This is a genomic window from Clostridium sp. CTA-6, from assembly GCF_054768115.1.
Genome location: NZ_BAAAAU010000007.1, coordinates 115344 through 173014 on the forward strand (window position 1 = coordinate 115344; position 57671 = coordinate 173014).

A 57671-nucleotide genomic window follows, 5' to 3' on the forward strand; every position below is an offset into this window, starting at 1 on the left:
TGAAAGCTATAAATATAGCATATATAATCGCCGCTAATATTTTTGCTCTAACACATTCACTTCTACCTTTTTTGCTAGATAAAATTATAGTAGATACTTTAGTTTTATATTCCTCTGAAAAAATAGGTGAAATCCCTAACAGAAGCATTATAAATATAATAGTAAAATTCGTCTCATTTACAAAAGAAGATATATATTGCCAACTTTCTACATAAAAAAATTTAGGTTCTGAAAGTTTTTTATACATATTATTAGCTGCATTCTTATTTTTATATTCATAAGTATTTTCTCTTCCTGCTTTTTTAAGTTCTTTTAAATCTTTATTTAATTCATCTAATTTATATCCTTTAAAATCATGTGGTCTATTATCTAGCTTTTCATTATAAAAAGGAGGATCTGCCTGTCTTAAAACATCAGCTATAGCTACAAATCTTGGTCGTTTTTGTTCTGAATAATTACACCATATTCTCTCATATATTCCTGTAACTTTAGAATTTTTATCCTTATCTTTATTACTTTTAAAAATACTAAATATCTTATCTTCTTTTTCTTTAGTTATTTTTCCTTCAAAAGGCTTTGTATAATTATATAATGTATTTGTTAATCCATATTCATCTTTAATATCCGTAATTGACATAAAAAAATTAGGTCCATAGACAAACAAAAGCATCAAAGCCAGTATCAAAACCAAATGCTTCTTGGAAAATATCTTGTATAACTCTTGTTTTAATAACTCCATATTTCACCATCCTGTTATGTTCTCTCTATATAATTTATTTTTAAGTAAATTTGAAAAACAATTTATAATTTTACTTTTTAAACTTTTAAGCTGTTTATTCTATCTTTTCATTAAAATAGTGCATATACATGTCTTCAAAATTAGGTTCAATATCTATAGCACTTTCTACCGGCTTATGGGGACTTAATATTCTAAGCTGAACTTTATCTCCCTTTCTCATAATATTTACTACTTGATATATATCCTCATATTCAACTATATCTTTCTCATCTACTTCTACCTTCCAGACCTTACCCTCCATCTCTTTTAAAAGTCTGTCTCCTGTTGAAGATTTAATAAGTTGTCCCTCTTTTATTAAAATAACCTCTTTAGCAATATATTCTATATCCCCAACAATATGGGTAGACAAAATAATAATTCTATCTTTGGATATATCTGAAATTAAATTTCTAAAACGTATTCTCTCTTTAGGATCTAGCCCTGCTGTAGGCTCATCTAATACTAAAATCTTAGGATTATTTAAAAGTGCTTGAGCTATGCCAACTCTTTGCCTCATCCCACCAGAAAATTTACCTACTTTTTTATTTTTATACTCACTAAGTCCTACGACCTCTAAAAGTTCTTCTATTCTCTCCTTTGATATTTTTTTATTCAGGCCTTTTAACGCTGCCACATACTTTAAAAATCTTTCTGCTGTAAAATTTTTATAGTATCCCATATCTTGTGGCAAATATCCTAATAAGTCTCTATACTCTTCTCCTAAATCATTTTTATCCACATTATTTACTAAAATCTGTCCACAGGTAGGATTAAGTACATCAGAAATCATCCTCATTAAGGTAGTTTTTCCTGCTCCATTGGGCCCTAATAACCCATAAACCCCTTCAGTCATCTCTATAGAAAAATCTTTTACAGCTACCTTATCTGAATATTTTTTAGTTAAATTATCTATTTTAAGTTTCATACAACTCTCCCCTATTATTTTATTAACTATATTTAATACCTAAATATTATCTATTCTTTATTAAAGATTCCTAATTTTAAAGCAATTCTTATGCTCAATTAGAATGTACTTATAAAAATATCCTTCTACATATAATAAAATACTTTATTTCCTGTTTACCTTATTCTTCATACTGAAAGTCTTTCACTTCTGTTTTCATATATTTTTTAAGAGCCATATAGTACAAATATATACCAACCACTACCATAGTCATATAAACTGCCATGTTTATATACATAATTTTTTGTATAAAATATTCATTTTTAAATAAAATGGATACTAATAAAATCCAAAAACTTATAGCCCCTAATGAAACATAGTATCCCCTAATATTTTTTGCTATAATAAATGTTATAAGATTTATCCAAACAAAAGGAACTATCCACAAAATATTAATTTTTAATAGTTCAACATCTATGCCACTTTTAAAAAATAATAGGCTCATAACAGTATTTAAAATAATATTAAAAATCCCAATTATTATAATCCTACTAATTATTATTTCTTTACCTGAAATTTTAAAACTTAGTTCTAGTTCTAACATATTATTTTCTTTTCCCTTAAAAACTTCTATTAAGCCTAATAATAAAGGAATAGGACTTATTGACATAATAACTTTATAAGGATTAATACTCATATTTATAGCTAATTTAAAAGTTATTAAAAATACTAACATGCTTATAATCCAATATAATTTATTTATATAACTTATTTCTATTTGCCCTCTACTTAACAATTTCTCAAATATCTGTAATAAACTTTTCTTTTTAGAAACATAAATTCTTAAATTTTCTATGCACTGATCTATTTCGTTTTGGGTGGGATACTCAACACTATAGTCATTAAAAACATCTATAAATTGTTCCATTTCTTTCTGTGAAATATCTAAAAACTCTTTATCCTTAAATACTTCTTTTGTTTCTTTCATTACTATCCCCCCTTTGTAATAATGTTTTAAGCTTTCCTATAGCAAGCCTTAATCTTGATTTTACAGTGGACTCCTTTATTTCTGTTATATTAGCTATATCCCTTATTTTCAAATCATTATAGTATCTTAATATAACTACTTCTCTTTGTTCTTCTGGCAATAACATCATGGCTTTTTTAATTTCCTGTCTTTCTTCAATCTTTTCTAAATAATTTATAACATTTTCCTTTTCATAAACCTGCTCTAAAGAGCTGTCATCAACAGTGTTATGTTTAACATAAGCGCTTTTCCAATAATCTTTACAAATATTTAAAGCTATCTTCAAAATCCAACATTGAAAATTACCTTTATGACTTTTAAAGATTTTTAAGTTTTTCATAATTTTTATAAAGCTCTCCTGAGTCAAATCCAGTGTAGTATGATACTCTCCTACATTTCTATATATAAAAGCATATACCAATTTATAATTTCTACTTACAAGTACTTCCATAGCAGATTGGTTTCCACTAATAATTTCATTAACCAATTCTTCATCACTCAGTCCCAAAATTATCCCCCCTCCATAAGTAATACGATATAGCTCTATAAAAGGTTTAAATTTAATTATATTATTTCTTAATTATATAATCCCACCCATTTTTTCTAAAGTGTAGGTGATATCAGTACTTATATACGACATAGGACTTTTAAATAACTGAAGTTGAAAATTTTAAGATACCATACTTTTATATAATCTAGGAAGGATAATAATAGAATAGAATTTTGCTTTATTATAAACAAAAAAGAATCTATAACATAGACCTTTTATAAATGTCTACCTTATAGATTCCATTTCAACTTTACTTAACTTTATTATTTATGTTTTCATATAAAAATTAACTAATACAACAATTATTAGCTGCTTTTATAGCTTCCTCTAAAGTTCTTATAAATCTATTTTCTCCTAATCTTGAAACCATTCCCATATTTTTCATAACCCCCATAGGTTGAGCTTGTACTTCGGACATAATTAATTTTATTTCCTCTTCTATGCACAGTTTTTCTATTTTCTTTAACTCACTATAAGCTGTAACATCTAGTACAGGCATATTTTTCATTCTTAATATAACCACTTTTGACTCTGTATCTAAGCTTTCTATTGAAGATATAAAATTATCTATACCTGCAAAAAATAGTGGACCATTTATGTCATATATTAATATTTCATTACCTATTTTATTTGTATGTATACTTTCTAGACTTAATTTTTTAGAACAATAATTTTGATCCAATTCATTGACTTCTATAGCCAAAGCCATTTTTCTCATAAATAAGCACATGGATATGAATATCCCTACTTCTATAGCTATTACTAAATCAAATATAACTGTTAGAAAAAATGTAGCTAATAATATTATTACATCACTTTTTGGTGCTTTTAACATAGCTTTAAAAATTCTCCATCCACTCATATTATAAGATACAACTATTAATATAGCTGCTAAAGTAGTCAATGGAATGTACTTTGCTAATGGCATAAAAATCTTCATTATTAATAATAATGTTATAGCATGTACCATTCCCGCTATAGGAGTTCTTCCTCCATTTTTAACATTAGCTGCTGTTCTTGCAATAGCTCCTGTAGCTGGTATTCCGCCAAACAAAGCTGACGCAATATTTCCAACCCCTTGTGCTATTAACTCCGTATTTGAATTATGTTTTTCACCTATCATACCATCTGCTACAACTGCAGATAATAAAGATTCTATAGCTGCTAAAATGGCTATAGTAAAAGCTGGCTTAATTAACTTTTGTACCGTGATAATATCTATCCCTGGTAATTTAGGTAGTGCTACTTTTGATGATATTTCCCCAAATTGAGTTCCTATAGTTGCCACATCTAGCTTTAAAAAATAAGCTATAAGAGTAGATAGTATTAGTGCAACTAACGCTCCCGGTACTTTTTTACTAAATTTAGGCCATATTATTAAAACTAATAAAGAAAAAATGCCTAGACTTAAAGTTTGCCAACTTAATGTTCCCATATTAGATATGTACATTGACCATTTTAGTAAAAATTCAGATGGTACTTTATTTATTGCTAACCCTAAGAAATCCTTAACTTGAGTAGAGAATAATGTAACAGCTATTCCTGCTGTAAATCCAACTGTTATTGGATAAGATATGTATTTAATTAAAGAGCCGAATCTTAACAACCCAAAGATGATAAGTATTATCCCCGCCATCAATGTGGCTATTACAAGTCCATCTATACCATATTTTTCTATGATACCATATATAATAACAACAAAGGCTCCTGTAGGTCCTCCTATTTGAACTCTACTTCCACCTAAAAATGAAATTAAAAATCCTGCTATTATGGCTGTAATAAGTCCCTTTTCTGGGGATACTCCCGAGGCTATACCTAAAGCCACAGATAATGGTAAAGCTATTATAGCTACTATAATACCAGCTATAAAATCTTTTATTAATCCTTCTTTGGTTAATCCTCCCTCTTTGCATTTTAATATGTCTAAAATTTCTGGTTTTAACATTTATTTACCTCCTTGTACTCAACTATTATTATACCGCTTTATCAGTGTAAATTCTTTTTTATAATAGGTTGCATTTGTACAAGAATTTAAGTATATAAGAGGTTTTTAATACTATTTAGCATTGTTAACAATTTATTAATTTTTTTATTATGATTTTTAAATAAAAAATAAAGTTCCCCTTTTCCTGGAAACCCTTCTATCCGATGACTACCCGCTCTTTACTCCCATCTTTTTCAAAATGGGAGTAAAGAGCGGGTACGTCCCTGGATAACGATTTCTCCTAAAGGATAACGACTTCTAAGGAGTAAAACTCCTAAGAATTCTGTTAATAAGCTTCAGAGAGAGTAAAAACTCCCTCTGAAGCCAAGAACTCTGTTTATACTATATATGTTATTATAATTTTATTATAATTCCCAATTTCTTATTTTTCATTACTGCATATAACTCTCCTTCATGAAGTTTTATTACCTCTAGAGCTATAGCAAGTCCCAATCCTGCTCCTTTATTACTTCTTGATAAATCTTTCTTATAAAACCTTTTAAATAAAAAATCTAATTCATCTTCCTTTAGAGCTTCTATAGGAGTATTCCAAAATTCCATTACTATTCTATCTTTATTTTCACATAAATTTAAACTAATTTCTGTTCCTTTATAGCTATATTTTATAGCATTAGATATTACATTTTCTAATACTCTCATAAATTTTTCAACATCAACCTCTTTATATAAAGGTTTTTCAGGAAAATTCATAGATATAGTGATACTATTTTCTTTTAGTTGTGGATAAAATCCATCACTTATTTGACGTAGAATCTCTTGGAGATTTATATTTTCTTTATTTAGTTTAACATTTTTCCATTTTAACTTTGAAAATTGAAAAAATTCGTCTATAAGAGTTTTTAAGTATAAGCTTTGCTCTTCAATAGTATTTATATACCCTTCTCTTTCTTCATCTGTATCATACTTTTTCTGTTTTAAAAGATTTAGGAACCCTAATATAGATGTTAACGGAGTTCTTAAGTCATGAGATATATTTAATAAAAATTCTTCCTCATTCTTTTTATTTTCTTTTATTGTATCTCCCATGTCATTTAATGCTACTGCCAAAGATGTAAGTTCATTGTTATATTTTAAGGGTATTTTCTTTTCAAAATTTGATGAATAAAGTTTCTTTACTCCTTTTTCAATAAATATAATATACCTCAATCTTCCTTTTGCAAGTATTGCAAAAATAATCATAAATACAAATAACCCCGTGCACATTACAATAAGATCCCCATCTATAACAGAATCATGATTTATCGCTATATATAGATCACCACTTACCTTCTTTATTTCCCTAATATTTATAGTAATATCATTATCATATTTTTTTATTTCCAGTCCCTCTTTTATTATAGATTTACGTATATTATAAAAATTTTCTTCATTATTGGAACTTAGTATTTCCCCATTAGAATTAATAATAAAAACTAAAGTCTTGCCTCTAAAATCATATGGAAATTCTTTCTTTAGTTGTTCATCCATTTTATGTGGTGTTTTAAGCTCATTTATATGTTTTTTTACAAAACTATCTACCTGTTCTCCAACGGTTTTTTTATATTCTTTTATTATGAAGCTATTTTTAAAGTGTTCTGGAAATAAAAACTTATTGATATTATATGATGAAATATTTAGACTTCTTAAAGCCGCACAGACTCCAAAAACTGTAGTTACCAAAGCTATAATAAAAAGTATCATAAGTTCTGTTGTTAATCCAACTCTAAGCTTCCTTTTCAATCTTATAACCCACTCCCCAAACAGTTTTAATGTATTTTGAATTTTTCACAGTATCATTCAATTTTTCTCTTAAATTTCTAATATGTGTTAATAAACTATTATCATTTTCTAAAAATTCTTGTCCCCATACTCTTTCATATAACTCACTTGAAGGAAAGACTCTCCCTTTATTTCTAGCAAGTAAACATAAAATATCAAATTCTTTTGGAGTAAGTGTTATTTCACCTTCTCCCTTATATAAAGTGTGCTCTTTTAAATTTAATTCTAAATCTTTAATTTTTATAATATATTTGTCATCTTCAAATTCCCTTACATTACTCCTTCTTAAAATAGCAGACATTCTTAAAGAAAGTTCTATTAAATCAAATGGTTTTGTTATGTAATCATCACATCCAGAAATAAATCCTTTAATTTTATCTTGCTGATTATCTTTTGCTGTTAAAAATATAATAGGAGTATTAGTAAATTTTCTTATTACTTTAATACCCTCAAATCCATCTATCTTAGGCATCATTATATCCATTAAAATCAAGTCAAACTTCTCATTTTTTATTTTGTTTAAAGCTTCTTCTCCATTATAAGAAAACTTTACCTCATACCCCTCTTTAATCAAAAATATTTGCAAAAATTCCACTATAGTTTTATCATCATCTACTATTAATATTTTATAATTCACTTAGCATTCCCCCTATCTGTCTGATATAATTATACCAAATAATTCCCAACATCAGAAAGTTAGGGGGGATTATATACTAAATGAATTATTTAAACTTGATTATGTTTTTAAGTTTTTGAAATTACACAAATATATATCAACGAAAAATATAGTTTGATGATATTTTTATAATATATCTCTTTTTACAAAAATAAAATTAGATATTAAATAACACCCTATAGTCCAGGCTAAAAGAATAAATATGATAAAAGGTATATTTACAAATGGTAATCCAATTTTAGGAATTATCTCTCTACTTATTACAAGTTCTCCAGTACTATAAGTGGAAAACAAGTAAGGCATAACTTTATGAATTACTAAGTTTCCTCCAGTAGCGTTATCTAATTGTTTAGTATTTATAATAGATATTACAGCAAACAATACGCCACTAATACTAATAGAAGTTGAACTTTTTTTAGTTAGTGTAGAAATCAATAAACATATTGATACAGTAGCCATTATAAATAGCATATTTATGCCTTCACTCAATACTACAAATTTAAAAATAGAAGACATTTTTAAACTACTTAAATCCGGTTTTACTCCCAAACCTATATTTGCAATTAAATCTTTATTCGCAATATATCTACTATAATAAGCCATTGGCTCTTTAAAAGATCCAAAACTAAACACTGTACCTAAAACTAAAAATGCTAATATTTTTATAATTAAAAATGATAAAATACAAACTAGAACTGAAGCCATAAACTTTGAAAATAAAACTCTTTCCCTAGAAACTGGTTTAGTTAAAAGAAGTTTTATGGTAGCTGGATTAAATTCTCCTGACACTGAAGTAGATGTCATTATTGCTATAATTATTGAAATTATTAAAAATCCTATAATCATATTCACCTTAGGCATAACATTAAATGCAGTTATTTCATAATTTGGTGTAGGCCTAATATTATTATTTAGATAATAATCATTCATTGCTATTTGCTGCTTATATTCACTTATTGCTGCATTTTCACCATTTTTTTCTGACTCTTTTATCTGCTTTTTTAAATTATTATTATCTTTAGTTAATCTCTTTTTCCAATCTAAATTTTTATTTGCAATTTGAAATTTTAGATCTTTATTTCTTCTTTCTATACTTTTTATATTTTGCTCTATTTCATTTTTTCTTTCTTTAGGTATATCTTTATCTTTCTTTTTATTTTGCCAATACTCTAAATTTTTTTCATTAAAACTTAACATTGTTTCAGGTTTAGATTTCAATGTATCTTTGTACATTAAAACACTAATACATGCATATAAAACAATAAATATGCTCATAACAACTAAATATTTTCTTGATAAAATAATCTTTTTCATTTCATTTTTTATTAATTTCATATTTTTAAGCACCTTCCTCAAGTATTTTCATAAATTTATTCTCAAGATTGCTTTCAACCTTACATATATCATCAATGTTTACATCATTTTTACCTATCTCTTTTATTATCCTTGAAAAGTTTTTAGGACTTATTTCAACAACAATAGAATTTTGCTCTACATTAATATTCCTTACAAAATTTAATTTTGAAAATACATCTTGTATCTTTTTTATTTCATTAGTAGATATTTTTAATCTTTCAATATTAGAAGATTCTTCTGACACTGCTTGTATTGTTTTTATACTACCTTTATTTATAATTGCAAAGTGATCACACATTTGCTCAATTTCAGATAAAATATGTGATGATATAAAAACTGCACTATTATTTTTTTTTGCTATATCTTTTACTATCTCTCTAAACTCATGCATTCCTATAGGGTCTAATCCATTTGTTGGCTCATCTAATATTAATAACTTTGGATTTGATAATATAGCTTGACCTAGTCCTAATCTTTGTTTCATTCCTAAAGAATACTTTTTAACCTTATCATTGATTCTATCTTTTAATCCCACAAGTTCTGCAACTTCATTTATTCTTTCTTTAGTAATATCACCATATAAGTCTGCATAGTATTTTAAATTTTGCATTCCTGTTAAATCATTATACATATCTGGATTTTCAACTATACAGCCTACATTTTTCAAAGCCTTTATTCTTTCTTTTTGTATATCATGACCCATAATTTTAATACGCCCTTTTGTTGGAGCTATAAGACCTACCATCATTCTTATAGTAGTTGTTTTTCCTGCTCCATTAGGCCCTAAAAATCCAAATATCTCTCCCTCTTTCACTGAAAAACTAACATCCTTAATTATTTCTCTTTTCCCAATTTTTTTATGAATATTTTCCACCTGAAGAACTTCCATTTTTTCTCCTCCATTTTAAATTAATATAAATTTAGAAATTATTACTATATATTTAATATACATAACAAAACTAAAGGAAAAAGAAATATAAACTAAAGAAAATATAAAGATTATAGAATAGCATTTAAAAATTAATTCTGTACAAAATTTAAGGTAGTGTTAAGGTAAAATACACCTTTATGTAATATTCAGATGATAACCTAAAAGTCAATAGATAGTTTAACATGTAATAAATTTTTAACTATTTAAGATAAAAAACAAATGAAATTAAAATAGGAAAGGAAGGTGAAATCCCTTATAAGTTTACTAAACTGATAATACAGTTAATTTTTGTAACTTTTATATAAGGATTCTTTATGGCAAATAATTTATTTTTATTTAGTATAATAATTTTATTTATTGGATTTTTTTTCATGGGAATGAGTAAATTATCCTTTAAATGGAGAGCTTTTACAAATAAGCCAGCTTGGAATGGAGCAACTATACCATTTTTAATGATAGGACTTGTATTTTTTATAATTGGATTAATATTAGTATATAGTTTTTATCCATTCAAATAACAAGAGCTCCCTAAGGAGCTCCTAATAGCTTTTCTATTTCTCTATAAGCTATAAAAATAGCATAGATCATAAATATAATTTTTCACCAGATAAAAATATTACAATTAATAATACTCTGATATTTTGTAACTAATTTCTAAAAATATGCCACATTGCATTATTTCTGCCTCTAGCGAACACATCTGTTCTGTTTGGCCCCCAGGATACTGCAGCTGGATCAGAGGTTATAATATTTCCTCCAATCATTGACCAATTACTCCAACGTGATCCGTTCCAAGACCTGGTCATCAATTGATTGTTTGCTCCCCTAGCAAATACCTCTAATCTATTAGATCTTCTAGAAGAAACAGCGGGACCAGAAGTTAATCTTCCTCCAAGGTCTTCCCATCTACTCCAGCGAGATCCATTCCACCATAAATGATTCAGACGGTTACCTTGGCCGCGTGCAAATACATCAATTCTATTGTTTCCCCAAGACACAGCTGCTGGTGAAGAGGTTAATCTTCCACCAAGACTTTCCCATTCACTCCAACGAGAACCATTCCACCATTTATGCCAAAGAGCATTATCTGTTCCCCTTACAAAAGTATCTATTCTATTAGGTGCCCATGAAGATGCGGCTGGTGAAGATGTCAAGACACCTCCAAGACTTTCCCAGCTGCTCCAGCGAGAACCGTTCCAAAATATATGCCACATAGCATTATCTGTACCTCTAGCAAATACATCAATTCTATTATTTCCCCAAGATACAGCTCCAGGAGCAGAAGTTAATCTTCCTCCAAGACTTTCCCATTCGCTCCAACGAGAACCATTCCACCATTTATGCCAAAGAGCATCATCTGTTCCCCTTGCAAAAGTATCTAATCTGTTAGGAGCCCATGAAGATACTGCTGGTGCGGAAGTTAAAACTCCTCCAAGATTTTCCCAGCGACTCCATCTACCACTAGGAAATGGTATGTTCACCTGCCTATCTAAAGATCTAGTATCATTAGAATCTTCCTCATCATAAAAAAGATCATCCTCTTCCATGTTACTGTAATTCTCAGTCTCATCATTATAATCTTCAGCGTCATTATAATCTTCAAAATCTTCGATAGATCTCATTTGTTCATTTGGAAATGGACAAGGAAATTGCTGCATGTAACAAGGAAAACAAAAAAATAGATTATTATACATTAGGAACCTCCTTATATTATTGTTCCTGCCTAAACAGTCATCAATTATATTTTATGACTAAAAATAAAACCTGTTACACTTTAATTAGTTAGCAATCTTAAAATAAAAAATCCTATGCTTCTATTAAGCATAAGATTTTTGTTTACAGATTTATTTTTTATTTATTACTATTCATCTACTAATCTATATCCCACTCCAACTTCAGTATAAATATATTCTGGCTGAGCTGGATTCTTTTCTATCTTTCTTCTTAAACTTGCCATAAATACTCTAAGTGATTGAGTTTCATTGCCTATTGCAGAACCCCAAATATCGTGAATAATAAAATTATGAGTTAATACCTTCCCTGGATATTTACAAAGAAGAGCCATTATTTTATATTCTATTGGAGTTAAATGTATCTCTTCATTATTTATCACAACTCGCCTTTTGTTAAAATCAACAATTAAATTTTTAACTTTAAAAATATCTCTATTCTGATTTCCACCTTTATCAGTTATTGCATGCCTTAGAGCTACCCTAACTCTTGCTAGTAATTCTCCAATGCCAAAAGGCTTTGTCAAATAATCATCTGCACCTTGATCTAATGCCTCTACCTTTTGTCTCTCATTTTCTCTTGCAGAAACAATTATTATAGGAATATTAGACCATTCTCTTACTTTTTTAACAACCTCAATGCCATCCATGTCTGGAAGTCCTAAATCTAATATTATTAAATCAGGTTTGTATGACATTGAAAGTGCAATAGCTTCGTTCCCTTTATCTGTTTCAATATACTTAAATCCCTGCGCCGCTAAGGATGCCGTAATAAAATTTCTTATGGGTCTATCATCTTCAACTACAAGGATATATTGTTTATTATTCATATTTGCTTTCCTCCTTCGGAATATAAAATCTAAAAACAGCTCCTCCTGCTTTTTTGTTATAAGCATCAATCATTCCATTATGAGCTTCAACTATAGATTTACAAATAGCAAGTCCTAAACCTACCCCTCTCCTTGAATCAGATATTTTACTTCCATTTGTAAAAAATCGATCAAATATATGTGGCAATATTTCTTCAGATATTCCATTTCCATTATCAATAACCTCAAAAAACACCTTTTCTTCCTTTTCATAAGCTCTTACTTCAATCAATGAATCTTTTGGAGTAAATTTCAAAGAGTTGTCAAGCAAATTTATAAGTACCTGCTTGATTAAACTGCCATCCATTGGAGCCATTATAACATTTTCAGGAATTTTTACTTTAATCTTGCGATCTTTAAATCTTTTTGAAGTCCTTTGAACTGCTTCATATATTACTTCTTCCACAAGTTCCATATTTTTCTTTATTTCCATATTTCCTTCTTCAAATCTTGTCATACTTAGTAAATTTTCAACTAATCTTATAAGCCATTCAGTATCATCATAAACACCTTGAAGAAGTTCTTCTTTCTTATCATTAGAAATAAGATTTCCATTTTCAATAATAGTGCTTACTGATCCTTTTATACCTGCCAGAGGGCTTCTTAAGTCATGGGAAATTGATCTTAATAAGTTACTTCTTAATCTCTCACTCTCTATTTCTAATTTAGAATTTTTTTGTGTTTCAGCAAGAATTTCTCTATCTAGTGCAATAGAAATTTGGCTTGAAATAGTCTGAAAAATAAATTTTTCTTCAGTTTTGAGCACCCCATTGATGCATGATATCCCTATAACACCTAATAATTTATCCTGACCTTTTAATGGCATATAATACCCTTTTGCTCCATAAAATGTATTTGTGCCGCTACCTGATTCTTTATCATTTAAAAAAGACCAATAAGCAACAGCTTCTTCATCTTTATTCAGTAAAATATTATTTTTTTCTCCCTCGTCTGAATTATAAATAAATGGAGTTGAAAGTTTATTTTCCTGTGATAAATAGCAAACAACCGTTCTTTCTAAAAGTCTAGAAATATACTTTATTCCTATAGCTACGACATCTGCTTTCCCCGTTGCGCTTAGCAATTTTCTACTTACTCTATATAAAATCTGTGTTGTATTTTCCCTTACTAAAGAATTATGTACTTCTCTTTGAATTTTATTTGTAAGTGTTCCAATCATAAAAGTTACAGCTAACATTATAGGAAAAGTAGCTAAATAACTTTTATCATAAACCTGTAGCGAATATATTGGCTCTGTAAAAAAATAATTAAATAGCAGTACACTAATTATAGAAGATAAAAATCCCCAAAAATACCCTTTTGTTTTAATATTTACGATTATAACCCCTAAAATAAAAATCATAATGACATTGGATTCACTAAAACCTAAGTAGTAAAAAAATAATGAAATTGCTGTAGCAATAATCATTATTAAACTTGATAATAAAACTTCTTTGAAAGATATTTTGAAAATTTTATTGCTATTTTGTATATATATTCTATTTTTTTTATTAAATATTGAATTTGGTATGACATAAACATCTATATAATAATTAGATTCCATAAGCTTATCAACTATATCTTTTGCATAAAAGTGAAATAAATTATTGGGTTTCCTATGATTTTTTCCTATTACTATTTTAGTAACATTTCTAAATTTTGCATATTGAATTATTTGCTCAACTATATTATCACCATATAAAGTAACTACTTCTCCCCCTAATTGCTCTGCTAAATTAAAATTTGCATTTAATCTTTCTTTATCTTCCTTACTAAAATTTTGTGCCTTTGTGGTTTCAATATATACTGCTATCCATTTAGAATGATATGCTTCTGCCATTCTTGTAGCAGTACGGATAACTCTGGCAGATGAAGGAGAAGTTCCAATACAAGCTAAGATTGGGTCCGATGTAGGCATTACTGTTATTTGTCCTTTTGATAGTCTCATGCTTTCTACTTCATAATTTACTCTATCTGCTGTTCGTCTAAGGGCAATTTCTCTAAGTGCAAACAGGTTATTTTTAGTAAAAAAGTTATTAAAAGCTTTTTTTATCCGATCTTTACTATATATTTTTCCATCGCTAAAGCGCATTAATAACTCATCTGGTTCAATATCAATTAATTCCACTTTATCTGCTTCGTCAAATATTTTATCTGGAATGGTTTCTCTTACAGAAATATGAGTTATACTTTCAACTATATCATTTAAACTTTCTATATGTTGAACATTTAAAGTAGTATATACATCTATTCCATTATCTAAAAGCTCCTCTATGTCCTGCCATCTTTTTTTGTGTCTTTGATTACCTATATTGGTATGGGCAAGTTCATCCACTAATATTATCTCAGGTTTTCTTAAAAGCGCCTTATCTAAGTCAAATTCTCTTAAAGTTATTCCTTTATAATTAACCATTTTAGATTCTATACTTTCAATACCGTCAATTAAAGCCATAGTTTCCGGTCTTGCATGAGGTTCAATATACCCTATAATTATATCTTTACCTACTTTTTTCATATCATGGGCTTCCATAAGCATTGCATAACTTTTACCTACCCCTGCGGCATAACCAAAAAATATTTTTAGCTTTCCTTTTAAGGATTGATTTTCTTCTTTTTTCACCTGATTTAGAAGATACTCTGGATCTGGTCTTTTATCGCTATCTATTGAAATCATCTCCTACTCTAATATATAAGCTTAAATATTTAATAAAATTATACAACCTTTTATCTAACATAAAAAATTTCCCCATTAATTTGTAATATATATATTTCTTAAATAAACATTCAATTTATTTATGTTCTAAAATTGAAGCTATTTCTATATTTAATTTTAATATATTTACTCTTGGTTCTCCAAATATACCTAAACTTCTTTTTTCAGTATATTTATCTACTATTTTCTCAAGCTTAGCTTTGCTAATACCAGATGCTTTTGAAACCGCTGGTATTTGAATTTTAGCAGCTTTTGGACTTATATTGGGATCAAGTCCTGAAGCTGAACTTGTTAATAGATCTGTTGGAATATCTTCTTTTTTAACCCCAGGGTATAATTTCAAGAACTCTTCCATATCCCTTTGTACTCTTTCTTTAAGCTCTTTATTAGAAGGTGCTAGATTCTCGGAGCCTGAACTAACTCCACTATAAGCTATTTTTCCATACTTATCTAATTTTGTATCTGCTACTTTATAAGTATTGTAATTTATAGCTGAAACTCTTCCTCTAAAAAACTTTGGATCTGTGAAATTTTGTCCTATAAGTTTTGATCCCACTTCTTTTCCATTAATTGAAATCATACTTCCATTTGCTTTTTTATTTAAAACCAGTTGGCTTATTCCTGTTAATGTAAGTGGATATATAATTCCACAAAGTATCATCAAAACAATACTTACAACAATAGCTCTTTTTATTATTTTCATAAGAAATCTTCCTTTCCTTAATTGTGTAAATTTTATACTTTATCCCAAATTAAGAATTCTAACTAATGGAGTTATAGTTATATCTATAAGTTTAATTCCTACAAATGGGACAAGCACCCCTCCTAGCCCAAAAACAAACATATTTCTAAGTAACATTGTTTCTGATTTCATTGGTCTATATTTAACACCTTTCATTGCTATTGGTATAAGTAGTGGTATTATTATTGCATTAAATATTAATGCTGAAAGTATAGCACTATATGGTGTTGAAAGTTTCATTATATTCATAATCTGCATCTTTGGTATAGCCACAGTAAAAACAGCTGGTATTATAGCAAAATATTTTGCTACGTCATTTGCTATACTAAAAGTTGTTAAAGCCCCTCTGGTTATTAACAATTGCTTTCCTATCTCAACTACCTGAAGAATTTTAGTAGGATCTGAATCCAAATCCACCATATTAGCAGCTTCCTTAGCGGCTGTAGTACCACTATTCATAGCAAGCCCCACATCTGCCTGTGCAAGTGCAGGAGCATCATTAGTTCCATCCCCAGTCATTGCCACAAGCTTACCCTCTTCTTGTTCTTTTTTAATGGCTTCAATTTTATCTTCAGGTTTGCATTCAGCTATGAACCCATCAACTCCTGCCTCTTTAGCAATAGTTGCTGCAGTTAAGGGATTATCTCCAGTGCACATTATTGTTTTAATACCAATTTCTCTAAGTCTTGCAAATTTTTCAACTAATCCTGGTTTAACTGTATCTTTAAGATAAATTACCCCATATATTTTATCATTAACACAAACTACGAGGGGAGTTCCTCCTAATTTTGCAACTTTATTAACAGTATCTTCTAACTCCTCTGGTATAATTCCTCCCATTTCCTTTACCCTATTCTTAATGCTATCATAGGCACCTTTTCTTACCATAGAACCATCTTTTAAATCTACTCCACTCATTCTTGTTTGTGCTGTAAATTCTATAAAATCAAGATATTCATAATCTTTAAAATTAATTGTTGCACCTAATTTATTACCAAGTTCAACTATAGATTTTCCTTCTGGTGTATCATCCTTTAATGAACACATAACAGAATAATTTATTAAATCCATAATTTCTGACTTCCCAACAGGCATGAATTCTGATGCAAGTCTATTACCAAAAGTTATTGTGCCTGTTTTATCAAGTATCATGGTATCTACATCTCCACAAGCCTCAACTGCTTTTCCTGACATAGCTATTACATTAAATCTTGTAACTCTATCCATACCTGCAATACCAATAGCTGATAGAAGTCCGCCTATAGTTGTAGGTATTAAACATACAAGAAGTGCAATTAATGTAGATATTTGAATTTTAACTCCTAAATAACTAGCCATAGGATAAAGTGATACTATAACTATTACAAATATAAGAGTTAAACTAACAAGTATAGTATTTAATGCGATTTCATTTGGAGTCTTCTGCCTTGATGCTCCCTCTACAAGATTTATCATTTTATCTAAGAATGATTCACCAGGTGTTGCAGTTATTTTAATTTTTAACCAATCACTTACAACTGTTGTCCCTCCTGTAACAGAAGCAAAATCGCCTCCGCTTTCTTTCATAACTGGAGCTGACTCACCTGTTATAGCAGATTCATCTACAGATGCAATACCATCTATTACTTCCCCATCATTTGGAATTGTGTCTCCATTTTCCACTAAAACTATATCACCTTTTTTTAGTTCATTTGCATTAATAATTTTAATATTTCCCTTAGAATCTAAAAGTTTTGCTATAGTATTTTTTTTTGTCTTCTTTAAATTTTCAGCCTGTGCCTTTCCACGGCCTTCAGCTACTGATTCTGCAAAATTTGCAAACAATATTGTTATAAACAATATTACTGCTATTATAAGATTATAAGTTCTTATATTGTTACCCTGGTCCCCAAATAAATTAGGTAATAATGTAAGTACTAAAGATATAGCCAAACCTATCTCTACCACAAACATTACAGGATTTTTTATCATGTATTTAGGATCAAGTTTTTTAAATGATTCTAAAATAGCTTCATTTACTATTTTTTTTGTAATAAATTTAGATTTCCCATTTTTATCACTCATTATTATTCTCCTCATCTTCCTTTTTCTTAATAATTACTGTTGTGATTAATGCCATAATGTAAGATGCTCTGCAATAGGTCCAAGTGCTAAAGCCGGCAAGAATGTTAAAGCACCTATTATTAAAACTATAAATACTAAAATTATTGTAAACATTGTATTATCTGTTCTAAAAGTTCCTATAGAAACTGGTATTGATTTTTTTGAAGCGAATGATCCTGCTACTGCCAGAAGTATTATAATTGATAAATATCTTCCATAAAACATTACTATACCTGTAGCTGTATTCCAGAACAGAGTATTGTCAGAAAGTCCCTCAAATCCAGATCCATTATTAGCGGCTGAAGTTGTAAATTGATATATAACTTGTGATATGCCATGGAATCCAGAATTTGATATACTCGCTACCCCTTGATGGACTGCTAAAGCTAGTGCTGAAGACATTAATATTAAAAATGGATGAATAATTATAGCAAGAGCTATAAGCTTAATTTCTTTACCTTCAATCTTTTTTGACAAAAATTCTGGAGTTCGTCCAACCATGAGTCCACATAGGAAAACCGTAAGTATGGCATACATAATCATATTCATAAAACCTATACCCTTTCCACCAAAAACTACATTAAGCATCATATTCATAAGTGCTACAAGGCCTCCTATTGGTGTTAATGAATCATGCATATTATTAACAGAACCTGTAGTAAAAGCTGTTGTTACTGTTGTAAATAATGTAGATTGACCTATACCAAATCTTACTTCTTTACCTTCCATATTACCCATTAATTGATTAAATCCAATATGGGCAAGGGATGGATTTCCTGATTTCTCTGCAAAATAGCATATTGGTAACCCTATAAGAAATAATACTGACATAGCAATAAATATTGCCCATCCTTGCTTTTTATTTTTAAGCATTAATCCAAAAGTATAAACCATCGTACCTGGAAGTATCATCATTGATAAAATTTCTATTAAATTTGATATAGGTGTAGGATTCTCAAAGGGGTGTGATGAATTTGCTCCAAAAAAACCACCTCCATTTGTTCCTATATGCTTTATAGATTCAAGAGCTGCCACAGGCCCTAGTGCTATATCTTGCATCTTACCTTCTATTGTAGTTATAGTTTGTGTACCTGAAAAAGTTTGTGGCACCCCCTGAGCTACTAGTAAAATCCCTACAATCATCGATACCGGTAATAAAACTCTAGTAATAACTCTTACTAAGTCCACAAAAAAATTGCCCATAGTTTTTTTATTTCCTATAATACCTCTCATAAAAGCCAATGCTGCTGAAAAACCTGTCGCTGCAGATGTAAACATCATAAAAATTATTACAACCATCTGACTAAAATAAGAAAGTCCAGATTCCCCACTATAATCCTGTAGATTTGTATTTGTCATAAAACTTATGATTGTATTAAATGATAAACTTTGTTCCATTCCTCCTATTTTCTTAGGATTTAAAATGTGCAATCCCTGAGTTCTAAGTATGATATATCCTATAAATACCATAACTGCATTTACTACAATAATTGAAATCACATATTCTTTCCAGCTCATTTCTTCATCTTTATTTATTCCACATATTTTATAAATAAAATTATCAATTCTATTAAAAAAATTATCTCCAATTGCTTTGTCGCCAGTGGCTACACAATATACATATTTACCCATTGGCACTACTAAAAGCATAAATATAATTAAGGGTACTATTATCTGTAATAATTCCATATAAGTCTTCCTCCCATATCAATTTCAAACTTAAAATTTTTCCGGATTAAATAATGCATAAGCCAAATATATAAAAAGTGATATAATGACTATAATCAAAATCCACATATTCATTCCTCCACATAGTACTATTTTTTAACAACTTGTTTTTCACACCAATTTGCAAATAACTTTATAGAAGTAAATCCTAAAAAAAGTGATGCTATGAAAATAATATCAACCATAATTAATTGTCCCTCCATTGCTTATTTTATATATTTCACATAATAACATTTATAGTATTAAGAAGGTATTAAGACTGCTTTTCATTGTATAAAGATTGTATAAAGATTTTTAATATATTTATAAAACACAAAAAGACCATGAAGTTTTAAGCCAACATAGGCTTCTTCATAGTCTTTTTTAAATCTATATTATTATATTTATGGAGGCTTTATTAATAATAATGAAAATTTTTAACCCTATATATAATTGATATATATTTAAAACATAAATTAAATAGTAATTCAGGTATATTAATAATAGATAAAATAATATTTTTTATACTATTATACCTTATAGAGTAAATCCAAACTTTTCCCAAGGCTCTAAATAGTCAATAAGAAATATTTCTTCATCTGCTATTCTTCCTACAACATTAGTTTTACCTGAATTTTTCATATCCTTAAGTGCAATTTGTAATTCCCCTGCATACCTTTTATATAATGAAGATTCTATTAACAAATCTCCTCTTTTAATGTCTACAGTATTAAAAGCTTGAAAATTATGATCTTTATATTTAACTCTACTTTGAGTTGATCTTACTAAATAATCAGATACATCCCCTCTATTGAAATGAAATTCATCAAGAATTATTCTTTTTTCAACTTCGGGAATTTCATCTACAAGATTAACTTTAAACTCTAACATATCTTTATTAATTTTACTTAACGCTTTAAGTTCTTCCTCTGAAGCAAATGCATTAGCAATAATAACATCATCTATAAATCCTGTAGCAAATAAATGTTTAGTTTGAACTTCTATAGGCAATTCTCTATGCATTTCTAATGTACTTAATCCTTCTGATACAGGCCATGGTCCATATTTTGCTTCTTTTGAACTTACAAATGCCGCAGTTCTTATGCCTAAATCCTTAAATTGTTTACTACACTTTAGAAAATGTTTATAACTTAATCCAGTATATCTATGTGGATAAAAATTATGGCAGCCTAATATATTTTCTAAGTTAGGCTTATATGTTAAAATATTGTCTATATATTTTGTACCATTACTCATATTCAGTTCTACTTTTATTCCGTATTTGTTAAAGGACATTATAGATTCTTCAACTCCACTAAATCCTAAATCTAATCTTATACCATAAAATCCTATATCCTTAAAAATGGATAAATCTGAATAAGAAGTTTTAAGTCTTTTAAATACTTCTGGTTCAACATCTCCTACAACCTCCATTCCTTTTGTATTTGCAAATTGAATTATATCCTTAAATATACTAATTAATTGATCTATTTCCATTTCTTCTGAAGATATTAAACATGTAAAAATTCTTTTAAACCCATACTTCGCTGCAAGTTCTATATACTCTTTTATTTTTTCACTATTTGTGTTTGATGGATATACAGATATCCCCAATTTCCTCATATAATTCACTCCAAACTTTATTATAAGTTATATACTCTTTTATTTTTAAAACATCAGTAATAAATAATATTTATAATTTTTCATCTTTATTATAAAACTCATCTCTATATATTGAGATGAGTTTCAAATTTATATAAACACAATTCTTAGCATAAACTGGAGTCCTTGAAGCCCTATCTCCTTATTAGAACACATTATCTACAGTCATATTGAACCCATTAAGGATTATAGTCTTAATGGTAGCAAATATAGGATAAAATTTGATTTTTATTCATTATTTAAAACCTAATCTAAAAATAAAACTTCTGTTTATATTTCCTTTAAATACATATAATAAGCTCCTTTACTAGATGATACATCTTCTTGTACTATTTCTACTACTCCTAAATTAGCTAATAAATATTCCTTAAAAGCTTGTCTTAAAACTTTAGCTTTTTCTATAACACTTCCCTTTACTCCTATTAAACATTTATTTTCAAAATTCAACCTTTTATATACTCTTTCTGTTATTAATCCAAGAGCTTTTCCTTCTTTTTTTAATATATCTATTGCATTTTCCTCTCCTTCTTCTCCTAACTTGGATATTAATGTAGTTAGGGAAGCTATTTTATCTTTTGTAGAAGAGTATACAAATGCGCAAATTTCATCTGTACTTCTTATATTTAGTTCTTTTAAAATTTCTTTATGCAATTTACTTTTTTCTAACTTTAATTCTTCTTCATAAATCATTCTTTTTAATGCATTAATAGCAATAGAATATCCACTGCCTTCATCACCTAATAAATGTCCCCATCCCCCGCATTTATCTTTAATATTATTTCTAATTCCTATACATATAGATCCAGTCCCAGCTATAGTTAATATACCATCTTGCCCTTTTAATACTGCTTTTAATGCTAATTCTCCATCATTTATTACTAATACATCCGCATGAAAATTTTCCTTTATATTTTTTTCTATTACATATGCATTGTTAGCTACTTCCATTCCAGCAGCTCCAATATATATCTTTTTTAATCCTTCTTTACCTAATTCATCTATACAAATTTTTATTGAATTAAGTATATTATTTATAGCTTCTTTTTCATTCAATACTAAGTTGCCAAATCCAGTAACTTTTTTTATTAATTCATGTCCCTTTAAATCATAAGCTATTGCTTCAGTTTTTGTTCCTCCTGCATCTACTCCTATTACATAATCCATATCATAGCCTCCTATAATTAATTATATGAATTTAATAAATATATTTTATTCTTATTAGCTTATAATCTCATATAAACTTCAACTAATTCAATAGCAAGATCTTTTAATGTCATAGTAGTCATTAAGTGATCCTGGGCATGGATTAACAATAGTGATATTTCAGCCTTATTACCTGCAGCCTCTTCTTGAATTAAATTAGTTTGGTAACTGTGGGCTAACCCTAGTTCCTCGTTAGACTTTTCTATAGATTTTTTAGCTTTATCAAACTCACTCTTTTTTGCATATTGTATTGCTTCCATTGCATAAGTTCTAGCTTCTCCACTATGTGTTATAATGTTGAGTATCATCTCTTCCATACTAACCGCTCACTCCTGTTCTTATTTTTTTAAAATATTCTTTACCATGTTTATAATACTTTTTTATTGCTATATCTTTTATATTCAATTTTATTCTATAGTTATAAATACTATATATTGCTGCTTAAAAAAATTAAATGATTTAACTAAAATTGAAAAATCAATTATTCTACCATAATCTTTGATCATTCTCACTATTTATCAATTAAATCTAAAGCAAAATTTAAAACTTTTTCCCCATTCATAGTCCCATAATCCATACTATTTATAACATCTACATTTATTCCTTTTGTTTTTACTTGATCCCTTACTTGATTCAACAAATATCTTACTTGAGGTCCAAGTAAAATTACATCTACATCATCAATATACTTTTTTAATTCTGCTTCTGGAACAGCATTTATTTTAACATCTATTCCATTTTTTATAGCTACTGCATTCATTTTTGTTACCAGTAAGCTAGTAGACATTCCTGCGCAACATACTAATAAAATATTTTTCATTTAAAGTCCCCCTTTAAACATTCTCATAATTATTACTATATTATATTTACAGCAAATTGCATGCCAACTATATATCCAATGTAATTAAGTGTTTGCAACAAAAAAGTGTGTATATTTAATTACACACTTACACTATTATTAATAAACATCTTTAATATATAGGCTCTTTCGCTATCTCCTATAGATATATTATAAGCTTTTTCTATGTTTATAAAATTTTTATCTACGACTTTAAATTCTTTTTCATATTTAGCTATATACTCTCTTAAATTTTCAAAATTATTTTCTAATCCTCCATTTTTTATCTTATCTATCATAAAACTAATGTGAAGTATCATTCCTATCTTCACATCATTGGGAATGTTTACATTTAAATCTTTCTCCATTCTTTCAATGGTTTCTGTTACAAGTTCAACTAAACTATCTGAATCCTTTAAATTTATATGATCTTGTATAGAGTTCTTTATTTTGAAAAAATATCTTTCTTTATCAATTAATTTTTTTAATACATTTATTCCATCTCCACTTAAAATTTCTGCTGCTGATATAAAAGGTATATCTTTTATAAAAATATTTATTGTTCCAACTATTGAAATAATTTTATAGTCCCGACTAAGACTTTCTACATTAGTTAGAAACTTGCTTTTATCTAATATATTAAGAGGTATTACTTTTAATTTTGAATTTTCTTTTATTGAACTTAATATTATATCCTTTATCCTTTCTGCTCCACCATGACCAGTAAAGCATACTGTTATTATTAAAAATTTTTCCAAACCTTTAGGTTTATGTTTTTCTTTTACTATATCTTTAGATTTTACTTGAATTCCAAATTCACTTAGTTCTTTACAAGAATTATATATATAATCTAAACCTCTTCCTAACAAAGATTTTCTACAAGCCTCTATTACTATTGGAGTACTTACCATATCTATAGTTTTTATGTTTACTCCTGTTTCTTCTGAAATCATAGATCCAAAATTATTGAGTGAACCCATATCTACTAATAACAAAACACCTTTACCAATATCTAATTCTTTAATTTTAAGTTTTGCAATTTCGTACATATCTTCAGCTTTCATACTTAAAGGCATATCTAAAGCCTTTGCGCAATCTTCTCCTAATAACTCATTTGATACTTGAACCATACTGCTAGCTGTAGCCTTTCCATGCATTATTACAAGTATACCCACTTTTTGGGGATTATTTACAATATTTTCATATTGATTTGAGGCTAAAAACATAGTCAAATATCCTATTTCGTCTAAGGGAGTTTCTATATTAAATCTATTATCTATTATTTTGGCTATCTCTATTGAAACCATAAATTCATTTTCATATTGTGATCTTATAAAATTTAGTTTAGGATGATATATACTACGCCCTTGTCTTATTCTTTCAATACTTTGTTGTAGGTGTAATGCTAAACCAAAATAAACTTTTTCATCAAATTCTCTATTTAATTTTTTTTGGGCTACATTTAAAATTTTATCTACAACAGTTACTATATCATTACCTACTACTTTTGTTATTTCTTCCTTTCTAAAATTCTGTGGCAAATCACTGATATATTTTTTAAAATGAGATTCTATATCTATATTCAATATATCATTTATATCCTTTTCATTTATTCCTTGATTTTTTAATGTGACAAATTTTTTTTCAATTAAATCATAGAAATAACTGTTTTTATTACTTTCTTCTGATTGATTTAAAAAATTATCTTCAATGTTATTATCATGATAAAATACCAATATATCCCGTTTCTCATTCAGTAAACTATTTACCTTTTCCCTATATTGTTTAATTTGCATAAATCCTCTTTTTACATTCTTAGGCAAATCACTTTGTTTAATCAATATATACTTTAAATTTTTACTCTTGTAATCTAAAAATGCCTTTGCACAAGATAACTGTATGTCACTTTTTAACTGTCCTATATTATTTGGACAATCGTATAGCAAAAATGATATTAAGGCATTTTTATCTATATAAATATTTTTTTCTAACCTTTTAGATTCCATAGTTATAAACTTTTGAATTAAATAATAGCGTTCATTCATAGTACGATCTTTTAAAACTGGAATATTTATTATCATAGGCACTCTTCTTGCAAATGTTTTCAAAAGATAGGATTGTGGATCTTCTGTAGTTGCAGCAATAATCTGCGCTTTAACTTTTATTAAATTTTCTGTATCCCCTAATTTTCTAAAACATCCCTTATCTATGTAAGTAAACAGTATTTCTTGACCTTGAGGAGATAGCCTATGGATTTCATCTAAAAACAAAATTCCTCCATCAGCTTTCTTCAATAATCCCTCTTTTTCATTTTCTGCTCCTGTATAAGCTCCTTTTTTAACTCCAAATATTTGTCCTACTACTAATTGAGGATTATCCGCATAATCTGCACAATTAAATCTTATAAATGGAGCTTCTTTTTTAATTACTCCAGACTCTTTAGCAAAATGATACATAAGCTCTGCAAACATAGATTTACCTACTCCAGTTTCTCCTAATATAAGAGTATGGAGCCCATTAGGAGGATAAAGTATTGCAGCTTTTGCTTGCTGTATTGGTACATTAAGACTCAAGTCTGATCCTATCATTCTATCTAAACTATTCCTTTTATTAAATTTATTTTCATTACTTTTCTGTCTTAAGGAACAATATAATACAGGTCTCCCCTGCATTTTTTCTATTTTTTCATCTTTAACTAGCTGATTAAGGTATCTGCTCACATTAGCTCTATTTAAATGCATATGTTCACTTAAATAAGCAGCAGAAATACCTTCTCCCTTTTGTGACTCCATTTCAATTAAAGACTGGTAAATTTCATCAATTTTACTCATTAGCTCCCCCCTAATTACCACTTTTATCTAATTATATTGTAACATATTAATTTTATGCAAAAATGGTAAATAATTAAAACCGTATGCATTACTGCATACGGCCTTTACTTTGAACAATTTTTTTTAAATTGAATGTGTTTCTTCTACTTTTACTATATTTTTTTGATCTTTCTTTGTTGCCATATGGACAAATGGCATATATATTATTATACTAACTGCCATACAAATAAGAGCTGTAATTCCACCTCTTATCGAATTTGTTGATATAATAGCTCCTAATATTGGTGGTGTTGTCCAGTGGGCCATTACTACAACTTTAGGCGCAAACCCTATAAAAGTCAATACATATGCGATTATCCCAGAAGCTAATGGTGCTAATATAAATGGTATGAAATATATTGGATTTAAAATTATTGGTAAACCAAATATAACGGGTTCATTTATATTAAACATTCCCGGTGCTATACTTAAATTTGCAATAGTCTTTTGTGTTTTACTCTTTTTCCCAATTATGAATATTGCAATTAGCAAAGCTATAGTGGCGCCTGATCCTCCCATATTTACATAAGAATCTAAGAACTGACTATTTATTATATGCTCAGGATTTACTCCATTTTTAAATGCTCTTACATTGGCCTCTGTTAGTGGTAATAATACTGCATTTATAATTGGTGCAAGTATATTTGAACCATGTAAACCAAAGAACCATAAAAATTGTTGTACTAAAACTAATACTAATAAACCACCCAAACTTCCCATTACACCTTGCAATGGTGCCTGTATTACTAAGAATAATGCCTGATGTATATCTGCTACTCCTATCGCTGCAAAAATTTGCTTTACTGCTGCTGTAATAGCTAAAACTATAATTGATGGCAATAATGCTGCAAAGGATTTTGCTACTGCTGGTGGAACTCCCTCTGGCATTTTAATAATTAGTTTTGGATTTCCTACCAATTTAACAAAAATTTCTGTAGCTATTAATGCAACTATCAATGCAACAAATAATCCTTGACCTCCTAAGAAATCCATTGATAATGCCCCATCTTTTGTCGGTTTATATAAAATTAACAAAGCTGCTAGAGATACAATTCCCGCTGATAATCCATCTTTTTCATATGATTTAGCCAAATGATATGATATAGTAAATACTATTAATAATGACATTATAGCGAAAGTACCATTCCAGACTCCACCACCAAAATCTTTCCAATTAGCAGGTAATAACCAATTCATAAAATTTTGATATGGTTCCCATCCTAAATTATTAAATAATACTGCAAAAGCTCCTGCCATAATAATTGGAGTAATTGAAGCAAAACCATCACGAATAGCAACTAAATGCCTTTGAGAACCTATTTTAGCTGCTATTGGAACAAAATGCTCTTCCATCCAGTCAAAGAACTTTTTCATCTTTTAACCCTCCCCTTATTGTATATATATTTTTTATATATTTATAAGCAATTAATAATAATGATCTATTTTAAAATAACAATTATTTTAGATTTTCTTCTATAAGTTCTTTAAACTGTGGCAAATAATCCTTATGTGCTATCATAAGTTCATCTACCAATACCTTAGCAAGTTTATCTGATTGAACTAAAGGATTTACAGTCAATGCTAATATTGCTTTATGATAATCACCAAAAACTGCTGCATCTACTACTAATCTTTCAAAAGTTTTTATCTGTTGTATTAGTCCATTTATGGCTACTGGCAATTCCCCTACTGCTATTGGCCTAGGGCCATCTCTTGTTATCATACATGAGACTTCTACAGCAGATTCATTTGAAATGCCTATTATAGCTCCATTATTTTTTATATTTACTGGTTGAATATCTTTTTTATCATTATATATTGAACATATAAGCCTACAAGCGGCATCACTATAATAAGCTCCTCCCCTTTTCTCTAATTCAGAAGGTTTAATATCTAAATTTTCATTCTTATAAAGTTCAAATAATTCTTCTTCTACTTTTTTAACAACTTCTGCTCTGGTTTCACCCTTAGAAAATTGTTCTAGTTCTTCTTTTAGCATATCTTTTGTTTGAAAATAATATTTGTGATATGGACATGGCATCATTCCTAAAGCCTTTATAAAATCTTTATCCCATGTAAAATCCGATATGTTTTTAACTATCTGATCTATATTTCCATCAGCTAATAAATTAATTAGTTTATCTGTAACCCTTACTCCATCTACGTACACTTCTTTTCCGAATACCATATGATTCAATCCTACAAAATCCATTCTTAGTCTTTTATGTTCAATCTCTAAAACATTTGCAACTGCTTTTTCCATACCTATTGGTACATTACATAATCCTATAACCTTTTTATTTTTTCCGTATCTTAGCAGTGCTTCTGTAATCATACCTGCTGGATTAGTAAAATTTATCATCCAAGCATTAGGACACAATTTACTCATATCCTCATCTATATCCAAAATTACAGGAATCGTCCTTAATGCTTTAAACATTCCTCCTGCTCCATTAGTCTCTTGCCCTATAATGCCATGACTTAAAGGAATTTTTTCATCTTTTATTCTTGCATCTAAAAGTCCTACTCTTATTTGAGTTGTTACAAAGTCAGCATCTTTCAATGCTTCTTTTCTATCTAATGTTAAATGTATTTCCATTGGTACTCCTGCTTTTTTTATCATCCTTTTAGCCAAGTTTCCTACAATACGTAATTTTTCTTTTCCTTCCTCTATATCTACTAACCATAACTCTCTAACTGGTAACTCACTATACCTTTTTATTAATCCTTCAACTAATTCGGGAGTATAACTTGATCCTCCACCTATAGTTACTATTTTTATTCCTTTCTCCATAGAACACACCCCCTTAATTTTTTATTTGTATGTACACTATTATATATAGCAAACATCATGCCAATATCTTTTTATTACCAAATCCACTTATTCATATACCGTATAGGGTTACACACTCTAGTTATATACTGTGTAAATCAGTTACACTCTTTTAATTTTTTAACTTATTTTATATTTATTTACTTTTACGTATATAATTCCCTCATTTAACCGATGATACTTATTCATAAATGATAATCTTTTTTAAAATCCTCACTTTAAAATATAATTTTCTATATCTATTAACTAATTATTGTGCTTTGTAATTGCACAAATTCTAGTAAAATTTTATATAACAAACTAAAAAGGACTAAGAGATCCCTCCCTTAATCCTTTCAGTTATTATTTTAAAGTACCACCATCTTTAAACAAACTTTTTTGTATATTATTAGATTCTTCTGCTATTAAATTAAGTTTTATGTAAAATCATAATTTCATTCATAATTATTGTTATGTGTTAAATATTATTTAATCTTTTTTACTATATAATACCCTATGATATAATTCCCTCAGCCTAATAGATGTGGCTTAAGAGCCTCAGAAATTTCTCTTATAAAGTTAGATGATTACAACGCAGATAAGGAAGATATTTACTGTAAAAGATTAAAAGGTAGTAATAACAATACAATAATACTTGATGTCACTACCAAAGAAGCTCTTGATACGTATATAAGGGATTATAAAATATCCTGTAATTCTGAAACATTGTTTAAGAGCCAAAAAACAATCCTATTTCTTGTCAAACCCTAGATTATTTGATGAAAAAATATTGTAAAATTGCTAATATAAGTAATAAAAGCAAGCATCATTTTCATACTCTTAAACACACAACTGCTGTTCATTTAGCAGAGTCAGAAATGGATATTAAAGAACTTCAATGGTGGCTTGGACATAAGTCTGTTTCTAATACTGAAATTTATTTTCAATTTACTACAAAACAACAAGAAAAAATGTATATGAAACTTGAAAAAACAAGCGAAATGGTATAGGCGTTGTTATATTTCATATATTTACAATACAAAACGTTATCCATTTTTTTAATATATTTGTACTAACACCAAGCTATTCCCTTGAAAATATAAAAAGCATTGACATTTTGTTTTCAAAATTTCAACGCTTTTCTTTAATTATTTAATACTTGATAGTTTTCCTTGTGGTAATATTAATCAATTTTACCTCTCAGTATTTCCTTGATTTCCATCTTTTTAAATATTAAGTTTTCTTTTAAATAAGCTACTACTTTTCCAGAATCAAAACATTTAGAGCATGTAAATATATCAATTCCTGTATAATCATCTTCCGGCCATGTATGTATTGTTATATGTGACTCTGAAATGATTAATGCACCGCTAAACCCTTGGGGATGGAACTTGTGAAATGCTTTTGTAATGATTGTGGTATCCAGTATCTCTGCTAATTTTTTAAGCATTTCTATAATATATTCTGTATTTTCTAACTGGTCGAAATTACAACCAAATAAATCGATTACTAAATGATATCCTGAGTATTTCAAAATTGAACCTCCTTCCAAACTTAATTCCATTGTTAATTGTGTTGGTTTAAAGTTGTGCCTTAAATTTTGTAAAAATTGATATCAAGTGTTACATCGTCTTGAAAAGAGAGGATTGAAATTTCTTTTTCAAATGCTTCAATTATATATAAATCATTATTTGTAACTTTCCTTATCGCCATTTAACATTTTCTTTTTGCTAACCATATTGAAAAAATGGTGTCCGCAAATTGTACAACCGGCAGTTTTTAATTCTTCTATTGTACTGTAGGTATCTTCCAAGCTAACATAATGTATAGTGTTACAGTTCTTGCAGCCGTATTTCCGACGTGTTTTTTTTATTTCTCCTGTGTATATTGGAATATTAAATTTTTCTCCGATAATTGGAGATCTTGCGGCTGCAGTTGTCTTCAATAAAAACATCTGGCTACTATTTCCTAAAATACCTGCGCCTTCATAACGATTAAACTTGGGCATAATTCTTAACGCAGATAGACCTAATTCGATAAATATCTTGTGGATTTTTAACATTTCTTCTTGTGATTTATGAGCGTAAGATAAGAACACATTCAAAGAAACAGAATTTTTTAGGCACTCCAATCCTCTTGATAAGAATAGCTTCATTCCTGATAATGTATACGGAGGATCTGTGTAAAGGCAGTCCATTTTACTAATATACTCGTTTGGGATTGAGTCACGGAAATCAATATTGTAGCAATTAACAGGTAAGTCATATAGTTTTGCAATTTCACAAATATAATCTAATATTCTTTGATCACTGTCTAAAACATAGATTTTGGTTTTACATAGATTCATGTTGCCGCTATATAAAGTATGCAGCAACATTCCTATGGAAACGCTGATCAAATCATCATCGCCGACACAGAGAATATTTTTCCCAATCAAGCAATTATTTTCAAGACATAATAAAGCTCTTTTTATAGCAGTTTCCAGAGTACATTTAGATTGATCAACAGATACATCCGCCTTTGGCCTGTTCTCAAAGATATTATTAAGATTTAATGATAATCGCTCCTTTATCTTGTCAGCATTACTAATATTTAATGTTTTATATAATTTCACATTAATTCCTCTATATCCTAATTCATTTTCAACAAATTGTTTACCTTTAAGGCTCAAGTGAATACCTGTTGATTTTTCTAAAAGCTTAAGTTTCAACGCTTCATTTTTTATTGCTGTTACCAAAGGGACTGGAATATTGTTCAGTACGGCATAGTCTTTACTGGAATATCCACGGGCAAAATAGAAATCAATCAATAATTTCTCTATGGCCTGCCGTCCTTCTTGAATTTTTACATTTTGATAAATTATATCTACATAGTCATTTCTCATTATTACACCTACCACTTTTTATGATTCTTTTTTAATCGTACATATTGCCAAAAATTAATATTGTTGTTTCATAATCATACTGTATTGCAACACTAGCTTTTAATAATATGTCTATCCTATATATCATTCCTTTATCAATTTAATAAGTACTACCATATTTTATTACTTGTAACTGTTTCTATAAGTAGCTTTGCTCATTTTTTATTATAACAGATAACCTGCATATCACTTCTCTACTCTTTGCTTAACAATCAAATAGGAGTCTTCCTGCTAATTGAATGGCCGACTTTCTACAGCATCTTGCATACCGTTTAGTATTCATTTTAGCAATGTTTTTCAAAATTAATTAACCTTCCATGGCCGACTGTTCAAAAATTTCCATCTACAATCCATTCTTTACCTTGTGTATTTCTTGCCATATCTTCCTCATAGTGTCCTAGATGGGAACGTGCTAGTCTGTAACCAAAGCTGCATTTATTGAAAGCCTTCTCAAATATTGGATCCATCCTATTTCCCAATACTTTCGACAGTTGAAATACTATTCTGCTCTCTAACTCCTTGCACCACATTAACAAACACTTTAAGGTTGACTTGTAATTTTCTTTACTGTATCTGTTTGTCACTACAAACAGCGCTCGAGGCTTTTCCCCATTAGATTACTCCACGTTGAGCGCACACAAAAAAGCGACATAGGGAAGTTTCCCATATCGCTTTTCTTAAAATTATAAACTAAATTTTATTTTGTTAATAATTTTATATATAGTTTTTGGAGATAAATAATACATTGATGCAAGTTCTTTTACAGAAATCCCATTGTCATATTTTTTAAAAATCTCAATGTTTCTTTTACTGATTATTTCCTTGCTTCTATTAACTTCCCCCCACATTCTTTGATTACCGTCTTTGCGGGGAATATAAACATATTGTCCATCAACATAGTTTTGTATCTCGTTTAGCAAATCAGCTGGAAATATTTTGTTAGCTTGTTTGTAGCCCATTATGCTCCCTCCTAAAGTTTCTTAGGTTCGAGCAAAGGCTATTTCATTCATTCAGTTGTATGCAATAGCCTTTGCTATGCATAACACACCGGGGAAAATGTACTTAGCATGCTAATAGTGCACTCCTTTCATTACTTATTCCATTGATTATAATAGTGTTTTATTACAATGTCAACCTGAGTTGCTACGTCCAATGTAAACGTAACATTCAAGCTACTTAACGGCGATTCCTACATCCTTAGAAACATCTTTGCCAAGTAAATACAGCTTTTCAAACTGGTACTGAGCGAACGAAATGTTCTGTAATGCTGATTTTATAAACAGTTCTAAGGCTTATTGTGGTTTTAGCGGAATATTCTGTTGGCTCTGCTAATATACCCAATTACGCTCGGTAATTTATAAATAATCATCAATGAAAGTTTTTATATAACATTTCTCAAATACTTCTTGAAATCTGTAGAAAAACGAATTGGATTAGTCGTATCATATTTAGTTTCTCCATCAATAACTGCTTTATTTAATTAAAAATCTTTAAAATGAGACTATTTCTCTACTTAAATGGATATTTTTGAGCTAACATCATAATTCATTTTCATAACACAACTGTCCGCAAGCAGCACTAATTTCAGAACCAAATTGTGTTCTAACAGTTGCACTAATACCAGCTTTCTTTAGTGTATTGCAAAATTGCTTGATAGCACTTGAAGATTGAAATTTAAAAGTTGTTTTGTCCGTAGAATTATAAGGTATCAAATCAATATGATATAAATGCTCCCATGAACCACGATTTTTCAATAAACCTACAACTGCCTCTGCATGCTCTTTCGAATCATTAATTCCTTCAAGCATAATATAAGCAATAAACACTCGTCGTCCCGTATGAATGATGTGTTCATCTAATGTCTTCATCACCTCATTCAATGGAAATCTTTTATTTATAGGCATTAAATCGCTTCGTTGGCTTTCAAATGGTGAATGAAGTGAAAAAGCCAGATTCACTTGTGGAAATTCTTTGGTCAATCTTTGAATTCCTGGTATAATGCCAATTGTTGAAATAGTAATTCTTCGTTGACTTAACCCAAATAAATTTTCATCAGTTAAAATTTTTACTGCATCAAATAACTCCGGATTTGCAAAAGCCTCACCCATTCCCATAAATGAAATACTATTCAATCTATGGTCATTAAAATAGAAATAAAGTAATTGGTCAGTTATCTCATCAGCAGTAAGATTGCGTTTAAATCCAGCACTTCCCGTTGCACAAAAGCGACATCCAAAACCACAACCGCATTGGGAAGAAATGCAAAACGATTCCCACCCCTGTTTATACTTTAGTCCAACAGCTTCTACTCTTTCTCCATCAGTCAATTCAAATAACAATTTTTGAGCTTGTTTAGAATCTTGTGAAAAAACAGGTATTACACTAGATACATTCTTTCCAAACTCATTTACTAAAGCCATCCTTAACGCTTTTGGTAGTATATGCATATCTTCAAAATTATCTATTCTTTGATGAAAAATAGCTTTTGTAAGCTGCTCGTATCTATAATCAGGTAATTTTAGATTTGATACTATTTGTTTTATTTTTCCGTATTTCGTTTTTGTCTGTTTCATGTCGGCTTCCTCCTCACTATTAATAGTTAGGAAGCAAAGCCAGTATAATTAGCGACTTATATTACTCCATGCAAGCGTCGCCCAAAGCATCTGGCTTTGCATGGAGCCTATTGTGTGTTACTTTTATATTCCCATTAAACATATTAATCGCCATTTCTACCTTTACAATTTTATTGTTTTTGTTGCAACATTTTCACAAAATGCACTATCATGCTCAATAAACAAAATTGTAGGTTCATGTTCAATTAACAATTTCTCAATCTGCATACGAGAAATGACATCAATAAAATTCAATGGTTCATCCCAAATATACAAATGTGCCCGTTCACACAAACTTTTAGCAATCAATACCTTTTTCTTCTGTCCTCCACTAAAATCCTCGATATTCTTTTCAAACTGTTCTCTTGAAAAATCAAGCTTTCTAAGTATCGATTTAAATAAACTCTCGTCAATACAGTTTTTATCTGCATATTCAGATAAGTTACCATATAAATCTGAAGTATCTTGTGAAACATACGAAATGATTAACTTATTATTCTTTCTTACAATTCCACTATGGGGAATGTCTTCTCCATAAACTAATTTCAATATACTTGATTTTCCGCTACCATTCTTTCCTTGAATAGCAATTCTTTCACCTTGCTCTATAGTGAAGTTTACTCCCTCACAGACAATTGTATCATCATATTCAATTGCAACATCTGTAAGTTCTACAAGCTTTTTATCATGGAAAGTAAGCGGTACTATTTTTAAACTTTCATTAGATTCAATATTTTTAAGAAGCTTTGATTTTTCCTCAATCATGCTTTGTTGTCTAGCTTCTATATTTTTAGCACGCTTCATCATTTTTGCAGCTTTATGTCCAACATATCCTTTATCTAATTTGCTCCCAGAATTAGTAGTTCCATGCTTGCTGCTTTCAACACTATCTGACCACGTAGATGTACGTTTTGCTGAGCTGGAAAGTCTGTTAATATCTTTTTTCAATTTCTCGTTTTCTACTAGCTCAAAACCATCTTGTAATTCTTTGTTTCTCCACCATGAAGAAAAATTTCCTTTTTGTATTTCAATATTAGTTTTATTAATAGACAAGATATGGTCAACACAATTATCCAAAAAAGACCTATCATGTGAAATTAGAATAAATCCTTTCTTTTTTTTCAAGTAATTACTTAGTTTTTGCCTAGCTTCAGCATCCAAATGATTGGTAGGCTCATCAATAAGCAAGAAGGAGCTCTCCTTCAAAAACATAGCAACCAACAGTGCTTTAGTCTGCTCTCCTTTAGATAGTGTATAAAACTGTCTATATAAAGCATCGTAGTCCATATCTAACAAAGATAATTCTTTTACTATTTCCCAATCCATTGAATTTGGACTAATCTCCCTTATGATATCTATGGTGAAATTGCTCTGCTCCTGCACCTCATAAGGAAAATATTCAAAAGTCACATCAGCTGAAATGTTTCCATTATATTCGTATTTCTCAAGCAAAAGATTTAGAAAAGTAGTCTTCCCTCTTCCATTTCTTCCAGTAAACCCCAATTTCCAATCGGTATCAATTTGAAAACTTACATTTTCAAAAATATTATCATAGCTACCTTCATAAGCGAAGGTTAGGTTTGTAACATTTATTAAAGACATATTTTTGTCCTCCTCTGTATTTAATAGTATAAGTAACAAAGTCGGAACAATAGGCGACCTTGTTATTACTCCATATAAGTGTCGCCTGCAATATCCGACTCTATATGGAGATTATCATGTGTTAGCAAAGTGTCTTTATTTATCATAATATTATTTATCCTCCTTGTTCGAATTATTTATAAAAAAATAAGAGCTGCAAGAATTAATTATTCTTACAGCTCATAGATATACGTAATTAAGCTAATCATTATAGCATAACACAAGTGCATATATTAAGAGAAAAAAGAATAACTTTCTTGCATAAGTACAACAAAACAAACAGAACACACCTATTTATCTTTGTATCAAATGTACTTTAAAAATTAGCAAGAGAAATTAATCATTTTTTCACCTCAAATTTCAATTTTTTTATCATTATACTATTACACATCAAAAAAGTCAATAAAGAGTGAATCAAGAAAATCTATTTCTTCTCTATCTTCACAACACGCTCTACATGTGTCGTAACTACTATGGAAATGCAAAGATTGAACCTCGTTCTTTTAATAATTGTTCCTGCTTCTCTGTAAAAGAAGAATATTTCACTTCATAGGAAGCCTTATCAATGGTATATTCAAGCCGCATATCAACCAGTTTGCTTTTCTTTCCTTCGATTGATTCAATATCTTTATCCAGTTTGGAAATCGGGTCAACTGTAAAGGTCTTACCCAGCAATAAATCACTTTTATATTTCTCGTTTTTTATAATACCAAGAATAGTAGAAGATGCCCAAGTCGAGCTGCCGTATTTTGTTACGTATCCAAGATTCACCTTCATTTTCAATCCCTTTTTCACATTGGCAGAAATATTTTCTACTTCCTGCTGTGCGACAGAGCTAAGTACCATTTACAAATTTTAATACCGCACAAAAATTAGCTTTTGTCTTAATAGACTTATACTAACTTTTTAAGATTTTCTAGAAAGCTTCTTAAATGAAGCCACATATAAAACCATTCCTACTGGAGTAAATAGCAACCTACTCATTATAAAATTTAAAGACAAACTAAAAGCAGGTTCACCGAGACTATCAACGGGTAGAACTGTAGGCATATAAGTCACATACCCTTTGGCGAAAATATCAATAAAAGGTGTGCTATTAAAACTTATCAATGACAAAATCAAAACAATTGGAATCCAAGCATAAAGCAAAGTTTGGCTTTTGCTGCCTAAAAACATACTAGTTCCAAAAACAAACAGAAAAGTAGGAAGTAGTATTATTAACATCGGTAATAAAAAGTTTTGAAAACTTGCAAAATCAAAAGTTCTGTTGTAAAACACAAAACTTATGAAAATGCAGCATACCGCAATAATTAAGTAAGAAATAAAAAGGGCAAAACTTTTTGTAGCCAAATACTTTTTCTGTGGTAAAGACGTACAAGAAGTAATTTCTCTTACTCTTTGCTCCTTTCTAGAAAAAAGTCCTGTGCAAGAAAGCATTAGAATTAATAACATAATCGTATTTATATCACACAAAAACTTGCAATAACTCCACTTGGAAAAAGGTGATGTACCAGAAACACCTTGTATTATTTCTGTATATAGGTCAATCACTGAAAAGAAAAGTGCAATTATGAAAGTTATCACAAACATTTTTGAAAAAATTATTCTTTTTAGTTCGTATTTAAGAATTTTTATATCCATTGACAACTACCTCCTTTTAGCACCAGTAATATTTAAAAACTCAGAAAAAGATAGTTTTTTATCTTTTTTACCATAATATTCTTTGTAAATAAATTTCATGGAATTAAAATAATTTTCTTCACCAATATTATTATAAACATTGTAAATTTCAAGTGGCCCCAAACCATAAACTTTACCACCTCTTAAAAATAATGAGACGTAATACTTTGGAAGCATTGATAATTTGTTCATGTATTCAGGATTTCTTCGATAAAAGTTTCGATTTAATTCCTTTGTTGCTTCTTCCCATTTTTTCAGCAATAAATTTTCTGCATAGTCTTTTCCAAATTTGTTTTTCAAGAATAAATAAGTGCTAAAATCCGCAAAAGCTTCATTTGACCATTCATCGTGATTTTTATCTATTTGATTAGGGCTTTTTTCGTTAGATACATCTATTCCAGTGCCCCACCATTGATGAGCAATTTCATGGGTCAACAAAGCAAAGGTGTCAGAAGAAGATGCTGTCGATGAATCCACGTTGGATTTTTTCTTTAAACAATCTTCGGAAACATAAGAAATATTTCCGTTTTGAAATCCACCTCCGCCTTGTACTCCTGATGTTACGACTACTTTAAGACTATCTTTGCCTAGGGGCCCAAATTTTTCCGAAAAGAATGAGAATATATCAAGCGTGTCATTTCCTCTGGATTCAAATTCTTTTCTCGCAGATAATGGATAGAAAAACTCCACATTTGTGCCCCTTACATTTCTTTCAAATATTCCATATCGTCCGGCTGTCAAAGATAAGTTACTTAATTTATCCCAAGAAAAACTCCAAGTAGTAAAACCATCCTTCTCAGAAATTTTGCGATTTTTTTCTCCCTGAGTTATGACTGTAAACTTTGAGTCCATTTTTATTGTTCCTTCAATAATCCTATCATTTTGTTCAACACAAACAACAGGAGCAATGTCCGTGGTGCCATTTAACCTTACATAATTTTTGCTAATTCCTTGGGAAAAATCTTTAGTTGTACTTTTGGCTTTCGGTGTACCTGAATACCTTATGCTTAATTTAGTTTTAGTGTTTCTTGGAATGCTTATTTCAAAAACGTTGTTAAGTTTTGCGCTGCTCAAAATCTTTGGCGAAACCTTGGTGTAGTTTATGTTTACATTGTCTAACTTGATCTCATTAATGTGGTAACCATCTGCTAATTCAAAATATATGTTTTGAGGCTTATCAGTTCCGTTTTGCAGTTCTTGAAAGTAAGCTCCGCTAGCACAATTTTTATTTTTTTCTACCTTAAGATCTACAAACATATTTGAAGTTCCTATGACACTATTGTTTACAGGCGTTTCTTTTTTACCACTAATCAATACTGACGCGATATCCGTAAGTGAAATTGGTTTGAAAATTGGTTCATTCTGAAAAACAAAAAATACTCCAAAAAGAGAAACCAAAAAGCAAATTGGTATCAACTTATATTTTTTACAGTTTTTAAAGATAGATTTAAATAATCCTTTTTCATAACATCTATCGCACAACATACCGAATAAAAATATGGACATAGCTACCGATAACCCAAAGAGCCTATTCCAGAGCATTCCCAAAACGATATTCCCGCCTCCGAAATTTTGGGAAAGTCCACTAGCACCTGTCTGAACCCACATATATTGATAATTGATATTTCCTGTTAAAAAACTAAAAAGCACCGCTAAAAGCATAATAATGCAGGTTATATTAACGTTCCTAAATATAAGATAAAATCCTGCGGTCATAAGAATTGTTAGCACAATCGAGCCAAAAATTATTATGGAGTAACTGAGCAGGAAATAACTAAAAGTGCTTAAACTGCCCATGTTAAATATATAGTGAGGAATCATAATTATCATTGAAGCCACTGTTGAAATAAAACCAGCACACATTAAACCTGTAATTTTGGTTAAATTTATCTTTATGGAACTTGATATTGGTTCAATTATATAATTAACTCTAAACCTAAGTATTTTATCAAACTCAAAAACTGTTAGTGCAGTAAAGGCAAGGGTTGAAAGTACTGCCCCTGCCTTTGCAGGAAAAAGTATGGTTTGAGATAAAAGAGTAGAGCTCTTTACTCCAAGTATCAACTTGCTAATATCTTCGGTAATGTAGGTTGAAAGTAGTGCAGCAATCAAAGGAAAAACTGACGTAAGCAAGATTATTATTTGGGTAAACTTTGACTTCAGAATTCGCTTCGTTTCATAGGTAAAAAATGTATTCTTCATTTAATTGACACCCCCATTGTGTATGACGTATGTGTAGGCATCTTCAAGGGTAGGCTCTACCAGTGGAATAGAGCTTTCTATTTCTTTGCCAATAACACGACAAGAGATGCCATTACCTGTAAACAATTTGGATGTGATTATATACTTACCTCCAATTCTTTTTTCTAAAGCCTTGTTATCTTTTTCCTCAATAAAACCAACACGCCCGTGTACAGCTTTTATTAAATCCGGCGAAGTTCCGTCAAATAGAATCCTACCGTTATTAATGATTATAATTCTATTGCAAATGGCTTGTATATCATCGATGATGTGAGTGGAAAGTAATACTATTTTGTCATTTGCAGTCTGCGAAAATATATTTCTAAATTTAATTCTTTCTTCTGGGTCAAGTCCAACTGTAGGTTCATCTAAAATGATAAGCTCAGGATTTCCAAGTAATACTTGTGCTATACCAACACGCTGTCTTTGACCGCCTGAAAGAGTTTTAATTTTGAAATTTCTTTTTTCTTGCAAATTAGTCTGTTCAATAGCTTGTCTGATAATCCCCTTCACATTTTTTTTAATTTCTTTTAATGCACACATGTAATCCAAAAACTCATAAACTGTTAATTCGTCATATAAACCAAAGCTTTGAGGCAAATACCCGAGCTGCTTTCTGAGTTCTTTTTCATGTTTTTGGATTGGTTTACCATCAACAATTATTTCGCCTTCTGTTGGTATTATCTTCGATACCAATAGTTTCATAAAGGTACTTTTACCAGCACCATTGGGACCCAAAAGTCCTATAAAATTTGGGCTATTAACTTCCAAATTCAAATTGCTTAGTGCCTTTTTTCCTGTTTTGTATGTCATACTCACGTTTTTAATACTGATTTTCATAATGTTGTTACACTCCTTTTTCATGGTTTACCTATATAATAAAGCCTTCAACTTACATTTCTGTGACTTTACGGTGAGAGATTCGTCACTTTAGGAAAGGAAAGAAAAAGAAAAACGGCGGTTTTGATTGTTATTTCAAAACCGCCGCATAGCCACATTGTGACTGCAAAACATCATCTGCCACAACTGAGGTTTTTTATTACCGCAGGGTAGCATTCATTTGTAATTTATATTACTTGTGTAGGATGGATTCTGTATTTTAAAGATTTTACAGGGGTGACTGATTAGTTACGTCTATTGTTCAATTATCATCAAGAATAAATTTTGGCAACTGTTATCCCCCACAACAGTACAATCGCGGCAAATATCCATTTATACCTGAACATAATGGCTATATATTCACGGATAAAGGCGCTTGGCCAGTAATAAGCTGCTGTTCCACATCCAACACCGCTTGCCTTTATCTTAAGTTTTTTTGCATAAAGACTTGTTCGGAAAACATGATAATTATTCGTCACAAATATATAGCGGTGTTTCACACCATTCACATCCAGCATATCTCTGACATTTTTGAGATTTTCAAAAGTAGTCTTAGACTGCTCCTCAAGAATGATATCCTCTTCTGGAAATCCGGTTTCTACAAGATAATTTTTCATTGCTGCTGCTTCCGATATCTTCTCATCATCGCCCTTACCACCTGATACCACAATCTTCGGATGCTGCCTGCATTTATGGTAAATACGGACGGCTTTGTCAACTCTGCCTTTCAGCAGCGGAGATACCCTTTCTCCGCCTATCAGACCACATCCATGGACGATAATATAAGCACAATTCAGTCTTTTCGGTAAACAGGTATAAATCAACGAATAGATCAACAGTGTAGAAAACGTAAAGGTAATATAAAACTCCAAAATCAACACCAGTGAGAATAACGTCCTCATCACCGAAGCATCCTGAAAAAAATACATTCCAGCAATGGTTAATATACTTCCCAGGATCATGGCTATTCCCGTCAATAAAGATAGAACATTCTGCAAACGCCGTCCCTCTTTTTTCATCATCTCCAAACCATTCACAATGAGGAAGATGGTAGTAACAACAAAAATCAATGGTATCAGCAGCATCGTTAAAATCCCAAAAATCATTCCTCGGATTCCCGGTGCAGAGCCAAATCCAAGAAGAAAAATGCCAATTGCCATCATCAGCAGCAGTGCATTCCAGAAACTTCTTGGTTCATATAGCATGCTGATAACAAAAATGAGCATTAAAATACAACCAGGCATCATTAAAGACATTCAGACCACCTCTTCTCAATATCATCTGCGTCCCAATCGTCCTTAAGACAATTGGGAATCACTTAAACTCAATCACACAGATGTTTTTTGATTTTTTCTATTAAGTTAATATTAGTTTTGAATTAAGTCATGTCATCCCTAAGCGCGTCAATGATATTTTCTTTTTTTATCTTACGAATAGCATACAGCATTGTAATGAACACGATAAAGAGCACGCTGAACACGCTGATTGCCATACTGCCCCAAGGGAATACAAAATGGAAGTTATCCATCCTTTCTACTGACACAAACCCTTTGTAAATCAGCCAAGAACATATTGCAGATATTGGAATCCCGAATAGTAACGTCCTCATGCCATAAAAGACACACTCGAAATTCATCATCTTTTGGAAATCACGTTCAGACATTCCCACCGAGCGGAGCATGGCAAGTTCTCGCTTGCGCAGCATGATATTCGTGGAAATGGTGTTGAACACATTGGCAACCGCAATCAGCGAAATCATGATGACAAAAACATAGGTAAAAACATCAATAACAAATGTTAGACTGCAGTATTGTTCAACCACGGTGTACATATTTTGCAGGTTATACGCAGAGGTAATTCCTGCGTCATGAATCATGGTTTCCATTTTAGCCACCGATTGCGAAGGCTTTTTTGACAGAAAGCTCAGTCCTATATCTGTATGGATATCCGGTGTTTCAAACTTCTCTTTGAGAGAATAGGGAGCCACCACCATAAAAACGTATGCATTCTTATCGGAAGATTGCTTTATTGTCTTAAGAGGGTCCACCGGGTATGTATCCACAAAGGTAATGTTTATGCTTTGACTCTGTTCCATCTTAGGCTTGTCATTTATTTCGGGAGCCACACTGAAAGTCATGGAATGACTGGCAAACATATCAAACAGTTCGCTTGGCCCGTTTTTCTTCGCAACCGGTTTTTTTGCAACGGCAATCATTTTACCATCATTACCAGTATATTCTTCTCGGGACAAGCCCAATTTTTTGATAAAACTCAGATATTCGCTGTCTTCAATAAACTGGATGTCCATTGGAAGATGAACCGTTTGGTCCGGTGCAGCATAACCTGCGGATTTTCGATAACGGTCTGAAAAATCGCTTGCTTTGGCAGTACATGAATATGCGAAAATTGCTTGGTAGGAGCTTTTGTAAACTCCCTCTGCGGTTTTTAGTTTGTTGTAAAGCGGGAACATTTCGCTGTCGTTCATGCCCTGAGTGGTAAAAACGATGTCATAGTCAAAGTCCATTATGGATCGTTCTGCAAGACGTTTCAGAGTTGTTCCAAAAGCATTTCCTGATACAAACAGCACCACACTTAAAACAAGAGATAGAACAATGCTGCGATAGCGTTTTTTGTTTCTCTTAAAATTCTTTAGCGCAAGAGTTCCTTCCAAACCGTAAATACGCTGTGCCAGTTTTGACGTTTTCACAGTTTTCGATTCGGTTTTGACCTCGCCCGTTTGGCGAATACTCTCCATTACGGGAGTGTTTGCGGCTTTCCTGGCCGGGATATAAGCTGAAATCAAAATGGTAACCAAACTCACCGCTGCTGCTGCAACAATTGCAGGGACAGACACCGACAAAGTTAAAGGTACGGTGCTTGGGATAATGTTCCCGAACTTCCTGGCAACAATAGGAATTATAAGTCCAATACTGCCTATGCCGACTATAATGCCAATGGGTATGCCCATTGCACCAATGCAAAGTCCCTCAAACAGCACCGAATTTCGCAGTTGCTTTGCCGTGGCACCCACTGACGAGAGAATTCCGAACTGATGTGTGCGCTCATTCAGCGATATGTTGAATGAATTATAAATCAGAAAAATCGAGCCTATCATTATTATGACAAGCAAAATGCCGCCAACCGTGTACAGAAGCGCGTTGAACAGTTTATTGTCGGAAAGGCCCATGAATTGCAGCACACTATCGTTAAAGACGTAAGCTTGGCTGACCGCTGTGCTGCTTGCGTAAGCCTTAACTTTGCGCGGGTTTTTAAGTGTGACAAATATGCTGAAGCTGTCCGCTTTGTCTTGAGTATCTGCTTTCGTTATCAAGGTGTATCCCGGTGCGGAACGTTCCTCAAAATCGGGTCTTTCACAGATACCCACAACTATGTAGGTTCTCTCTGCTTTTGGCACAATAGTTTCTTTCCCGGAAATGTAAGGGGTGTGTTGACCCAGATTCTTGTTGTCGTTCATGCGGTTTCCAACATCAAGTGAAAGCGTGTCTCCCACCTTGAATCTAACGCCGCCCTTTATCGCCACGTGCGCTGGGATAAGAACCTCCCCACTGTTTTTCGGCAATCTGCCTGAAACCAGGGTTAAGGGTAAGGTATCAAAGGCTTCCTTGCTAAATCCGGCTATAAAAAGATAAGGTTTTTCGGGGCTTTTCCCACCTTCAAGTTTTGCGTAGCCGATATTTTCAAATGTTGCTGTGTTTTTAACGTCCTTGTCCTGGGTTCGTTTCTGTGCGAAAGAGGAATTAACATCCAAAAACTCAACGTGCCAATCGCCGTGTTTCACAATAGAACCCTTTACCAGAAAATTTAACAGGGAAGTACCAAAGGTAGCCACTGCCGTAATCATGGCAGCAGACAGAATAACTCCGATAATCGTTACAAGTGTTCGTGTACGGTTTTTTTTCATGCCTTGTAGTGTAACTTTGTTGAAAATGTTCATGGTCTCACCCTTTCATCTCGCACTACTTTACCGTCTGATATACCGATAATACGGTCTGCTTGCAGGGCGATATTTTCGTCATGTGTGACGACGATAAGGGTCTGCCTATATTTTTGATTGCTTAATTTCAGCAGATTGATAATTTCATGTCCATTTCGGCTGTCCAAACTGCCCGTTGGTTCATCGGCAAGCATCACCGCTGGGGCATTCATCAAAGCACGTCCTATGGAAACACGCTGTTGCTGACCGCCCGAAAGCTGATTGGGTAAATGCGTTTTTCGGTCTTTTAACCCAAGCAGTTCTAACAAGTCATTCAGCCTCTCCTTGTTGACCTTACGCTTGTCCATCAGTATAGGCAAGGTGATGTTTTCCACCACATTCAGCGTGGGAATGAGGTTGTGAAACTGGTAAATCAACCCAACCTGCCGCCTGCGGAAGATGGCGAGTTTTTCATTGCTTTGGGCATATACATCCTGCCCGTCCAAATACACCTTTCCGCTTGTGGGCACGTCCACGCCACCGATGCTATGAAGCAATGTGGATTTACCGGAGCCGGAGGAGCCGATGATTGCGGTAAATTCTCCCTTTTCGATTGTAAGCGAAACATGGTCAAGGGCGGTAACTTGGTTTTCGCCCTTGCCATAGACCTTACATAAATTTTCAACTTTTAAAAATTCCATTATGTGAGTCTCCTTTCTCATGGTTTACCTATATAATAGAACCTTCAACTTACAGCTGTGTGACTTTTAGGTGAGAGATTAGTCACTTTGGGAAACGAATGGAAAATATCGCGCCGCTCTGTGGATGATTTTTGGCAGTAATCATTCCTCCCTGACGTGTTATAATCATCTTGCAGAGAGCCAATCCAATCCCGTATCCTGTAGCACCTGCGTTTTTTCCACGATAGAACCTATCAAACAGGCAGGGTAAATCTTCTTTTTCAAAGCCCGCGCCGCTGTCGTGGATGGCAATCTCGGTAAACAGTGGGTTGTCCATGCAGACAATCTCAATCTTCCCGTTATCGCCTGCGCTTTCCATGCAATTTTTGAGGATATTTTGAATTGCTTCCGAAAGCCAACCTAAATCGCCCTGAATAATCATGCCTTTTGGCACGTCTGTTTGCAAAGTAATATCGTGCAGCTCCATTGGGATTTGGAACGGACGAAGGGCGGCGCATATCAAGCTGGTTACATCTATCTGCTCGCTTTTAAACATCACAATGCCCGCGTCCAGGCGGGATAATTTTAACAGAGAAGTAAGCAGCCAATCCATCTGTACAAACAATTCCTTTGTTTCCCGTATCAATGATTTCCGTTCATTTTCGTCAGGGTTATTTTCTAACAATGACAGAATAAGGTTTACGGATGTGAGAGGGGTGCGGAGTTGGTGGGCTATGTCAGCCAGCGAATCAGCAAGATGTTCTTTTTCTTTTTTCAGTGCGTCGTTTTGCTCCCGAATACGCAGCGTCATTTTTGTTATCTCGCTTTGCAGAATGGAAAGTTCGCCCTCGTCCGATTCACCAATATACAGATGGTCAGCGTTATGAAGCACAAGATCGATTTGATCTGAAATCTGCGCAATGCTTTTATATCGGGCTTTGGTAAACGTGAAAAACGCTTTGCCAAAGACGGCGGCAGAAGCAATGGCAAGGATTCCAGCCGCTGTATTGATTGCAAATCCCAGTATTATAGCGACGGTAGCTATTAAGGAGAACAAAATGGCAAACTTACGAAACTCTCTATTTCGAAGCATATCCGTCCCCCAATCTATAGCCTGTCCCACGAACGGTCAGAATGATTTGCGGGCTTGCGGGGTTGTTCTCTATCTTCTCCCGCAGGCGTTTAATGTACACGGTCAATGTATTGTCATTGACAAACTCGCCCGCAGCGTCCCACAATTCGTCAAGCAGCCTGCTCCTTGTGATAATATTTTTGGGATTGTTAATAAACACCAACAACAAGCGGTATTCTAAGGCTGAAAGAAAAACCTCGCTGCCGTCCTTTTTCACGATGCCGCTTGCCATATCGACATGAAGCCCGCAGATTTCAAAAGCCGATGGAGAACGTCCGCTTTTTCGCAGGGCGGTTCTGATTCGTGCGATCAGTTCACGCGGACGAAAAGGCTTAGTGATATAGTCGTCCGCGCCCATATTCAGCCCAGTAACAACACTCGCCTCATCGCTGGAAGCCGTCAGAAAAATAACGGGAAGATCTTGCGTTTCTTTGATTTCCGTGCAAACCGTAAAGCCATTTCCGTCAGGCAAAGAAATATCAATCAACGCCAAGTCAAATTTATTTCCAGCAAGTGCGGCAAGGGCTTCACTCCGCGTAGGGGCGTGAGTGACTGTAAATCCCTCCGAGCGGAGCAAAAGTATAAGGTTTTTGCCGATTGCCTTATCGTCCTCAACCAAAAATATCCGTTTCATTTATTTTCACCATCCTTTACTACTCCTATATCGTCCGTCAGCCGGTTTTTCAGCGTCAACCGGAACAAGCCATGTATTTCCCATTTTTTTAGCTTCCTTAATCCGTTCAGCAGAGCAATAGTACACTACCATTCTGTCTGTGATTCCCCAATTTTTCGCTGCTTCTTTTGTCGTTATATAATCCACGCATAACACCTCCATAATTTTATTATATTTCTTTTGACGGAAATATACAAACCGAGGTATAAAACAACGTCAGACTGCATTTTTGAGGAATTCTCTGCAAGGGGGAAGGTGTATTTTTTCCCATGCCCTGCCAAATAGTCAAGGAATCCACCGCCATAGTTATAGAACTGGATAACAGAATTTAAGTCACAACCCTTTGCATTTGCATATTCCAGTAAGGAAGCAAAATATTTACACCCTTGTTTGATGTAATCCTCTGTACGCAACGTGTTGGGCGGTGGTCATTCCTATTCTTTTAGTTGCGGCATGACTATCACTTCCTTTCCAATTTTAAGGCAAGAAAAAAGACGCTCATTTCTGAACGCCTAAACAAGAGAAAAGGAGTACCATTTTCATAGTGCCCCTTTGATTCTCCACCTTTATTTTCTTATATCCCCACATTCTATATCAACCATAACAGAAACATTGATATACTTTTCAATGACCTTATCTCTGATTTTATCCCCCTCACCTGTGAAGACGATATGCTTAAAAAAGTGCCCAAAACAAAGGATTTCTACGTATCGACTCGTTCTATCAACACAATAGTCTCTACATGAGCAGTTTGGGGGAACATATCTACTGGTTGTACTTCTTTAGTTCCATAACCTAATCCATTTAATATACTTAAGTCTCTAGCCAAAGTTCCTGGATCACAGGATACATATACTATTCTTTTAGGTTTTATATCTGCTATAGCTTCTAGTAAGGTTTTTTCGCATCCTTTTCTTGGTGGATCTACAACTATTACATCAGCTTTTATGCCTTTATTTATTAAATCTGGTATAACTTCTTCTGATTTTCCTACAAAAAATTCTGCATTATCTATCTTATTTTCTTTTGCATTATCCTTTGCGTTGTCTATAGCTTCTTTTATTATTTCTACTCCGTATACTTTTTTAGCTTTTTGCGATAAAAATAAGGATATAGTTCCTGTGCCACAATAAGCATCGAATACTATTTCTTCTCCTTTTAGATCTGCAAATTCTAAGGCTTTTTTATACAATATCTCTGTTTGTATGGGATTTACTTGAAAGAAAGATAATGGAGATATATTAAATTTAAATTTATCTATATAGTCAGTTATGGTATCTTTTCCCCATAATGTAATACACTTTTCTCCTAAAATTACATTAGTTTTTTTAGAATTTACATTTTGTATTATACTTTTCATATTAGGTAGTTCCTTTATTACTTCATCTATTAATTCTTCTTTGTGAGGTATCTCCTTTTCTTTATTAGTTACAATAACTAACATAAGTTCTTTATTTTTAAAGGCTTTCCTTACCATTATATGCCTTATAAATCCTTTTCCTATTTCTTCATTGTAGGCAGATATATTATATTTTCCCATCCAATTTCTTATTATTTGTATGATTTTATCTGCTTGTTCATCTTGTATAAAACATTCTTTTACATCTGCTACTTCATGAGTTCTTGGTCTATAAAATCCTATTTTTATTTCACCTTTTTCAAATCTTACAGGCATTTGAATTTTATTTCTATATCTGTAAGGGTTTCCCATACCAATAGTATCCTCTATTTTTATTTTATCTATATCTAGTTTACCTATTCTTTTTAGTGAATCTATAACTCTTTGCTTTTTAAAATCTAATTGAGCCTTATAACTATAGTGTTGAACTTGACATCCTCCACACTGTTTATATATAGGACATACAGATTCCACCCTATTTTCTGATGCTTTATTTAATTTTATAATCTTTCCAAAGGCAAAGTTTTTATTTACTTTAACTATTCTTGTTAATGCACTTTCTCCTTCCATGGCTCCTGGGATAAATACTGTAAAATCATCAATTTTACTTACTCCCTCTCCTTCAAATCCAGTGCCTATTATGTCTAAATTGTATTCTTTATTTTTTTCTACAGGTATATTTCTTTTCATACTCTCTCTCCATTTATGTAATTTTATATCATAACAAAAACACAGGATAAATAGTAACAATTAAACTATCTATCCATAGATTCTTTCCAATATATAAATTATAACAATATTTCAAACAAATTTATAATTATTTTATAAATTTATCTTTATATTTTTTATATACTATTTCTATTTATACAATTTAAAATAAAATTTTATAATCAAGAACTATAATAAATATTTTAAAATGCAGTTTATTTTTCTCTTTTATAAGTTGAACAAATAGTTTCACTACTGTTTCTTGTTCTTATCTCATCTCCATTTATCTCTATGGCATCTGCATTACATCTTCTATCATTATTATGAACACAACTATAAACTTCACAATTAACTTCTGGAACCATATCGCTTTCCTCTGTAAAAATATCTTTAAATCCTTCTATTAAATTTGTATTATGAAATCTACTCATAGTTTCGATGCCTCCTTTTGCTGCAAAGGTTTTGCATTGACTATGAGAATCATTATTCTCTACTTCTATAGAATGTGCTGTACAGCGCCCTTGTAAATTATTTATACAATTTTCAGCACTACAGATTAATTTATCCATCCTAATTACCTCCTAACAAAAATATATCCTTAGTTTTTGTTAATAAGGCTTTTGTATTCATAATATATAAGATATTTTTATTATATATGTCTATGTTAAGAGAATTTTGCAACATAATATATAAAATAATTTATAAAAAAAAATTTTATTATAAAAACAAAAAGAGCACCGTAAAGGTGCTAAAGAAGATCAGTTGCCTATTATTCCCTATTATTTTATTTTTGACACATATCATATTATTATACAATATATTATATAAAACTTTCAATAAAAATATTACACTTTTTTAAAATTTTATAAAAATGTTATTTTTATTTTACAATAAACTTTATTCTTCAAATTCTAATCTTACTCTCTTTAGCATTTCTATTATAGGTAAATCATAAGGGCATCTCTTTTCACAGGCTCCACATTCTATACAATCCTTTGCCCTAGCTTCTAAATTGAAATATCTCCCATCTGCCCAATCTGGTAATCCATATCTAACCTTATAAGCTTCTAATACAAATATTCCCGGAATATCTATATTTTTTGTACAAGGAGCACAATATCCACATCTTCTACAAAATTTTGTTCCTAACTCATTAAATATTTTATCACATTCTATTTTTTCTTCTTCTGTTAAAACTATATCTTCATTACCACATACTGAATTTTCCTCTACTTCTTTTAAATTTGCCATACCTGGTATGGCTGTAGTTATATTTTTATTACTTAGTACATATCTTAAAGCTAAAGTTCCATTATTAAGAGCTCCACCTGCCATAGGTTTCATATCTATTACTCCTATGTTTAACTCCTGTGCTCTTTTAAACAGTTCTTTCCCTTGTCTTTCTACTATATTATAAGGATACATAATAGTTTCAAATTTTCCACTTTCTATAGCTACTTTGAGCACATCTCCACTATGTGATGTAATTCCTATATGACCTATCTTTCCTTCTTGTTTAAGTTCTTCTAATACTTTATATGCTCCATCTTCACTTAATATTTTGTTGTAATCTTCTAAGGTTTTCACGTTGTGAAATTGATATAAATCTATATAATCTGTTCTTAAATTTTTAAAACTTGTATTTGTTTCTTTTATCATAGAATTTCTATCTCTAGCCATAGATTTTGTAGCTATAATCCATTTATCTCTTCTTCCATCTAATGCATAACCTATATACTCTTCTGAAACTGTATAGAGTCTTGCAGTATCTATAAAATTCATGCCCAGTTCTTCTGCTTTGTGTATAACCTTAGTTGCTTCTTCACAGATTATTTTCTGAATAGCTATACCTCCAAAAGCTACCACAGAAACCTGTAACCCAGTATTACCTAACCCCTTATACTTCATTTTTCTTCCTCCTTAATACCTAGTAAAGAAAATTATAGGTTACCTAATACTTTAATGTCAAGAAAATAAAATTAAAGAGTCCAAATGGAAAGTTTAATTTTTCCAAATTGACTCTTTATTTTAGTATATAAAATTTTTATTATATTTAAACTATATTAGCTCTTCCGTTGTACACTATTCCTCTTACTGTATCAAGTGTTACATATGTTCCTGTTTTTAAAACATCCATAGCTCCACCTGCATTACATATGAATGGAATATCTCTTGCTATACATTCTATAGCTAAGTGTGATGTTATTCCACCTTCTTCAGCCACTATGCCTGATACTCTATCTAAAATAGTCATATATCTTCTATCTAAATTTTTTACTACTAATATATCATCTCTTTCAACTATATCTTCTGCTTCTGAAGGACTTTTTACTACCTTTACATTTCCATAAGTTGGTCTAGTTCCTGAACCTCTTCCTTGGGATAATATATCTCCCACTATGTGAACTTTTAACATATTAGTTGTTCCTGAATAAGATACTGGTATTCCACCTGCTATAACAACTAAGTCACCATTTTTAACATATCCTTCTTCTAAAGATTTATTAACAGATTTATCTATAAGTTCATCTGTAGAATTAAATGTTTCTGTTAATAGTGGTACTACTCCCCAATTTAATGCTAATTTTCTAGCAACTACTTCATTCGGTGTTACTGCTATAATAGGGCATTGTGGCCTATATTTTGATACCATTTTTGCAGTATGTCCGCTTTGAGTTGCTGTAATTATAGCTGTAGCATTTAATTCTGATGCTGTAGTACATGCCGATAAGCTTATAGCATTAGGAACATTTAATATATGACTTTCTCTCATCTTACTTAATATAGCATCATAATTTAATTTTGCTTCTGCAGTTTTAGCTATTCTAGACATAGTTGTTGCAGCTTCTACTGGATACTTTCCATTTGCTGATTCTCCACTTAACATTATGGCATCTGTTCCATCAAATATTGCATTGGCTATGTCTGAGGCTTCAGCTCTTGTTGGTCTAGGGTTTCTTATCATAGAATCTAACATTTGAGTTGCTGTAATTACAGGCTTGCCTGCTTTATTACATTTTTCTATTATTCTTTTTTGAACTATTGGAACCTCTTCTATAGGAATTTCAACTCCCATATCTCCTCTAGCTACCATTATTCCATCAGAGAATTTTATTATCTCATCTATATTGTCAACACCCTCTTGATTTTCTATCTTAGAGATTATCTGTATTTCATTTCCACCATTTTCTTCCAATATTTTTCTTATAGCTAACACATCAGAGGCTTTTCTTATAAAAGATGCACTTATTAAATCTACTCCTACTTCGCATCCAAATTTTAAATCTTCTATATCTTTTTCAGTAACTGCTGGAAGTGATACTGAAACTCCTGGAACATTTACTCCCTTATGATTTGAAACAGTTCCTGAGTTTTTAACTATTGTATGAATTTTATTATCTTTTACTGATTCAACTTCTAACTCTACTAGTCCGTCGTCTATTAATATTTTATTTCCTTTAACTACATCTTTATGTAGCTCATCATAAGTAATAGAACATTTTGTTTCATCACCTATTATGTCTTCTCCACAATATATTATAAATTCTGCTCCTTCTTTTAACTCCACTTTATCCACTGAGAAATTGCCTGTTCTTATTTCTGGTCCTTTAGTATCTAACATAATAGCTATGTGTTTGTTATGTTTTTCTCTTAATTTCTTAATCATCATCATTCTTTCTTTGTGTTCAGGATGTGATCCATGAGAAAAATTGTGTCTTGATACGCTCATGCCCGCTTCTATTAATTTTGATACCACTTCTTCTGTTGAACTTGCAGGACCTATTGTAAATATCATTTTAGTTTTTTGCATATAAAACGCCTCCTCAAAATCTAAACTTTTACATTATTTGGATAAAGTAGTTGATATGTCATATAGTTCTTGGTCAAAACTTCTCTCTACTGATAAAGCTTCATCTATATCCATATCAATTATTTTCCCATTTTTTATACCAACTACTCTTGAAGATTTACCACTAATCAATAATTCCACTGCTTTATAAGCCATTCTTGAAGCCAATATTCTATCCATACAAGTTGGACTTCCACCTCTTTGTATATGTCCTAATATTGTAGATCTTGTTTCTATTCCTGTAACTTCTTCTATATATTTTGCTAATTCATTAGCTCCTCCAACACCTTCTGCTAATAAAACTAAATTGTGCATTTTGCCTTTTAATTTTCCTTGTAATATTTGTTTGCATAGTTTATCTGCATTATACTCTTTTTCTGGTATTATAATACTTTCTGCTCCACCAGCTACTCCTGTATATAATGCTATATCTCCGCAATTTCTACCCATAACTTCTACTACACTTACTCTTTCATGAGAAGTAGATGTATCTCTAAGCTTATTTATAGCATCTAAAACTGTATTTATAGATGTATCAAAACCGATTGTATAATCTGTATATGCTAAATCATTATCTATAGTACCTGGTAGTCCAACAGTATTTATTCCCAGCTTAGATAATAATTGGGCTCCATGAAAAGAACCGTCTCCACCAATTACAACTAATCCGTCAATACCAAAAGCTCTTAATATTTTAGCAGCCTTTTCTCTTCCCTGCTCTGTTCTAAATTCTTCACAACGAGCAGTTCTTAATATAGTACCGCCCCTTTGTATTATATCAGATACGCTATGAGTATCCATTTCAAATATTTCTCCATTTATAAGCCCATTATATCCTCTTTGAATTCCCATTACTTTTAAACCTTTTTCTAAACCTGTTCTAACTACTGCTCTGATAGCAGCATTCATTCCTGGTGCATCTCCACCACTTGTTAATACAGCTATAGTTTTCATATGCTAAATACCTCCTACGACCGCTGGGACATTTGTAGTCCCACTTATATTATAAACCTAATGATATTCTGTTTTGTATATTTTTAATTATAACATACCTTATGCTTTTTTAATATATGTTTTTATTTAACTTTAATATATCTCAAAATAATTCTCTATTAAAAATTCATAAAAAAATATTAGAAGAAACACTTCTTCTAATATTTTTCATTTTATTTAAAAAATTATACACAATACTCAATTAAAGTATTTTTACATTATTTTCTCCAAACATATTTCTTAAATCATCCATCAATTCTATGCTTCCATTTACCCAAAGCTCTCTATCAATTCTAAACTTTTTTCTTTCTTTATTTGTACAAAAATATACAGGAATATTACCCTTATGTTGCAAAAATACACCTTTTGTTTCCTGTAGCTTTAATTTTATATCATTTTTTTCTTCTACTAATATATATAGTTTCTCAGAATTAATTTTTATAAGAGGTTCCATAACTTCACAAATTAGTTTTGGCTGTTCATCCTCCCTTAAACTTACTCTTCCTTTTAATAAAACTACTTCATCTTCATTTATTATACTTCTAGTCATATTAAAAATTTTAGGGAATACTATAACTTCTATACTGGAATATAAATCTTCTAATACTATAAATGCCATCATATCATTATTCCTAGTTAATTTTTTACTTACGTGTGTAATCATACCACCTACTATTACTTTATCTCCATCTTTTATACTATTTATAGCATCTACCATGTTTCCTTCTAAAGATTCCTTAGAAATAATATCTGATATATGATGACTTATTTGAACTTTTAATGTTTCTTCATATTCTTCCAATGGATGACCAGAAAAATATAATCCTGTCATTTCTTTTTCCATTTGAAGTATGTATTTTTTGTCAAATTCCTTTATATTAGGATATTTTATATCCATACTACTTTCTTTGTTATCCATAATATCCATGAATAAATTAACCTGGCCTTCTATATTGTTTCTTTTTTGCTTTTGTATACCATCCATTATTTTTTCAAAAACAGCTAGCATTTTAGAGCGATATATATTTAAACAATCAAAGGCTCCTGCTTTTATTAAGCTTTCTACTAACCTTTTGTTTATAATTGAAGTATCTACTTTATTAAAAAAATCACTTAAATCTGTAAATTTCCCCTTTTGTTCTCTAGATAAAACTATATTATCTATACCCTTTTCTCCTACATTTTTTACTGCAGTTAATCCAAATATTATTCTATTATCTTTTACTGTAAAATTACTATAGCTTTCATTTATATTGGGTGCTACTATTTCTATTCCTAAAATTTCTGCAAAATTAACATAAAAAGATACCTTATCACTATCACCCTTTACACTATTTAACATAGCTGCAATAAACTCTGTAGGATAATATCTAATTAAGTAGGCTGTCTGGAAACCTACTACAGCATAAGCTGCTGCGTGGGATTTGTTAAATGCATAGGAAGCAAAGTCCATCATAGAATCAAATAAATTATTAGCTACTTTTTCATCTATACCATTATTTATGCATCCTCTTACCCCTTCTTCTTTATTACCATATATGAAATTTTTTCTTTCTAGTTCCATTACATCATGTTTTTTCTTAGACATGGCACGTCTTACCAAGTCACTACGTCCCATAGAGTATCCTGCCAAATCCCTAACTATCTGCATAACCTGCTCTTGATAAACTATACAATTGTATGTAACAGACAATATAGGTTCTAGTTTCTCTGTTGCATATTCTATATTTAAAGGATTATTTTTATTAGCTATATATCTTGGTATTTCAGCCATAGGACCTGGTCTATATAAACTTATTCCTGCTATTATATCTTCTAGTGAATCTGGTTTTAACTCTTTCATAAAGGATGTCATTCCAGCAGACTCTAATTGAAATACCCCTACAGTCTTACCCTGTCCTATCATTTTGTAAACTTCTTTATCTTCAAAATCAATAGTATCTAAATCAATATCTATTCCTTTATTTTCTTTTATAATTCTTACTGCATCTCTCATAACAGTAAGAGTCCTAAGTCCAAGAAAATCCATCTTTAAAAGTCCTAGTTCTTCCAAAGTACCCATTGTAAATTGTGTTACTATACTTTCTTCATTTTTTTGAAGTGGTACATAATTTACTAAGGGTTGTGATGCTATAACTACCCCTGCAGCATGAGTAGATGTATGTCTTGGAAGCCCTTCTAAAGCCCTTGCCACATCTATTAGCTCTTTAACTCTTTCTTCATTATCATAGGCTTCTTTTAATTCTGGATTTAACTCTAAAGCTTTATTTATAGTTATATTTAAAACAGTAGGTATCATTTTAGCTATTCTGTCTACTTCTGCATAAGGATAATTCATAGCTCTTCCTACATCTCTTATACAAGCTCTTGCAGCCATAGTTCCAAAAGTTATTATTTGTGATACATTGGCTTTCCCATATTTCTCTACCACATAATCTATAACTTCTCCTCTTCTTTCATAACAAAAATCACTATCTATATCAGGCATAGAGATACGATCCGGATTTAGAAATCTTTCAAATATTAGATTGTATTTAATAGGATCAATCTTAGTTATTCCTAAGGTATAAGCTACTAAAGATCCTGCGGCAGACCCTCTTCCTGGCCCTGTCATTATACCTTTTTCATTGGCAAATCTTATAAAATCCCATACTATTAAAAAATAATCTACATATCCCATTTGTTTTATTATAGATAACTCATAATTTAATCTTTCTATTAAATCAAAAGCTTCTTTATTTTCAGCCCCATAGGCTAAAACTTCATCTACACTAAAAGGTTTATTCATAAAATCCTTTAGTATATCATATCTTGAAAATAGCCCTTTAAAGCATATTTCTCTTAAGTACTCATAGGGGTCTATCCCTTCTTCTAATGGAAACCTAGGTAATTTTGATTCATGAAAATTATAATCAAAATTGCATTCTTCTGATATCTTAACTGTATTTTCTAAAGCCTCTGGTGCATAAGAAAAGGTTTCATACATTTCCTCTGGTGACTTTAAATAAAACTGATCAGATGGATACCTCATTCTATTTTCTTCTTCTACAGTTTTACCTGTTTGTATGCATAATAATATATCATGGGATTTA

45 protein-coding genes and 3 pseudogenes (2 of these 48 cut by a window edge) are annotated in these 57671 nt (G+C 30.9%); 2 read left to right on the forward strand and 46 right to left on the reverse strand.

Annotation, left to right across the window (positions count from 1 at the left end; genetic code table 11):
* The 9 genes from ACYUDJ_RS12260 to ACYUDJ_RS12300 form a co-directional block, all read right to left on the reverse strand.
* A protein-coding gene (locus ACYUDJ_RS12260; protein ID WP_042384166.1) for a hypothetical protein crosses the window boundary here: on the reverse strand, positions 1–739 show its 5' portion. The gene continues 485 nt to the left of window position 1, outside the view; 739 of the gene's 1224 nt are visible here — the first part of the coding sequence; the start codon lies at positions 737–739; its stop codon lies off the left edge, out of view.
* A gap of 94 nt (positions 740–833) precedes the next feature.
* Positions 834–1703, reverse strand: a complete 870-nt coding sequence (locus ACYUDJ_RS12265; protein ID WP_003483174.1) for an ABC transporter ATP-binding protein — start codon at positions 1701–1703, stop codon at positions 834–836.
* A 160-nt stretch (positions 1704–1863) separates the two neighbouring features.
* Complete coding sequence (locus ACYUDJ_RS12270) at positions 1864–2670, reverse strand: hypothetical protein (RefSeq protein WP_003483172.1); 807 nt, start codon at positions 2668–2670, stop codon at positions 1864–1866.
* On the reverse strand, positions 2645–3217 hold the full coding sequence (locus ACYUDJ_RS12275) for an RNA polymerase sigma factor (RefSeq protein WP_003483170.1): 573 nt from the start codon (positions 3215–3217) through the stop codon (positions 2645–2647). Before ACYUDJ_RS12275 ends, ACYUDJ_RS12270 begins: the two co-directional genes overlap by 26 nt.
* Before the next feature lie 328 nt (positions 3218–3545).
* Positions 3546–5204, reverse strand: a complete 1659-nt coding sequence (locus ACYUDJ_RS12280; protein ID WP_003483168.1) for a SulP family inorganic anion transporter — start codon at positions 5202–5204, stop codon at positions 3546–3548.
* Positions 5205–5597: 393 nt separating this feature from the next.
* Positions 5598–6944 (reverse strand): HAMP domain-containing sensor histidine kinase, encoded by a 1347-nt coding sequence (locus ACYUDJ_RS12285; protein ID WP_042385378.1) that lies wholly within the window; start codon positions 6942–6944, stop codon positions 5598–5600.
* Positions 6945–6966: 22 nt separating this feature from the next.
* Positions 6967–7659, reverse strand: a complete 693-nt coding sequence (locus tag ACYUDJ_RS12290; RefSeq protein ID WP_043032560.1) for a response regulator transcription factor — start codon at positions 7657–7659, stop codon at positions 6967–6969.
* 165 nt (positions 7660–7824) lie between these two features.
* The gene (locus ACYUDJ_RS12295; protein WP_042384162.1) at positions 7825–9033 is read right to left on the reverse strand and encodes an ABC transporter permease subunit; all 1209 of its coding nucleotides are present in this window, start codon (positions 9031–9033) and stop codon (positions 7825–7827) included.
* 4 nt (positions 9034–9037) lie between these two features.
* Positions 9038–9943, reverse strand: coding sequence for an ABC transporter ATP-binding protein (locus tag ACYUDJ_RS12300; protein ID WP_003483161.1), 906 nt, complete (start codon positions 9941–9943; stop codon positions 9038–9040).
* 356 nt (positions 9944–10299) lie between these two features.
* Here ACYUDJ_RS12300 and ACYUDJ_RS12305 point away from each other — a divergent pair, with 356 nt between their 5' ends.
* On the forward strand, positions 10300–10503 hold the full coding sequence (locus ACYUDJ_RS12305) for a hypothetical protein (protein WP_003483159.1): 204 nt from the start codon (positions 10300–10302) through the stop codon (positions 10501–10503).
* Positions 10504–10632: 129 nt separating this feature from the next.
* On the opposite strand, the gene ACYUDJ_RS12310 is transcribed toward ACYUDJ_RS12305, so the two are convergent.
* The 14 genes from ACYUDJ_RS12310 to ACYUDJ_RS12375 form a co-directional block, all read right to left on the reverse strand.
* A complete protein-coding gene (locus tag ACYUDJ_RS12310) occupies positions 10633–11679 on the reverse strand; it encodes a PLL family lectin (protein WP_042384159.1) in 1047 nt (348 codons plus the stop codon).
* Between the two features lie 167 nt (positions 11680–11846).
* Complete coding sequence (locus ACYUDJ_RS12315) at positions 11847–12545, reverse strand: response regulator (protein ID WP_003483156.1); 699 nt, start codon at positions 12543–12545, stop codon at positions 11847–11849.
* Entirely contained in the window at positions 12538–15258 is a 2721-nt protein-coding gene (locus ACYUDJ_RS12320) for a sensor histidine kinase (protein WP_003483154.1), read from the reverse strand. The genes ACYUDJ_RS12315 and ACYUDJ_RS12320 overlap by 8 nt, the downstream gene beginning before the upstream one ends.
* A gap of 115 nt (positions 15259–15373) precedes the next feature.
* Positions 15374–16000, reverse strand: coding sequence for a K(+)-transporting ATPase subunit C (locus tag ACYUDJ_RS12325; RefSeq protein ID WP_003483152.1), 627 nt, complete (start codon positions 15998–16000; stop codon positions 15374–15376).
* 39 nt (positions 16001–16039) lie between these two features.
* Positions 16040–18103, reverse strand: a complete 2064-nt coding sequence (kdpB, locus tag ACYUDJ_RS12330; RefSeq protein ID WP_003483150.1) for a potassium-transporting ATPase subunit KdpB — start codon at positions 18101–18103, stop codon at positions 16040–16042.
* Between the two features lie 45 nt (positions 18104–18148).
* A complete protein-coding gene (gene kdpA / locus ACYUDJ_RS12335) occupies positions 18149–19831 on the reverse strand; it encodes a potassium-transporting ATPase subunit KdpA (RefSeq protein WP_003483148.1) in 1683 nt (560 codons plus the stop codon).
* Positions 19832–19861: 30 nt separating this feature from the next.
* Positions 19862–19945, reverse strand: a complete 84-nt coding sequence (gene kdpF, locus ACYUDJ_RS12340; RefSeq protein WP_073860781.1) for a K(+)-transporting ATPase subunit F — start codon at positions 19943–19945, stop codon at positions 19862–19864.
* A gap of 441 nt (positions 19946–20386) precedes the next feature.
* The gene (locus ACYUDJ_RS12345) at positions 20387–21472 is read right to left on the reverse strand and encodes a DUF871 domain-containing protein (protein ID WP_003483145.1); all 1086 of its coding nucleotides are present in this window, start codon (positions 21470–21472) and stop codon (positions 20387–20389) included.
* Positions 21473–21781: 309 nt separating this feature from the next.
* The gene (locus ACYUDJ_RS12350; RefSeq protein WP_003483142.1) at positions 21782–22675 is read right to left on the reverse strand and encodes an N-acetylglucosamine kinase; all 894 of its coding nucleotides are present in this window, start codon (positions 22673–22675) and stop codon (positions 21782–21784) included.
* Positions 22676–22734: 59 nt separating this feature from the next.
* Positions 22735–23031, reverse strand: coding sequence for a PTS lactose/cellobiose transporter subunit IIA (locus ACYUDJ_RS12355; RefSeq protein WP_003483139.1), 297 nt, complete (start codon positions 23029–23031; stop codon positions 22735–22737).
* Between the two features lie 194 nt (positions 23032–23225).
* Positions 23226–23534, reverse strand: coding sequence for a PTS sugar transporter subunit IIB (locus ACYUDJ_RS12360; RefSeq protein WP_003483137.1), 309 nt, complete (start codon positions 23532–23534; stop codon positions 23226–23228).
* Positions 23535–23653: 119 nt separating this feature from the next.
* Entirely contained in the window at positions 23654–26383 is a 2730-nt protein-coding gene (locus ACYUDJ_RS12365; protein ID WP_043032561.1) for a sigma 54-interacting transcriptional regulator, read from the reverse strand.
* A 123-nt stretch (positions 26384–26506) separates the two neighbouring features.
* Positions 26507–27796 carry a PTS sugar transporter subunit IIC gene (locus ACYUDJ_RS12370; protein WP_003483132.1) on the reverse strand — a complete coding sequence of 430 codons (1290 nt, stop codon included), beginning with the start codon at positions 27794–27796 and terminating at the stop codon, positions 26507–26509.
* Positions 27797–27878: 82 nt separating this feature from the next.
* The gene (locus ACYUDJ_RS12375) at positions 27879–29216 is read right to left on the reverse strand and encodes a 6-phospho-beta-glucosidase (protein WP_003483131.1); all 1338 of its coding nucleotides are present in this window, start codon (positions 29214–29216) and stop codon (positions 27879–27881) included.
* Positions 29217–29774: 558 nt separating this feature from the next.
* Between ACYUDJ_RS12375 and ACYUDJ_RS12380 the strand changes: the two are divergent.
* Positions 29775–30244: pseudogene (locus tag ACYUDJ_RS12380) on the forward strand (tyrosine-type recombinase/integrase); the annotation flags it as partial.
* A gap of 173 nt (positions 30245–30417) precedes the next feature.
* On the opposite strand, the gene speD reads toward ACYUDJ_RS12380, so the two are convergent.
* The 23 genes and pseudogenes from speD to ACYUDJ_RS12495 all read right to left on the reverse strand — a co-directional run.
* The gene (gene speD / locus ACYUDJ_RS12385; RefSeq protein WP_042384154.1) at positions 30418–30768 is read right to left on the reverse strand and encodes an adenosylmethionine decarboxylase; all 351 of its coding nucleotides are present in this window, start codon (positions 30766–30768) and stop codon (positions 30418–30420) included.
* Positions 30769–30921: 153 nt separating this feature from the next.
* Positions 30922–32118, reverse strand: a complete 1197-nt coding sequence (locus ACYUDJ_RS12390; protein WP_043032562.1) for a bis-aminopropyl spermidine synthase family protein — start codon at positions 32116–32118, stop codon at positions 30922–30924.
* A gap of 368 nt (positions 32119–32486) precedes the next feature.
* Positions 32487–32741: an RNA-dependent RNA polymerase family protein gene (locus tag ACYUDJ_RS12395; RefSeq protein ID WP_139814342.1), complete on the reverse strand. Its 255-nt coding sequence runs from the start codon at positions 32739–32741 to the stop codon at positions 32487–32489.
* Between the two features lie 99 nt (positions 32742–32840).
* Positions 32841–33116: a CD3324 family protein gene (locus tag ACYUDJ_RS12400; RefSeq protein WP_003483122.1), complete on the reverse strand. Its 276-nt coding sequence runs from the start codon at positions 33114–33116 to the stop codon at positions 32841–32843.
* 579 nt (positions 33117–33695) lie between these two features.
* Positions 33696–34730 (reverse strand): Cfr family 23S rRNA (adenine(2503)-C(8))-methyltransferase, encoded by a 1035-nt coding sequence (locus ACYUDJ_RS12405; protein WP_043032563.1) that lies wholly within the window; start codon positions 34728–34730, stop codon positions 33696–33698.
* A 162-nt stretch (positions 34731–34892) separates the two neighbouring features.
* The gene (locus tag ACYUDJ_RS12410; RefSeq protein WP_003483118.1) at positions 34893–36371 is read right to left on the reverse strand and encodes an Lsa family ABC-F type ribosomal protection protein; all 1479 of its coding nucleotides are present in this window, start codon (positions 36369–36371) and stop codon (positions 34893–34895) included.
* Positions 36372–37046: 675 nt separating this feature from the next.
* Positions 37047–37256, reverse strand: a pseudogene (locus tag ACYUDJ_RS12415) (recombinase family protein); the annotation flags it as partial.
* A gap of 60 nt (positions 37257–37316) precedes the next feature.
* On the reverse strand, positions 37317–38051 hold the full coding sequence (locus tag ACYUDJ_RS12420) for a hypothetical protein (RefSeq protein ID WP_043032564.1): 735 nt from the start codon (positions 38049–38051) through the stop codon (positions 37317–37319).
* Between the two features lie 6 nt (positions 38052–38057).
* On the reverse strand, positions 38058–40202 hold the full coding sequence (locus ACYUDJ_RS12425; protein WP_243156745.1) for a gluzincin family metallopeptidase: 2145 nt from the start codon (positions 40200–40202) through the stop codon (positions 38058–38060).
* Between the two features lie 90 nt (positions 40203–40292).
* Positions 40293–41171 (reverse strand): ATP-binding cassette domain-containing protein, encoded by an 879-nt coding sequence (locus ACYUDJ_RS12430; protein WP_043032566.1) that lies wholly within the window; start codon positions 41169–41171, stop codon positions 40293–40295.
* A gap of 311 nt (positions 41172–41482) precedes the next feature.
* Positions 41483–42466, reverse strand: coding sequence for a YdcF family protein (locus ACYUDJ_RS12435; protein WP_043032567.1), 984 nt, complete (start codon positions 42464–42466; stop codon positions 41483–41485).
* Positions 42467–42588: 122 nt separating this feature from the next.
* Entirely contained in the window at positions 42589–45165 is a 2577-nt protein-coding gene (locus ACYUDJ_RS12440) for an ABC transporter permease (RefSeq protein ID WP_043032568.1), read from the reverse strand.
* On the reverse strand, positions 45162–45845 hold the full coding sequence (locus ACYUDJ_RS12445; protein ID WP_042384139.1) for an ABC transporter ATP-binding protein: 684 nt from the start codon (positions 45843–45845) through the stop codon (positions 45162–45164). Before ACYUDJ_RS12445 ends, ACYUDJ_RS12440 begins: the two co-directional genes overlap by 4 nt.
* Positions 45846–45927: 82 nt before the next feature.
* The gene (locus tag ACYUDJ_RS12450) at positions 45928–46917 is read right to left on the reverse strand and encodes a sensor histidine kinase (protein ID WP_003483104.1); all 990 of its coding nucleotides are present in this window, start codon (positions 46915–46917) and stop codon (positions 45928–45930) included.
* Positions 46904–47590, reverse strand: coding sequence for a response regulator transcription factor (locus tag ACYUDJ_RS12455; RefSeq protein ID WP_003483102.1), 687 nt, complete (start codon positions 47588–47590; stop codon positions 46904–46906). The genes ACYUDJ_RS12450 and ACYUDJ_RS12455 overlap by 14 nt, the downstream gene beginning before the upstream one ends.
* A 6-nt stretch (positions 47591–47596) precedes the next feature.
* Positions 47597–47776, reverse strand: coding sequence for a helix-turn-helix domain-containing protein (locus tag ACYUDJ_RS12460; RefSeq protein ID WP_043032569.1), 180 nt, complete (start codon positions 47774–47776; stop codon positions 47597–47599).
* A gap of 68 nt (positions 47777–47844) precedes the next feature.
* Positions 47845–48054 (reverse strand): annotated as a pseudogene (locus ACYUDJ_RS12465) (lysozyme family protein); the annotation flags it as partial.
* Between the two features lie 278 nt (positions 48055–48332).
* Positions 48333–49718, reverse strand: a complete 1386-nt coding sequence (rlmD, locus tag ACYUDJ_RS12470) for a 23S rRNA (uracil(1939)-C(5))-methyltransferase RlmD (RefSeq protein ID WP_043032570.1) — start codon at positions 49716–49718, stop codon at positions 48333–48335.
* 233 nt (positions 49719–49951) lie between these two features.
* Positions 49952–50305, reverse strand: a complete 354-nt coding sequence (locus ACYUDJ_RS12475; RefSeq protein ID WP_043032571.1) for a DUF1540 domain-containing protein — start codon at positions 50303–50305, stop codon at positions 49952–49954.
* Between the two features lie 328 nt (positions 50306–50633).
* On the reverse strand, positions 50634–51644 hold the full coding sequence (locus tag ACYUDJ_RS12480; protein ID WP_043032572.1) for an aldo/keto reductase: 1011 nt from the start codon (positions 51642–51644) through the stop codon (positions 50634–50636).
* A 145-nt stretch (positions 51645–51789) separates the two neighbouring features.
* On the reverse strand, positions 51790–53547 hold the full coding sequence (pyk, locus tag ACYUDJ_RS12485) for a pyruvate kinase (protein ID WP_003483091.1): 1758 nt from the start codon (positions 53545–53547) through the stop codon (positions 51790–51792).
* A gap of 33 nt (positions 53548–53580) precedes the next feature.
* Complete coding sequence (pfkA, locus tag ACYUDJ_RS12490; RefSeq protein ID WP_043032573.1) at positions 53581–54540, reverse strand: 6-phosphofructokinase; 960 nt, start codon at positions 54538–54540, stop codon at positions 53581–53583.
* 241 nt (positions 54541–54781) lie between these two features.
* A protein-coding gene (locus tag ACYUDJ_RS12495; protein WP_043032574.1) for a DNA polymerase III subunit alpha crosses the window boundary here: on the reverse strand, positions 54782–57671 show its 3' portion. It continues 668 nt past the right edge of the window; 2890 of the gene's 3558 nt are visible here — the last part of the coding sequence; its start codon lies beyond the right edge, outside the window; the stop codon is at positions 54782–54784.

Excerpts from the sequence above, each read along its gene's own strand:
- ACYUDJ_RS12265 (WP_003483174.1), bottom strand. The coding sequence starts at position 1,703 with ATGAAACTTAAAATAGATAATTTAACTAAAAAATATTCAGATAAGGTA.
- ACYUDJ_RS12270 (WP_003483172.1), bottom strand. The coding sequence starts at position 2,670 with ATGAAAGAAACAAAAGAAGTATTTAAGGATAAAGAGTTTTTAGATATT.
- ACYUDJ_RS12280 (WP_003483168.1), bottom strand. The coding sequence starts at position 5,204 with ATGTTAAAACCAGAAATTTTAGACATATTAAAATGCAAAGAGGGAGGA.
- ACYUDJ_RS12285 (WP_042385378.1), bottom strand. The coding sequence starts at position 6,944 with ATGATACTTTTTATTATAGCTTTGGTAACTACAGTTTTTGGAGTCTGT.
- ACYUDJ_RS12295 (WP_042384162.1), bottom strand. The coding sequence starts at position 9,033 with ATGAAATTAATAAAAAATGAAATGAAAAAGATTATTTTATCAAGAAAA.
- ACYUDJ_RS12300 (WP_003483161.1), bottom strand. The coding sequence starts at position 9,943 with ATGGAAGTTCTTCAGGTGGAAAATATTCATAAAAAAATTGGGAAAAGA.
- ACYUDJ_RS12305 (WP_003483159.1), top strand. The coding sequence starts at position 10,300 with ATGGCAAATAATTTATTTTTATTTAGTATAATAATTTTATTTATTGGA.
- ACYUDJ_RS12310 (WP_042384159.1), bottom strand. The coding sequence starts at position 11,679 with ATGTATAATAATCTATTTTTTTGTTTTCCTTGTTACATGCAGCAATTT.
- ACYUDJ_RS12315 (WP_003483156.1), bottom strand. The coding sequence starts at position 12,545 with ATGAATAATAAACAATATATCCTTGTAGTTGAAGATGATAGACCCATA.
- ACYUDJ_RS12320 (WP_003483154.1), bottom strand. The coding sequence starts at position 15,258 with ATGATTTCAATAGATAGCGATAAAAGACCAGATCCAGAGTATCTTCTA.
- ACYUDJ_RS12325 (WP_003483152.1), bottom strand. The coding sequence starts at position 16,000 with ATGAAAATAATAAAAAGAGCTATTGTTGTAAGTATTGTTTTGATGATA.
- kdpB (WP_003483150.1), bottom strand. The coding sequence starts at position 18,103 with ATGAGTGATAAAAATGGGAAATCTAAATTTATTACAAAAAAAATAGTA.
- kdpA (WP_003483148.1), bottom strand. The coding sequence starts at position 19,831 with ATGGAATTATTACAGATAATAGTACCCTTAATTATATTTATGCTTTTA.
- kdpF (WP_073860781.1), bottom strand. The coding sequence starts at position 19,945 with ATGAATATGTGGATTTTGATTATAGTCATTATATCACTTTTTATATAT.
- ACYUDJ_RS12345 (WP_003483145.1), bottom strand. The coding sequence starts at position 21,472 with ATGAGGAAATTGGGGATATCTGTATATCCATCAAACACAAATAGTGAA.
- ACYUDJ_RS12350 (WP_003483142.1), bottom strand. The coding sequence starts at position 22,675 with ATGGATTATGTAATAGGAGTAGATGCAGGAGGAACAAAAACTGAAGCA.
- ACYUDJ_RS12355 (WP_003483139.1), bottom strand. The coding sequence starts at position 23,031 with ATGGAAGAGATGATACTCAACATTATAACACATAGTGGAGAAGCTAGA.
- ACYUDJ_RS12360 (WP_003483137.1), bottom strand. The coding sequence starts at position 23,534 with ATGAAAAATATTTTATTAGTATGTTGCGCAGGAATGTCTACTAGCTTA.
- ACYUDJ_RS12365 (WP_043032561.1), bottom strand. The coding sequence starts at position 26,383 with ATGAGTAAAATTGATGAAATTTACCAGTCTTTAATTGAAATGGAGTCA.
- ACYUDJ_RS12370 (WP_003483132.1), bottom strand. The coding sequence starts at position 27,796 with ATGAAAAAGTTCTTTGACTGGATGGAAGAGCATTTTGTTCCAATAGCA.
- ACYUDJ_RS12375 (WP_003483131.1), bottom strand. The coding sequence starts at position 29,216 with ATGGAGAAAGGAATAAAAATAGTAACTATAGGTGGAGGATCAAGTTAT.
- ACYUDJ_RS12390 (WP_043032562.1), bottom strand. The coding sequence starts at position 32,118 with ATGAGAAATGACTATGTAGATATAATTTATCAAAATGTAAAAATTCAA.
- ACYUDJ_RS12400 (WP_003483122.1), bottom strand. The coding sequence starts at position 33,116 with ATGGGCTACAAACAAGCTAACAAAATATTTCCAGCTGATTTGCTAAAC.
- ACYUDJ_RS12405 (WP_043032563.1), bottom strand. The coding sequence starts at position 34,730 with ATGAAACAGACAAAAACGAAATACGGAAAAATAAAACAAATAGTATCA.
- ACYUDJ_RS12410 (WP_003483118.1), bottom strand. The coding sequence starts at position 36,371 with ATGTCTTTAATAAATGTTACAAACCTAACCTTCGCTTATGAAGGTAGC.
- ACYUDJ_RS12420 (WP_043032564.1), bottom strand. The coding sequence starts at position 38,051 with ATGGATATAAAAATTCTTAAATACGAACTAAAAAGAATAATTTTTTCA.
- ACYUDJ_RS12430 (WP_043032566.1), bottom strand. The coding sequence starts at position 41,171 with ATGAAAATCAGTATTAAAAACGTGAGTATGACATACAAAACAGGAAAA.
- ACYUDJ_RS12435 (WP_043032567.1), bottom strand. The coding sequence starts at position 42,466 with ATGTCTTTAATGATGCCTGGTTGTATTTTAATGCTCATTTTTGTTATC.
- ACYUDJ_RS12440 (WP_043032568.1), bottom strand. The coding sequence starts at position 45,165 with ATGAACATTTTCAACAAAGTTACACTACAAGGCATGAAAAAAAACCGT.
- ACYUDJ_RS12445 (WP_042384139.1), bottom strand. The coding sequence starts at position 45,845 with ATGGAATTTTTAAAAGTTGAAAATTTATGTAAGGTCTATGGCAAGGGC.
- ACYUDJ_RS12450 (WP_003483104.1), bottom strand. The coding sequence starts at position 46,917 with ATGCTTCGAAATAGAGAGTTTCGTAAGTTTGCCATTTTGTTCTCCTTA.
- ACYUDJ_RS12455 (WP_003483102.1), bottom strand. The coding sequence starts at position 47,590 with ATGAAACGGATATTTTTGGTTGAGGACGATAAGGCAATCGGCAAAAAC.
- rlmD (WP_043032570.1), bottom strand. The coding sequence starts at position 49,718 with ATGAAAAGAAATATACCTGTAGAAAAAAATAAAGAATACAATTTAGAC.
- ACYUDJ_RS12475 (WP_043032571.1), bottom strand. The coding sequence starts at position 50,305 with ATGGATAAATTAATCTGTAGTGCTGAAAATTGTATAAATAATTTACAA.
- ACYUDJ_RS12480 (WP_043032572.1), bottom strand. The coding sequence starts at position 51,644 with ATGAAGTATAAGGGGTTAGGTAATACTGGGTTACAGGTTTCTGTGGTA.
- pyk (WP_003483091.1), bottom strand. The coding sequence starts at position 53,547 with ATGCAAAAAACTAAAATGATATTTACAATAGGTCCTGCAAGTTCAACA.
- pfkA (WP_043032573.1), bottom strand. The coding sequence starts at position 54,540 with ATGAAAACTATAGCTGTATTAACAAGTGGTGGAGATGCACCAGGAATG.